This is a genomic window from Microbacterium sp. Root61 (assembly GCF_001427525.1).
Lineage (GTDB): Bacteria > Actinomycetota > Actinomycetes > Actinomycetales > Microbacteriaceae > Microbacterium.
Genome location: NZ_LMGU01000001.1, coordinates 452,499 through 510,169, shown reverse-complemented (window position 1 = coordinate 510,169; position 57,671 = coordinate 452,499). Strand labels below are relative to the sequence as shown.

Sequence of the window (57,671 nt, the reverse complement as noted above, 5' to 3'; positions counted from 1 at the left end):
AACCAGTCGGATTCGCCCCGCAGGGAGGACAGGAGCTGCGGGAGCACACCGGTGAGGCTCCGGGCGTGTGGGTGGTCCGCGGGTAGGCTGAGGGACATCGGGGCCAGTCTCGCACACCGGCGGGACGGGCCCTCTGTGCAGTACGACCGTTCACCCGAGGCCCGGAAACCACATGCCCGCAACACCGCCCCCGTCCCCCGCCCAGGATCGAGCTCCGGAGCGCATCGAAGACGTCGATGTCTCGACCGAGATGCAGGGGTCCTTCCTCGAGTACGCGTACTCGGTGATCTACTCCCGCGCCCTTCCGGATGCCCGGGACGGACTCAAGCCGGTGCAGCGCCGCATCCTGTACCAGATGGCAGAGATGGGGCTGCGTCCCGAACGCGGACATGTCAAGAGCGCCCGCGTCGTGGGCGAGGTCATGGGAAAGCTCCACCCGCACGGCGACGCGCCGATCTACGACGCGCTGGTGCGTCTCGCGCAGGCGTTCTCGCTGCGCGTGCCGCTCGTCGACGGACACGGCAACTTCGGATCCTTGGATGACGGTCCCGCCGCCTCGCGGTACACCGAGGCCCGTCTCGCTCCTGCCGCGCTCGCGCTCACCGCGGACCTGGACGAAGACGTCGTCGACTTCATCCCGAACTACGACGGGCAATTCCAGCAGCCCGAGGTCCTGCCTGCGGCGTTCCCCAATCTGCTCGTCAACGGCGCGACCGGCATCGCCGTCGGTATGGCGACCAACATGGCGCCGCACAACCTCATCGAGGTCGTCGGCGCCGCCATCCATCTCCTGGACAACCCGGACGCGACCGTCGAAGAGCTGATGGAGTTCGTGCCCGGCCCCGACCTGCCGTCGGGCGGCATCATCGTCGGCCTCGACGGGATCAAAGATGCCTACACGGTCGGTCGCGGCAGCTTCAAGACGCGCGCCAAGGTCTCGATCGAACCGCTCGGACCGCGTCGCACCGGCCTGGTCGTCACCGAGCTCCCGTACCTCGTCGGTCCCGAGCGGATCATCGAGAAGATCAAGGATGCGGTCAACTCCAAGAAGCTGACCGGCATCGCGGACGTCACGGATCTGTCCGATCGCCACCACGGTCTCCGTCTCGTGATCGGGATCAAGACCGGCTTCGATCCCAACGCCGTGCTCGAACAGCTCTACAGGCTGACCCCGCTCGAGGACTCGTTCAGCATCAACAACGTCGCCCTGGTCGGCGGGCAGCCCCAGACCCTGGGTCTGCGCGAACTGCTGCGCGTCTACGTCGACCACCGGATCCGCGTGGTGACTCGACGCAGCCAGTACCGCCTCGACCGCCGCCGCGAACGCCTGCACCTCGTCGAGGGACTCCTGGTCGCGATCCTCGACATCGACGAGGTCATCCAGGTCATCCGCTCCTCGGACGACAGCGAACAGGCCCGCACCCGCCTGATCAGTGTCTTCGACCTCTCCCAGGTGCAGGCCGAGTACATCCTCGAACTGCGCCTGCGTCGACTGACGCGGTTCTCGCGCATCGAGCTCGAGACCGAACGCGACGCGTTGCTGGCCGAGATCGCACAGCTCGAAGAGCTCCTCGGCAGCGAGATCCTGCTGCGCGCGCTCGTCGCACGCGAGCTGGATGCCGCGGCCGAGACCTACGGGACGCCCCGCCGCACCCTCCTGCTCAACGGTGGCCCCGTCGCAGCGCGCAGCTCGCGCGCGGCAGCGGCAGCCGACCTCCAGATCGCGGACGCGCCCTGCCGCGTATACCTGTCGGCCACCGGTCGCATGGTGCGCGCCGAGATGGCGGCCGACGTCCCCGGCGGCGGGATCGTGACGCCGGCCCGTCGCTCCAAGCACGACGCGATCCGCTCCGCCGTGGACACCACCACGCGCGGCGACCTGGGTGCGGTGACCTCCGCCGGGCGCCTCGTGCGCTTCTCCCCCGTCGACCTGCCGTCTGTCCCGGGCAACTCGGTGCAGCCGGCCGCGGGCACCCGCGCCGACCAGTACCTCGGGCTCGCGAGCGGCGAGCACGCCATCGCGCTCGTGCCGCTCGCCGAGAACCCGCCCGTGGCCTTCGGCACGCTCCAGGGCGTCGTCAAGCGCCTCGCCGCGAGCGAGATCGGTCCGAAGCACGACATCGAGATCATCGCGCTGAAGCCGGGCGACCGCGTGGTCGGCGCCGCCGTCGCGCCGGATGACGCGGAGCTGATCTTCGTGACCTCGGACGCGCAGCTGCTGCGGTTCGATGCCTCGTCCGTACGCCCGCAGGGCCGGTCTGCCGGCGGCATGGCCGGAGTCCGCATCACTGCGGGCGAGAGCGTCGTGTTCTTCGGCGTCGTCGGCCCCGAGGCATCCGATCCCGTCGTCGTCACGATCGCGGGCACATCGCAGGCGCTTCCGGGAGCGGATGCCGGAACCGGCAAGGTCTCGGTGCTCGAGGAGTTCCCGCCCAAGGGCCGGGCCACCGGCGGGGTGCGCGCCCAGCGCTTCCTGAAGGGCGAAGACACCATCACGCTGGCCTGGGCCGGTGAGTCGCCCGTGCGCGCCGTCGGACCGGACGGCGCCGTGCGCGATCTGCCTGAAGTGGGCGCGAAGCGGGATGCCTCGGGCCAGCCGCTGGACGGCGTCATCGGCGCGATCGGCACCGCGGTCCAATAGCTCGCATCGACGAAAGCCGGATCGCTGCGGTTCTCCGCGGTGATCCGGCTTTCGTCTGTGCGGCGGCGGGTTACGCGTCGATGCGCTCGCGGGAGAAGCCTGCGGAGGACTCCACGATGAACTCCTTGCGCGGCGCGACGTCGCTGCCCATGAGGAGCTCGAAGACCGACATCGCCTGCTCGGCATCCGACACGCGGACGCGACGCAGTGTGCGTCCGGCGCGGTCCATCGTCGTGGTCGCGAGCTGATCGGCGTCCATCTCGCCGAGACCCTTGTACCGCTGGATCGGCTCATGCCAGCGCTTGCCCGACTTGGTCAGCTTGGCCAGCAGAGCGTGCAGCTCGGGCTCGGAGTACGTGTAGATCGTCTCGTTGGGCTTGGAACCCGGGTTCATCACGATGACACGGTGCAGCGGCGGTACCGCCGCGTAGACCCGACCCTCTTCGATGAGCGGGCGCATGTAGCGGAAGAACAGCGTCAGCAGCAGGGTGCGGATGTGCGCGCCGTCGACATCGGCGTCACTCATCAGGATCACCTTGCCGTAGCGGGCCGCGCTGAGGTCGAACGAGCGGCCCGAGCCGGCTCCGATCACCTGGATGATCGAGGCGCATTCGGCATTGCCCAGCATGTCGCTGATCGACGCCTTCTGGACGTTGAGGATCTTGCCGCGGATCGGCAGCAGCGCCTGGTACTCGCTGCTGCGGGCGGCGCGCGCCGTGCCCAGCGCCGAGTCGCCCTCGACGATGAACAGTTCGGAGTCGGCCACATCGCTGGAGCGGCAGTCGACGAGCTTCGCCGGCAAGGACGAGGATTCCAGCGCGTTCTTGCGGCGCTGCGTCTCTTTGTGCGTGCGCGCGGAGATACGCGCCTTCATCTCGGAGACGACCTTGTCCAGCAGCAGCGAGGTCTGCGCCTTGTCGTCGCGCTTGGCCGAGGTGAAGCGTGCGGCCAGCTCGCGGCTGACGATGTTCGACACGATCTGGCGGACCGCCGGCGTGCCGAGGACCTCCTTCGTCTGGCCCTCGAACTGGGGCTCGGGCAGACGCACGGTCAGCACGACCGTGAGTCCGGCGAGCATGTCGTCCTTCTCGAGCTTGTCGTTGCCTACCTTCAGACGGCGGGCGTTCTGATCGACCTGCGCACGGATCACCTTGATCAGCCCGGCCTCGAAGCCCTGCTGGTGGGTGCCGCCCTTCGGCGTCGAGATGATGTTGACGAACGAGCGCATCACCGTGTCGTAGCCGGTCCCCCATCGCACCGCGACGTCGACGACGCACTCGCGCTCGACTTCGGTCGGGATCATCGCGCCGGTGGGCTGCAGCACGGGCACGGTCTCGGTGAAGGTCCCGGTGCCGGTCAGGCGCCAGGTGTCGGTGATCGCGGCATCCGGAGCCAGGAAGTCGGCGAATTCGGAGATGCCGCCGTCGAAGCGATAGCTGGTCTCGACGGCGTCCTCGCCGGCGCCGATGCGCCGCTCGTCGCGGATGACGATCTCGAGACCGGGCACGAGGAACGCCGTCTGGCGCGCGCGCTGCTCCAGCTCGTCGAGGTGGAAGTGCGCGTCCTTGGTGAAGATCTGCGGATCGGCCCAGTACCGGATGCGCGTGCCCGTGACGCCCTTCGCCGCCTTGCCGGCGACCCGCAGCTCGGAGCTCTTCTCGAACGGGGTGAACGTCGCGTCGGGCGTGGGGCCGGAGAAGTTGCCGGGCTCACCGCGGTGGAACGACATCGCCCACGTCTTGCCGCCGCGGTCGACCTCGACGTCGAGGCGCGCGGACAGCGCATTGACGACGGATGCCCCGACACCGTGCAGACCGCCCGACGAGCCGTAGGAACCGCCGCCGAACTTGCCGCCGGCGTGCAGCTTCGTGAAGACGACCTCGACCCCGGACAGCCCCGTACGCGGCTCGATGTCGACCGGGATGCCGCGGGCGCGGTCGCGCACCTCGACGCTTCCGTCGGCGTGCAGGACGATGTCGATACGACTGCCGAAGCCACCGAGAGCCTCGTCGACCGAGTTGTCGATGATCTCCCACAGGCAGTGCATCAGACCGCGGGAATCAGTGGACCCGATGTACATGCCGGGGCGCTTGCGAACGGCTTCAAGGCCCTCGAGCACCTGCAGATGATGGGCGGAATACTCAGAGGTCACAATCCTCAAGAATATCCGGGGCATCCGACGTCGCGGTCGTTCTCGCTCGGCGTGCCGGGTCGACGTACGCGGTGAGCGAAATGTGATCGGTTCGCGGCATTCTCCCGGGCATCGCATGGTTGTATGTGATGACCCCGCACCAGGACGCTACACAACCGAGGAGGCACCGAAATGACCACGTTGACGACAGCCGCTGAGCCCGCCGATGTCCTCGAGTACCGTCTGACCGCCGCAGACCGCTGCGACTCTTGCGGTGCGCAGGCGTACATCGCCGCAGAAGTGAACGGCAGCGAGCTGCTGTTCTGCGCCCACCACGGTCGCCGCTACGAAGAGAAGCTGCGCAGCATCGCCACCAGCTGGCACGACGAGACTTCGCGTCTCACCGAGTCCGTCTAGGCGGAATACACCCGGAGCACTTCCGGAGACACGCGCACGGCGATCTCCTCGCCGATCGTGTCGATCGCCTCGCCGAGGTCGGTCGCGGTGAGCGGCGCCTGGTCGTTCGCTCCGTAGATCGCGACCGACTGACCGGCGGCGGCATCCGTCCACGGCTCCAACACGCTCTCCGCACCCGCGATCGCGCGCACCGCGCGCGGCCCGGCCGGCGTTCCCGCTTGGATCCGCCCCGCGAGCATGGACGGCAACCCGTGCAGCGCACCGACGCCGACGTGCACGCCGTCCTCCTCGACCGACAGCACGGGGGCACGCAGCGCCGCGATCGGGCGCACGCCCAGTTCGGACTCCCCCGGTCCGCCCGCGGAGCGGATCCCGTACGCGAACGCCCCGATCCGCACCATGTCGTATCGGTACTCGGAGCGGGCGACCGCGGCCGCGCTCGCGGCCAGGTGCCGCACGACGGGCCGCAGTCCTGCGCGACGGGCCGTCTCGACGGCATCGTCGAACGCGTGTCGCGCGAGGTCGTCTTCGGCGTCGGATGCCTCGGCGATGTGACTCCAGACGCCGATCACCTCGATCGCGCCGTCCGTCTCGAGCGCCGCGGCCCGCGCCGTGAACGCGGGCCATTCGTCGGGCCGCACGCCGTTGCGGTGCAGACCGGTGTCGATCTTCAGATGCACGCGGACGCGGACATCGGATGCCGCGGCAGCGGCTGCGGCGTCTTCCAGGAGCGCGGCGTCCCCGATCCCCAGATCGAGCCCGGCCGCCACACCGGCGGCCACCTCGGCGGCGGAGGCCGCGATCCAGACGAAGATGCGGGCGTCGGGCCCGAGCTCCTCCCGCACGGCACAGCCGGTGCGCACATCGAACGCGCCGAACCAGCGCACGCCTTCGCTCCAGGCCCGGCGCACGACGGCTGCCAGGCCGTGTCCGTAGGCGTCGTCCTTGACCACGAGCATGAGCTCGGCGGGTGCCACCGTGGCGCGCACGTGGGCGATGTTGCCCGCCAGTGTGCCGAGGTCGACGTGCAGTTCGGCTGTCACTCGGTGTACTCCCGCGTCGCTCGCTGTCCGATGGTTGTGACGATCTCCGCAGCCGTGAACCCCGTGGCCAGCACCCACTCGCCCATCGACGGCTCGTCGGATGCCGGATCGCCGAAGAACACCACTTCGTCGCCGCGTTCGACACGCACGTCGCCGACGTCGACGACGCATACGTCCATGGCGACACGCCCGACGATGGGTAGGCGTGCGCCCGCGATCGCCACCGCCGCGTGGTTGCCGAGGGCGCGGACGATGCCTTGGGCGTAGCCGCCCGTGACCAGTGCGACCCGGGTGTCGGTGTCGGCACGGTGCGTGTAGCCGTAGGAGACGCCCTCGCCCGCCAGGAGCGGCTTCACGCTCAGCACGGTGCCGACCAGGCGCAGCGCGGGAGCGCCGTTGGAGCCGGGCAGGCCGTACAGTGTCGCCAGGGCGTCGGAGTCGGAGCTGGATCCAGGTTCAGCGACGGTGAGGCCGCTCGCGCGGAGCACGCCAGCGACCGCTGCCTCTCCATGGCCCCACGCGTCGTGGGAGAGCACGACCGGCGCGTGCGAATCCAGAAGTGCGGCGTTGGCTCGCAGCGCCGAGACCGACACGATCGCGCGAAGTCCTCGAGGCTCTTGGTCCGGACCGCCGGAGCCGGAGGTCACAGGGAGCGAAGAGGTCACCCATCTAGACTATCCGGGTCCCCCGTTCTCGATCCTGGAGCTTCTGCATGCCTCCGAAAGGCCTCGGCCTCGCGCCCCGCCTTCGCTATCTCGCCGGCCGCGCACGACGAATCGATGTGGGCTCGGTCATCGAGCGTGCCAAGGAGGCATCCGTCTCCCATCACAAGTGGATGCCGGCGGTGCTCGTCGACATGCTGTGGCAGGCAGGGTTCCGCAACGTCGGGTTCCAGGACTACATCGACTACGACTTCGCGATCCTCAATCGCGCCGAGCGGGCGACGTACATGACGCACCCGGTCTCCAACCAGCTGTCGCAGAAGTACGATCACCCCGACTACCGGCACATCTTCCAGGACAAGGTCGAGTTCGACCAGGTCTTCTCCGAGCACCTGCACCGCGACTGGATGATCGTCGAGCACGGCAACGCCGATGCGCTGCGAGCCTTTGCCGAGCGTCTGGGCACGATCGTCACGAAAGAGCCGGTCGGCCAGGCCGGCACCGGCGTGCACCGCTACCACGCGGCCGATGTCGCGGATTGGGACACCTTCCACGCCGACCTCCTCTCCCGCGGAGAGCTGCTGGTCGAAGAGGTCATCGTGCAGCACGCGGCCCTCGCCGCCGTCTGCCCCGGCACCGTGAACACGACCCGCGTGACGGCGTTCTTCGACGGCGAGAAGGCGCACATCCTCGCGGTGGCGCAGAAGTTCGGCCGTGGTGCGGTCAGCGACCAGATGACCTTCGGCGGCTTCTACACGATGCTCGACGACGACGGCCGCGCCATCGGGGCGGGCTACGACTCGCACGGTCACGTGTACGAGAACCACCCCGACTCCGGTGTGCGCATCGCCGACTTCCAGCTGCCGATGATGGACGAGGTGCGCGCCTTCATCGACCGCGTCGCCCGCGTCGTGCCGCAGGTGCAGTACGTCGGCTGGGACATCGTGGTGACCCCCACCGGCCCCGTGCTCGTCGAGGGCAACTGGGGCGCCGGCGTGTACGAGAACAAGCCCAGCGTCACCGGCATCCGCACCGGCCACAAGGCCCGCTACCGCGCAGCGATCGGCTTCTAACACCCCCACGCACCACGAAGGGCCCGTGCCATCGGCACGGGCCCTTCGTCATGTCAGGTGCGTCTACGCGGCGCGGATGATGCCGAGCGGCGTGGACTGGTGTCCCTGGCCGAGCGGGTTGTCCTTGAGGATCGCGACGAGGCGCTTCTCGGCGGCCTTGTCCATCGTCGACCCGAGGATGTTGCCACCCAGGTCGTTGATGTCGACGACGGCGACTTCGGCCTGGCCACCGAGCAGCGACTTGAGCCGCGCAGCGACCTCGTTCGGCTTCTCGGGGCCGAGGACGACCGCCTTGTTGTACGGCGGGATCGTGCCATTGGTCGGTCCGTCGATCGCGCGCGCCTTGTCGCCGGCGATGCGGTAGAAGTCGCCCTTGCGTCCGAACGCCTTCGTGATCGCGGAGACTCCGGCCGCGAACAGGATCCGCAGCGTGCCGCACTCGCGCAGCGCCATCTCCATCGTCTCGGGCATGCCGAGTCCGATGCCGTACGGCGTGCGCGTCACGTACTTCGAGAGGAAGAACGCGAGCTTGCGCGGCTGGATCGAGTCGATCGGGTAGGACCGGCCCTGTGTGATCGCGACGATCTTCTCCGTGACGAAGAGGATGTCATCGGGGCGCAGCGCGGAGGCCGCGTACTCCTGGACGAACGCGTCGAGGTCGTCGCCGGGCATGACCACGCGCGTTCGCAGCGGAATGCGCGCGAAGGACTCGCCGCCGATGTCGACGACGAGCGCCTTGCCGGCGTTGGCTTCCGAACTCACTCGAGGTAGTCCCGCAGCGACTGCGAACGCGAGGGATGGCGCAGCTTGGCCATCGTCTTGGACTCGATCTGACGGATCCGCTCGCGGGTCACGCCGAACGTGTCGCCGATCTGGTCCAGCGTCTTGGGCTGACCGTCGCCGAGGCCGAAGCGCATGCGGATCACGCCTGCCTCGCGCTCGCTGAGCGAGTCGAGGAGGGACTCCAGCTGGCGCTGCAGCATCGTGAAGCCGACCGCATCCGCGGGGACGACTGCCTCGGTGTCCTCGATGAGGTCACCGAATTCGCTGTCGCCGTCCTCGCCGAGCGGCGTGTGCAGCGAGATCGGCTCGCGGCCGTACTTCTGCACCTCGATGACCTTTTCGGGGGTCATGTCCAGCTCGCGGCTGAGTTCTTCGGGCGTGGGTTCGCGACCGAGATCCTGCAGCATCTGCCGCTGAACGCGGGCGAGCTTGTTGATGACCTCGACCATGTGGACCGGGATGCGGATCGTGCGCGCCTGGTCGGCCATGGCGCGGGTGATCGCCTGACGGATCCACCACGTGGCGTAGGTGGAGAACTTGAAGCCCTTCGTGTAGTCGAACTTCTCGACAGCACGGATGAGGCCCAGGTTGCCCTCCTGGATCAGGTCCAGGAACTGCATGCCGCGACCCGTGTAGCGCTTTGCGAGCGAGACCACGAGGCGGAGGTTCGCGCCGAGCAGGTGCGACTTGGCACGCTGACCGTCACGGGCGACCCACTGCAGGTCGAGGCCGCTCTGGCTGGACTTCTCCGCCGGAGACATGTGCGAGAGCTTCTCTTCGGCGAACAGGCCCGCCTCGATGCGCATCGCGAGCTCGACCTCTTCGGCCGCGTTCAGCAGCGGCACCTTGCCGATCTGCTTCAGGTAGTCCTTGACGGGGTCGGCGGTGGCACCGGTGATCTGCGTCGAGTAGACCGGAACGTCCTCGTCGTCCGAGGACGAGATGACGATGGCACCGGTCGGGAGGGGCTCGACAGCGGGCTTCGCGTCTTCTTCCTCTTCGTCCTCTTCGGGCTCGGCGTCGCCGGAGTCCGAGTCCACCTCAGTGGCGGCGGCAGCCTTCTTGGCGCGAGCGCTCGGGCGTTTCGGCGCGACCTCTTCGGTTTCGTCGACGTCGATCTCGACCTCTTCGAGGTCTTCTTCGTCGATGTCGGCCTCGTCGTCGGCGGGCTTGGCCTTCGCGCGAGACTTGGGGGCGGCCTTCGCGGCCGTCTTGGCCGCGGGCTTGCGCGCGGCGGGCTTCTTCGCTGCAGGCGTCGTCGTCTCAGCGGTCTCGGCCTCGGCAGCGGTCGGATCGGTTTCCTTCGCGCTGCGGGAGCGGGTGGTGGTCTTCGTGCCTACGGTCACGGTTAGCCTTTCACCGACGGGGCGAGAGTCGACGCCCTCCGGTCGTGTTTCGGACACTAGTAAGACCCTTGTCAAGTCCCAGGTCCGGTGAGATCGCCTCATGGAACTGGTTGACAACGGGTCAGGGTATTCATTGTCTCATACGTTGCGCGAGCATATGGCACTCGCAACGCGCGACTTTACATGGAACGCCGGCAGGGCGCGTGGCATTCCCGGGAGACGTCAGCTGCCGCGCTTCTCGTCGTCGCCGGTGGGACGGCTGGCGAGGAAGCGCTCGAGCTCTGCGGCGAGCTCGTCGGCGCTCGGCAGGTCGCCCGCGTGGATGATCGGAGTCGCGAGCGTGGAGCCCGCCATGTAGGCGTCGTACCGCTCCTCGAGCCCCCTCAGCATCCGACCGAGCTCTTCGTTGCCGCCGACCTGGTCTTCGACCTTGGCGAGGTAGTCGCGGTTCTCTTCACGCAGATCGTCGCCCGCGAAAACCAGTCCCGTCGCGACCGTCACGCTGTCCAGCGCCGCGAGTGTCGCGGCGGGGTACTCGGTGTCGCCCAGGTAGTGCGGAATCAGGAGGACGAATCCCGCGACGCGGGCCCCCTCCTGCGCGAATCGGTACTCGAGCAGGTGGCCGACGGTGGCGGGCACCTGTGTGTGGGGCTTCCAGACCGAGTGCGCCGCGGTCAGTTCGGCGCGCGTACCGCTGACGGTCGTGCCGATCGGGCGCGTGTGCGGCACCGGCATCGGGATCGCGTGCACCCATGTGATGGAGGCGATCCCGAGCGAGTGGGACAGTTCGATGACCGCCTGGGAGAAGGCATCCCATGCGAAATCTGGCTCGTACCCGGCGAGCAGCACGAACGGCTGTCCGAGGGCGTCATGCGCCAGCGACAGCTCGAGCCGCGGCGGGCGGTAGTCGGTGAGGTGGTCCTGGTCGAAGGACACCAGCGGGCGACGCGCGCGGTAATCCAGCAGGACATCGTTGGAGAAGACCACCAGCGGGGTCGGTTCCAGGTCGTCGCGGAAGTAGTCCACAAGACGCGATACGGCGTTGCCGGCGTCGGTGAATCCGGTCAGCGCGATCACCAGCGGCAGCCCGGCGGGAACGGGCGGTGCCGAGACTGCTCGTTCGAAGAGGGGCGTGGACGTAGCCATACATCCACTCTACGAGCCGTGATCGGCAGCGGCGCCGCGCGCGTCCCGCTCAGAGCGAACACCCCTGTCTCTAGGATGGAAACCATGTCGTTTCCCGACCTCGCCTGCAGCCCGACACCGATTCAGGATGCAGAGGCTGACGCACTGCTCCTGGCGCTCCCCCCGCTCGACCGGGAGGACTCCCCCGAACTGGACGGCTGGCCTGGTCTGCGCGATGCGCTCGTCGCTGTCGGATTCACTGGTGCCGCGTCGAACTTCGTCCGCGTGTACGCCCCGGAGAGCACCACGACACCGCTCGCGGTGGTGGGCACCGGCGCGACTCCGGATGCCGCCGCCATCCGTGACGCGGTGGGCACTGGCATCCGTCTCCTGACCGGTTTCGAGACCGTCGCCGTTGCGACGCCGCTCGCCGATGCCGGCCTGTGGCGCGCAGCGGCCGAAGGCGCCACCCTCGGCGGCTACCGCTTCGAGGGCTACAAGACGGAGGCACCGAAGTCCCGTGCCGCGCACGTCGTCATCCACACGACCGCCGAGACATCCTCCGACGACATCGCCGCGGTCACCGCCGCGGCCACCGCGACCGCGATGGTCAAGGACCTCGTGGCGATCCCCGCGGAGTGGCTCGGACCCGCCGACTTCGCCCAGAAGGCTATCGAGGCGGTGGCCGGCCTTCCCGTCACCGTCACCGTGCTGGACGAGGCCGAACTCGCGGTCGGCGGGTACGGCGGCATCCTCGGCGTCGGGCAGGGATCGGATCGCCCGCCGCGCATGGTGCGACTGGACTACACGCCGGAGGGCGCCCAGCGTCACGTGGCGCTCGTGGGCAAGGGCATCACTTTCGACACCGGTGGGCTCTCGCTGAAGCCGCCCAGCGGCATGGTGGGCATGAAGTACGACATGTGCGGTGCGGCCACCGTGCTCGCCGTCGTGCACGCCGCCGCGACACTCGGACTGCCGGTGCGGATGACGGGCTGGCTGTGCATCGCCGACAACATGCCGTCAGGTCGCGCGACGCGCCCGGGAGACGTGCTGCGCATGCTCGACGGCACCACCGTCGAGGTGCTCAACACCGACGCCGAAGGTCGCCTCGTCCTCGCCGACGGCCTGGTCGCGGCCAGCCGCGAGCACCCGGACCTGATCGTCGATATCGCCACCCTGACGGGCGCGATCACCGTCGCGCTGGGCAACCGCTACGCCGGGGTCATGGGCGAGGACGCCGCCGTGACGCGGTACCTGGAAGCCTCGGCCCGCGTCGGCGAACTCGCCTGGCAGCTGCCCCTCCCGGCGCACATGGTCGACGAGCTGGACTCGCCCATCGCAGACCTGCAGAACGCCAAGATCGGCGACCCCGCCGGTGGATCGCTGTTCGCCGGACTATTCCTGCGCCACTTCGTCGGGCGGACCTCGGATGACGCCGACGCCCCGCGGATCCCGTGGGTGCACCTGGACATCGCGGGCGTCGGCATGAACAAGGGCGGCGGCTACGGCTTCACGGACAAGGGCCCCACGGGAGCCACCGTGCGCGCCCTCATCGAATTGATCAGCACGGAGGAGACGGCATGACGGAGCACCAGTTCGACCTCGTGATCCTGGGCGGTGGCAGCGGCGGATATGCGGCTGCACTGCGCGCCGCGGAGCTCGGCAAGTCCGTGGCACTGGTCGAGAAGGACAAGCTCGGTGGCACCTGCCTGCACCGCGGCTGCATCCCGACGAAGGCGCTCCTGCATGCCGGCGAAGTTGCCGATACGGCACGGGATGCCTCGAGCATCGGCATCCTCGCCACCTTCGAGGGGATCGATCTCGACGGTGTCCGCGCGTACCGCGAAGGCATCGTCGCGAAGAAGTTCAAGGGCCTCGAAGGCCTCATCAAAGCCCGCGGCATCACGGTCGTCCCCGGTGAGGGACGCCTGGAGGCCGGCCCCGCCGTCCGCGTGGGCGACGACCTCTACCGCGGCACCGACGTGGTCCTCGCGACCGGCTCGTACAGCCGTTCGCTCCCCGGGCTCGAGATCGGCGGCCGGATCATCACGAGCGAGCATGCGCTCGCGCTGACGGAAATCCCCAAAAAAGTCGTCATCCTGGGCGGCGGCGTGATCGGCGTCGAGTTCGCCAGCGTGTGGCGCTCGTTCGGCGTCGATGTGACCATCGTCGAGGCCCTCCCCCACCTCGTGCCCAATGAAGACCTGGCCTCCAGCAAGGCGCTCGAGCGGGCGTTCCGCAAGCGCGGCATCGGATCCTCCCTCGGGGTGCGCTTCGCGAGTGCGACCCAGACCGCCGACACAGTCACCGTCACGCTGGAGGACGGGAAGACCTTCGAGGCGGACTACCTGCTCGTCGCCGTGGGACGCGGGCCTTCGACGGCCGACCTCGGCTACGAAGAGGCCGGCGTCACCCTCGACCGCGGTTTCGTCACCACCGACGAGCGCCTGCGCACCTCCGCTGCGCACGTCTGGGCGGTCGGCGACATCGTGCCCGGCCTGCAGCTCGCGCACCGCGGATTCCAGCAGGGCATCTTCGTGGCGGAGGAGATCGCCGGATTGAAGCCCGTACTCGTCCCCGACGTGCAGATCCCCAAGGTCACCTACTGCAGCCCTGAAGTCGCCTCAGTCGGACTGACCGAGGAGCAGGCCGTGCAGGCGCACGGCGCAGACTCGGTCGTCAGCTACGAGTACAGCCTCGCCGGCAACGGCAAGAGCGAGATCATCGGCACCACCGGCATCGCGAAGGTCGTCCGTGTCAAGGACGGCCCCGTCATCGGCGTGCATCTCGTCGGCGACCGCGTCGGCGAGCTCATCACCGAGGGCCAGCTGGCCGTCGCGTGGGAAGCTCACCCCGAAGACATCGCACCGTTCATCCACGCCCACCCGACACAGAGCGAAGCACTGGGCGAGGCGTTCCTCGCACTGGCTGGCAAACCGCTTCACGCACTATGAGTGTGCACGCGGCACTCACCACCAACAGCATCACTAAGCTAGAAGCCGACATCGGCATTTTGAAGGAGACATCGTCATGAGCACTTCCGTGGTCCTCCCCCCGCTCGGTGAGAGCGTTACCGAGGGAACGGTCACTCGCTGGCTCAAGCAAGTCGGCGACACCGTCCAGGCGGATGAGGGCCTGCTCGAGATCTCCACCGACAAGGTCGACACCGAGATCCCCTCGCCCATCAGCGGAGTCATCGAGGAGATCCTGGTCCAGGAGGACGAGACCGTCGAGGTCGGCGCCATCCTCGCCAAGATCGGCGACGGCTCAGGTGCGGGCTCCGCCCCTGCGCCCGCCGAGGCACCGGCGGAGGCGCCCGTCGAGGCCGCCGCACCGGCTCCCGCTGCAGAGCCCGCCGCACCGGCACCCGCTGCAGAGCCCGCCGCACCGGCACCCGCCGCCGCTGCTCCGGCACCCGCCGCCGCTGCTCCGCAGGGTGGCACCAAGGTCGTGCTCCCCGAGCTCGGCGAGAGCGTCACCGAAGGTACCGTCACGCGCTGGCTGAAGAACATCGGCGACCAGGTCGCCGTCGACGAGCCCCTGCTGGAGATCTCGACCGACAAGGTCGACACCGAGATCCCCTCGCCGGTCGCCGGCACGCTGCAGGCGATCTTCGCTCAGGAGGACGAGACCGTCGAGGTCGGCGCCGCACTCGCGCAGATCGGCGACGCCGCAGCCGCAGAAGCTCCGGCCGCTCCCGCTGCTCCCGCCCCGGCAGCAGCAGCTCCAGCAGCCGCCGCTCCGGCTCCTGGCGCAGCAGCACCCGCTCCGGCTCCGGCCGCACCCGCGCCCGCCGCTCCGGCTCCGGCCGCACCCGCGCCCGCCGCTCCGGCTCCGGCCGCGCCCGCCGCATCCGTCGTGGACGACAGCGTGACCTACGTCACCCCGCTCGTCCGTCGCCTCGCCCAGCAGCAGGGCGTCGACCTCGCCAAGGTCGCCGGCACCGGTGTCGGCGGTCGTATCCGCAAGGAAGACGTGCTCAAGGCTGCCGAGGCCGCCTCGGCTCCCGCCGCTTCGGGCTCCGCTGCTCCGGCCGCTCCGGCACCGATCGAGGTGTCGCCGCTGCGTGGCACGACCCAGCCGATGTCGCGTCTGCGCAAGGTGCTGGCCGAGCGCGCCGTCGCCTCGATGCAGTCGACCGCTCAGCTCACGACGGTCGTCGAGGTCGATGTCACCAAGCTCGCGAACTTCCGCGACTCGGTGAAGGTCGACTTCCAGGCCAAGACCGGCGACAAGCTGTCGTTCCTGCCGTTCTTCGCCCTCGCTGCCGCTGAGGCGCTGCAGTCCTACCCCGTGATCAACGCCACGGTCGACGGCACCGACATCATCTACCCCGCGTCCGAGAACCTCTCGATCGCGGTGGACACCGAACGCGGTCTGCTGACCCCGGTGCTGCGGGATGCCGCGTCCAAGGACCTGGCACAGATCGCCCACGAGATCGCGGACCTGGCTGCGCGCACGCGCGACAACAAGCTGAAGCCCGACGAGCTCGCCGGCGGCACCTTCACGCTCACCAACACCGGATCGCGCGGCGCGCTGTTCGACACCCCCGTGGTGTTCCTGCCGCAGTCGGCGATCCTCGGCACCGGTGTCGTCGTGAAGCGCCCCGGCATCGTCTCGGTCGACGGCAAGGACGCGATCTCCGTGCGTTCCTACGTCTACCTCGCACTGTCGTACGACCACCGTGTCATCGACGGCGCAGACGCTGCCCGCTTCCTCGGCGCGGTCAAGACCCGCCTCGAGGCCGCACAGTTCCAGAGCCAGCTCGGCATCTGATCCAGCTTCACCCACTCTGCTCCGCGACATCATGGATGTCGCGGAGCAGAGTGCGTTGAGCGACGCGCACCACGAACACCAGTTGTGGCGGGATGCCCTCATCGATCGCATCCACCCGCAGCACCGCCGCTCCCCCGAAGTCGTCCAGCAACGTCGTCGAACGGTCGACGGGAGGCAGATCGACCACGCCCGCGGAGAACGAGCGTGCGGGATCCTCCACGACCTCTGCCAGACAGTCCGGATCGGCGGCGCACCCGCTCCGAGCGGCGAGCAGCTCATCCGTGACCGCGACCCAGCTCTGACCGCGCACCTGCTCCCCGCCTGCGCTCTGCTCGGGTGCGGCCGCGTCCGTCTCCGCTGACTCATGCTCGGGCGGCCCTGCGCTCGGAGTCGGCCCTGGCTGCGGACTCGACGGGGGCTGCGGGCTCGGCGTCGACACGGTCGTGGTCGGGTCTGCACCCTCTGCTGTCGCAGGCCCGCCGGCACCTCCGGGCCACAGCACCCCGACCCCGACGATCGCGGCCGCCAGACCGGTGGCGACCAGCCACGGGCGTCGACGTCGGCCGGGTCGAGACCTCAGACGCCGCCAGATGTCCGTGGTCACGGTCGACACCAGTTCGGCGAGATCCGCATCGACATGCCCCGCCAACGCTCCGAGCCAGCCGGGACGGCGAGTCGCCGCGTCCACCGGTTCGATCCCGCGCGCGCCCGCGGTGTCGAGTGCTCGCGCCCGCAACGGAGCGAACATGGCGGTCACGAGCGGCAACGGATCGGCCACCGCGAACAGGCGTGACTCCAGCGTGTCGAGGTCGCGCAGGACCGTCCGCGCGGAAGCGGCCGAGGCTGCGGCATCCGTCAGCACCGCCGCGAGTCGGTGCTCGGCTGTACCGCTGAGCGCGTCGAGAAGTTCAGCCGTCGACGCCGCCGAGGCCGCGGCGACATCGGTCGCGAAGACGGGGCGGCCGGCCTCCGTCAGCCACCACTCGCCTGACACCGCGTCGGCGGCACGAGCGAGCTCGGCCTCCCCCCGCAACAGGCTCACGGCAACTGTGACGACCTCACCGGCGGTCAGCGGCGCATCGAGGGCCTGTCGGCGAGCCAGGAAGTCCGCCGCACGCTCGGTGCAGACCGGCAGTGCGACGTCGTGGCCGCCCGCCCGTCTGATCACCTCGATCGGTCCGAGCAGATGGCCCGACGGCTGCGCTCCCCAGCCGGCCCAGTCCTCACCCAGGTGTGCCACGTCCACGCGCACGCACGGCTCGCCGTCCGGCATCCGAGTCAGCACGCCCGGCCAGGGCGCATCGGGGGGAACGACACGTCGGATCGACCGATACCCCGCGAGGAGTCGCTCGTCCTCTTCGTGCTCGCCCGCCGTCGTCATCCGTCGATTGTGATTCCTGCCGAACGAGGCACCGCCGTCGGCCACCGCACTGGGGACTGTCTCGCGCCGCCGTTCGCCTGTGGAGGAAGCGACGTGGCGAGCGGCAGGGAAAAGGTACGCTGGAGCCATGGCAGCACGTACCACCGCGCCCGAAAAGCGCCCCGGTTTCTTCTCTCAGCTCAAGACGCTCTTCACGTTCACGCGTGACGCGTACCCGTGGCTGCCGTGGCTGCTGGTCGGAATCCTGCTGGTGGGCATCGGTCTCGGCGTTCTCGTCGGGTTCCTCATCCCGCCGTTCGCCATCTGGAGCATCGTCCTGTGGGGCTTCACCGGACTGCTGCTCGGTGTGCTCGGATCGCTCATGACGATGACCCGCATGTCGACCAAGGCGATGTACCGCAAGATCGACGGGATGCCGGGAGCTGCCGGACACGTGATGTCGACGTCCCTCGGACGCAACTGGCAGGCCAGCGAGATGCCGGTCGGCGTGAACCCGAAGACGCAGGAAGCTGTCTACCGCACGATCGGTCGCGGCGGCGTCGTGCTCGTCGGCGAAGGATCGCGCGCGCGCCTCGCCCGCCTCATCAACGAGGAGCGCTCCAAGGTGCAGCGCGTCGCCCAGGGCGTGCCGATCACGGTGCTGTACCTCGGCCACGGCCCCGACGATGTGCCGATCGGCAAGCTCGCCCCCACGATCAAGTCGCTGCCGAAGAAGATCGATCGCGGCACGATGGCGGCCGTCATCAAGCGCGTCGACTCCGTGTCGCAGTCGCTCGCCTCGCTGCCGATCCCGAAGGGGATCGACCCGACGCGCGTGCGCGCACCGCGCCCCCGCTAGCTTTCGCCGTACGGCGCCCAACGGGTGCGCGTCCTCCGGGACGCGCATCCGTTTCTGCGTTCACCTCACGGTTCATGGGGCGCGGGTCAGCGCGCTTCGACGGCGCCGCGGGAGGACGCGACGCGAGGACGCTGCGATGCCGTCGGAGCAGCAGCCCAGCGGCCGCGGTCAGGCGCGGATCAGGACCGTGCCGGCGACCTTGTCGTGCAGGCCGCGCTGATCCGGATCCCAGATCACGGCCGGGATGACCAGCGCCAGCAGGAGGCTGCGCACGATCGGGCGCCACAACCCTGTCCAGGCTCCCCCGAGCTGTACGACCCGCATGCCCAGGATGCGGTGCCCTGGGCTGCCGCCGATCGTGGGGATGAACACCACCTGCAGCACGAGGAACACCGTCAGCGGGGCGAAGATCGTGATCCCCGCCTCGGCGGGAAGGGCGAACTGGTCGTAGCCGAAGAAGGCGGTGGCGATCAGCGTGGCCGAGATCCAGTCGATGGCCAAGGCGCCGATGCGCCGCCAGGCGCGGGCGATGCTGCCCCTGCCTGTGGCGGGAAGTCCGAGGCGCTCGCCCGGATACGATGATTGAGCGGGAGAATCGGACACTCCTCCAGCGTAACCGGGCAGGCGTAACATCCCGGAAACATGGGGGTTACTGCCGAGCAATGCCCTCTCGATACCGTCGAACAAGCCCGCGCAGCGGGGTGCAGTCCCGATGCCCTACCTCTGGAGTCTCCATGTTCAGTGATTCATCCGAGGTGCTGAAGTTCATCAAGGACGAGGACGTGAAGTTCCTCGATATCCGTTTCACGGATCTTCCCGGTGTGCAGCAGCACTTCAACATTCCCGCTTCGACCGTCGATGAAGAGTTCTTCACCGTCGGCCAGCTGTTCGACGGCTCCTCGATCCGAGGCTTCGCGAACATCCACGAGTCGGACATGCAGCTGATCCCGGACGTGTCGACGGCGTACATCGACCAGTTCCGCGAGGCGAAGACGCTCATCATGATCTTCGACATCTACAACCCGCGCACCGGCGAGATCTACCACAAGGACCCGCGTCAGGTCGCCAAGAAGGCCGAGAAGTACCTGGCCTCCACCGGCATCGCCGACACCGCGTTCTTCGCCCCCGAGGCCGAGTTCTACATCTTCGACGACGTCCGCTACGAGGTGAAGCAGAACTCCAGCTTCTACTCGGTCGACTCCGAAGAAGGCGCCTGGAACACCGGTCGCGTCGAAGAAGGCGGCAACCTCGGAAACAAGACGCCCTACAAGGGCGGCTACTTCCCGGTCAGCCCCGTCGACAAGACGGCGGACCTCCGCGACGACATCACGCTCAAGCTCATCGAGGCCGGATTCATCCTCGAGCGCTCGCACCACGAGGTCGGCACCGGCGGTCAGCAGGAGATCAACTACCGCTTCGACACGATGGTGCACGCGGCCGACGACATCCTGAAGTTCAAGTACATCGTCAAGAACACCTCCGAGCAGTGGGGCAAGTCGGCGACCTTCATGCCGAAGCCGCTCTTCGGCGACAACGGCTCGGGCATGCACGTGCACCAGTCGCTGTGGATCGAAGGCAAGCCGCTGTTCTACGACGAGACCGGCTACGGCGGACTCTCCGACATCGCGCGCTGGTACATCGGCGGTCTGCTGGCGCACGCGCCCGCGGTGCTGGCCTTCACCAACCCCACGGTGAACAGCTACAAGCGTCTGGTCAAGGGCTACGAGGCTCCGGTCAACCTGGTCTACTCGGCCGGCAACCGCTCCGCCGCCATCCGCATCCCGATCACGGGCTCGAACCCGAAGGCGAAGCGCATCGAGTTCCGCGCTCCGGATGCCTCGGGCAACCCGTATCTCGCGTTCGCTGCGCAGCTCATGGCCGGCCTCGACGGCATCAAGAACCGCATCGAGCCGCACGAGCCGGTCGACAAGGACCTGTACGAGCTTCCCCCCGAGGAGGCGAAGAACATCCCGCAGGTGCCGAACTCGCTGCTGGACTCGCTGGACGCCCTCGCGGCCGACCACGACTTCCTGCTTGCCGGTGGCGTGTTCACGCCCGAGCTGATCGAGACCTGGATCGAGTACAAGATCGAGAACGAGATCAAGCCGCTGTCCGCTCGCCCGCACCCGTTCGAGTTCGAGCTGTACTACGGCGTGTAGTCAGAATCTGAGAGAGCCCCCCGAGTTCAGACTCGGGGGGCTCTCTGTATTCCGGATCCTCGCGACCTGGCGCGCCGCACGCCGTGGTGACGTGTCCGTCAGTTCGTGTACATGACTTCCACGGTGTTGATCTCTCCGGTGAACGGGAATGGAGCGCGGTCGAAGTAGTCGAGCGAAACCGATCCACCGAGGCAGACGCCGACGTCGAGGCAGTCGTTCGCGGTGAACAGCAGAGGCACGCTGATCGGCACGGTCCCGGCCGCCACCTGCTCACCGTCGACCGAGATGACGATGCTCAACGGGCCGCCGGGTCTGGGTTCGATGTAGCTGGTCTCCACGACGATCGTGACCCTGCCGGCCGCCAGGCGCTGTCCGCTACGGATCTTGGTGCGCTGGATGATGAACATGTTGTACTCGTAGCAGAGGTATCCGTCATCCATGTAACAGGTGAGGCCTCCACCCGCTCCACCCAGCGCGTACAGCACGCCGCCCGCGCGCTCAGGGACCACAGCATCGATCGTCACGGTGTTCGCCCGATTCCCCAGCGCCGGCGCGATGAACTCGGGCATCCGGCGCAGGCTGCCCGTGAAGCTCCAGCTGCGGTACGGCGTCGAGATGCGGAACTCCGGGTGGTAGATCGGCACCCAGAGGCCTCCACCGATCGGGTAGACGCTGTTCTTCGCCGCCTCGATCGCGAACATCTCCCTGAGCTGAGCGAGCTTTTCGGGATGGGCCTCGGCGAGGTCGCGAGCCTGCGTCCAATCCTCCGCGAGGTGGTACAGCTCCCAGGTGTCGTGATCAGGTGTCCACTCGGCGATCCCGTCCGGCAAACCGGGAACCCACGGCGCCCGCGGACCGAAGGCCGATGCCATCCAGCCGTCGTGGTAGATGGCCCGGCTGCCGAGGATCTCGAAGTACTGCGTGAGATGCGTCTCCGGCGCGTCGGCGTCAGTCAGTGCTGCAGCGAAGCTGGAGCCATCGAGCGGGTCTTGGTGGATGCCGTTGACCTGGCGCGGGGGCACGACCCCGAGGAGGTCGTAGATGGTGGGCACGATGTCGGTGCAGTGCAGGAATTGCGAGCGGGGCGTGGGATCCGGCGTGATCTTCGCCGGCCAGCGCACCGCCATGGGGTTGCGTGTGCCGCCCAGGTGGGAGGCGAGCAGCTTCATCCCCTTGTACGGAGTGCTCCCCGCCCAGGCCCATCCGGCGTGGTAGATGTTGTCGGCCTTCGCCGTGCCCAGGACATCCAGGCCGCCCATCTCATTCATCGCCTGAATGTGCATCTGGACGGTCGAGGGGATGCCGTTCTGGGCAAGCAGTTCGCTGATCGTGCCGTTCTGACCCTCACCCGACGATCCGTTGTCGCCCCAGATGTACACGATGAGCGTGTTCTCGCCATAGCCGAGACGCTCGATCTCGTCGACAACGCGACCGGCCTGCACGTCGGCGTGCTCGGCGAAGCCTGCCGCGACCTCCATCAGTCGCGCCTGGAATGCGCGCTCGTCCTCGGGAATGTCATCCCACGCCGCCATCCGCGCATCACGCTCGGTCAGCTCTGCGTCGCCGGGGATCCACCCCTTCTGCTTCGCACGCTGGAACACGAACTCGCGATACTCGTCCCAGCCTCCGTCGAACCGCCCGGCGTACTTGTCGGCCCACTCCTTCATGATGTGATGCGGGCCATGCACAGCGCCGGGCGCCCAGTACATGAAGAACGGCTTCTCGGGTGCGAGCGCCTTGTGATCGCGCAGCCAGCCGATCGCGTCATCGGCCAGATCCTCGCTGAGGTGATAGCCCTCCTCGGCTGTCTTGGGCGGAAGCACGCTGGTGGTGTTGCGCACCAGATTGGGCTCATACTGCGACGCTTCGCCTGCGAGGAAGCCATAGAAGTACTCGAACCCGATGCTCGTCGGCCAGTTGTGGAACGGACCGGTCACGCCGGTCTCGATCGCGGGCGTGTTGTGCCACTTGCCGAACGCCGACGTCGAGTACCCGTAGTCCTTCAGCACCTCGGGCGCGAGCGCACTGGACCGCGGGATCTCGCCCGCGTAGCCGTCCCAGTCGTTGGCGAGCTCGGCGATCTGACCATTGCCGATGCGATGATGATTGCGCCCCGTCAGCAGCGACGCTCGGGTGGGCGAACACATGGCGGTCGTGTGGAACCTGTTGAAGCCGATGCCGCCGTCGATGACGCGCGACAGCGTGTCGGTCCTCACCTCCCCGCCGAAGGTGTCGGGCAGACCCGGCCCGGCATCGTCGATCAGAACGATCAGGATGTTGGGTGCATCCTCAGGCAGCCGCGAAGGGGCGACTCGCTGGCCGTACACCGATTCCTGCATGGTGCGACCGGCGATGCTCGCGGATGGGGTGGGCGGGAAGGGGAGGACATCTTGCGGGTTCACAACGGATTCACCTTCGATAGACACTGCGATGGATGAGACGCCTTCACGACTGTCAAGGCCAGGGTTGCTCAGAGAAGACCTGCGGGTTCCGGCACGTCATCCCTCGGTGCGAAGGTGCGCGGGCGGGCCGGCGCCGAAGCGCCCTCCTGCCCCTCAAGCACCGACAACGCCCACCAGGCGATGAGGGCGGTCGCGAGCGTGACCAGGATGCCGGTCAGTCCGATCGGCCAGATGACCACGGTCGCCACCGCCAGGACGATGATCGTCAGCGTGATGAGCGCATGCTGCTCACGAAGCACATGGCGCCAGCGCTGATCCGCGATGCCGTTCAGGCCGATGCGCTGCCGGACCTGCTCGTTCAACGCTGCTATCCACCCGCGGACTGTGCCGCTGTTGGAGAGGATCGCGAGGGTCGCGATGAGTGCCCCGACGATCAGCACACCCGTGGTGGTGTGTCGTATCCGGCCGATGACCTGCTCGTACACCGCTGCCGCCGCATCCCCCGAGATGTTCATCTGTACGGCCAAGGAGACGAGGGCGGCCGCGCCGACGGTGAGGCCGACGAGCAGGATGCTGGAGGAGACGGCCAGTCCGACTCCAGTGCCGATGACCCCATGAACTCGACGGCGAGCGAAGAGGATGCCTGCGCCGAAGAGGCCGATGCACAGCAACGGTACGACGACGCCGGCAGTGACCGCGAGGGTGTAGACCGTCCCTACAGCGACGAGCGCATCGCTCTGTGCGATGACGAACGTGGCATCGACCACCGGGATCTGCGCCGCGAGCTCGATGCCGTTCTCCAGAAGGTGCGCCTTGGCTGCCTCGATGATGGGGGCGAGTCGGATGCTGACGTGTCCGCTCCCGTCGATCGTCAGAGCGCTCGTCGGTGTCGCGGGGGTGACCGCCGATATCAGCGCACGGTGGCTCTCGCGGAGTGCCGCGCTCCATACATCGGCGAACGCCTCGGACGACACGAACGTGGAGACGCCGGTGCGCAGGAGGGTATGGATTCCGGCTGCTGCGGGAGCGCGCAGCAGGTCGAGGGCTGCGACAGCGCGATCGCCCAGCCCGAGCTCTTCGACTCCGTCGAACAGCGCGTTGGTGGTGGCATCGATGTCGACCTCGTCGTCGATGAGCATCACCACGGCATCCGTGACGGCGGCCTGCACGGTGGGATCAGTCGCCAGGGGCGCGAAGGTCGCGACGAAGCTCGATTCGTCGGTCAATTCAGCACGCGCCCACGCGCTGACGACCGACACAGGGACCAGGATCGCGGCGACCACGATGCAGAGCGCGGAAGCGAACGCACGCCACGAGAACCCTCGCCGACGCCCGGCTCGCGCCCGCAGCTTGGCGTTCTCCGCCTCGAGTTCGCGAATCACATCGGCGAGGTATTCGGACTCGCGCAGGGACGATGCCGTCTCCCGGTTCTCCGGCATCACGCGGCGCCGACGAAGCGCTGGCGCAGAGCCGTGAGCTGCGCGGCCTCCAACCCGAGGCCATCTCGGGCGTACCCGAGGATGTCGCCGTAGCGGACCCGCACCTCCTCGAGGGCAGCGTCCAGGTATTCGCCCCGCACCCCGAGCACGGGCATGAGGAGACTCGTGTCGACCCCCTTCTCCGCGGCGGCGTCGATGATCGGCAGGAGTGCAGGGAGGAGATCGGTGTTGGTCTGGAGATAGTCGTCTCGGACAGCGGCCTCGTCGACGCCGAGCAGCAGAAGCAGGGACGCCGCCGCCCATCCGGTCCGGTCCTTGCCTGTCGTGCAGTGGAAGAGCGCACTGCCGACCCGCTGAGGGTCGACGAGGTCGAGGTAGAAGCCGCGGTAGGCGGCGAGGGCCGAGGGGAGGCTCACGATGCTCCGGTACGACTCGACCATGAGAGCGATGCCCCGCCCTTCGCCGAGCGTCGCGGCGAGTGCGCGGGGATCGGTGACCAGTTCTCCGACGCTCGCCGCCACGTCCTGCGCGCTGTCGGCGAGCACATCGAGTCCCATGATGCGGACGCCGGCGGGCAGGTGATCGGGCGATGCGGTGCGCTCCTCCGCCGTGCGGAGGTCATAAACCGTCGCGATACGCAGGTCCGCGAACGTCCCGAGATCGGCACCGCCGAGTCGGGCGAGCGTTGCCGATCGGTACACCTCACCGGGGCGCACAACGCCATCGGCCGTCTCGAGGCCGCCGAGGTCGCGGAGGTTGGGGGCGCTGTCCAGCGGGACGCGTCGATCCAGGGCAGTTGTCATCGGGGTCTTCCTCCGTTGGTAGCGGTCGAGTTCCTAGATCTGTTCGGGGCGCGGCGCGACCCAGGTGCCGTCGAGCACGGACGGACGAGGCCGATATAGGCGGAGCGTGTAGTTCCAGCCCGGCATGATGGGCAAAGCGTTCGGGATGCCGCCGACGTGTTCGCCGAAGCGCACGACGACGCTGCCGTCCGGTTCCGGAGTGCAGGTGAGGCTGTTGATGCTGTTCACACCGAGCGCATTCGGCTCGAAGTAGCCCGCCGCGTTGTACACCGACACCGACCAGAAGGCGTCCACCGGGACATCGTCCAAGCGGAGTCGATAGTCAGCGACAGGGAGGCCCTCATCGATGCTGATGTAGGTGGCCTCATACTCGGGAAGTCCACCCCATCCGCCGGCGGTGCCCAGCAGATGCATGACGGCGTCGACCTCGGCGCAGGTGCCGAAGGCGTGATCGTAGGTGGAGACACCGCGCCCCAGTACGAGGAGTGCGCCACGGGTCTCCGTCTGGGAGGGACCGTCGTACTCGATCAGCGGGAACGGCCCGGTTCCCCCGCCCTCGAGGATCAGGCGGTCCTGCAACCGGTTCACCTCGGCGACGTCGTCGGGGCTGTTGGGGTCGACGAGTATGCGCACCAGAATCGCGGCGTACTCGCTGCCGACCGTTTCAACAGTGAGGATGTGTTCTCCGGCTTCGCGGAGGATGAGAGGGGCGTAGTGATTCTGGTTGACGATCAGCGCCGAGATGTACCGCCCGGCCGTGTCGGGCAGCGTGACCACGACGCCCTCGCGGACGTCGATGATCGCGCTGCTGTACAGCGTGTCGCGGTTCTGGCGGATGATGGGCTGGTCATCCAGCGGAGCCAGTCCGCGGGTGTGATTCCATCGGCCGAGACCGACACCCTGGGCCAGTCGGGAGAACATGAGATCTGATTCGGCGCGAGCAAAGTTGAGAACACTGACTTTCGTGCCAGACATGAGGTTCCTCGCGATCGTGGGTGGGAAGCGCGTTGCCGGAGCGGTCAAGCGGACAGCGCTCTCGCCTGCAAGTCTCACCAAGAACGGCGGGCAGAGGATCCGGACTCATCCTTGAAGGATGAGACCGAGAGGTAGGCGTCGGTCCCCGCCGAGTCGGGTCCCGCTATCGTGGAGCAGTGATCGAAGCTGTGCGCCAGGAACTCGCCACCAGCGAGCCCGCGCATGGTCGGATCGTTCTGCGGAGGAACTGGCTTCGCCTCATTCTGGAATCGCACACCAGCGAACTCGAACAGCTCTGTCTCGCCTATCCCGATCCGCACGACCCCCACATCCTGCTGATCCGGGCGTGCTGTCGCGACCTCGCCGGCGACGCCAATGGGGCTGCGTTCCTTCGCGGTCAAGGGCTGCGCGTCGCCTCCGACGATTTCGTCGCGTGCTTCACCGAACTGCTCCTCGCGGCCGACACCCCGACCAAGACGGCGATCGCCGACCGCGCCCGGCACGCCCTCACTCAGTGCGGCCCGGATGACGATTACCCGTCCGCGCTGTTCCTGCTCGGGTGGGCAGAGGTCCGTCTTCGCCGCGACCTTGCCGGCGCGATCGCCCTGCTCCGCTCCGCATCCGCGGAAGCACGCCTGCAGGACCGCGCCGAGACATTTCGCCTCGCACAGTCCAACCTGGGGTTCGCCCTCACCCAGGCGGGCATGTTCACCGAGGCCGAACAGGTCCTCGACACCCTGCCCTCGGCACCGTCTGCTTCCGACTGGGACCGTTTCGAAGGCGGCCTGCCACAGAGCAATCGGGGCAGCATCGCCTACTGGCGAGGCGATTTCGGACACGCGATCTCAGAGCTCGAGCCGGTCATCGTCGAGGGCAGCCCCGGAACGAACTTCGAGGCCCTAGCCCGCCTGTACCTCGTGATGAGTCTCATCGCTGAGGGGCGCGAGGATCGCTACTACGCTGCGGGGGAACTACTCCAGGGGGTGAGCAAGACCGATAAGCACGGCATCCCGTGGGACACGTTGCGGCGGGTCACATCCGCATGGCTCGCTCACGCGGAAGGACAGGACGAGCGGGCCCTCGACGTGGCTGCTCCGGCGCTCACCCGCGCGGGCGCACCCGTGGCGCACGCGCTTCTCGCCGAGCTCTACCGCCGCATGGACGAGCCGGTCCTCGCTGCTCAGGCACTGCGACTCGCTTCCTCGGCGGCGATGCCTCGCTACGCCCTGGTCAGCACCCTCGTCACCTCGGCGGCCCTCCGCTCTGCCTCCGGCCATGGACATCACGCGCACGAGCAGCTCGACCGCGCGCTCGAAGCCGCAGCCGCCGAGCAGATCGTTGCGCCCTTCCTGGCCGACGACACGGTGGTCGGCGATCTTCTCGACGCCCATGCCCGGCAGGGTTCGCGACACCACCAGTTCCTCAACACCATCTTCGAACGGCGCGGCCGGCACACACGTCGGCTGACCGGGATCCTCACCCGGAGGGAGAAGGAGGTGCTGGCCTGTCTGCGCACCACGATGACCGCGGAAGAGATATCCGCGCACCTGGGCATCGCCTACCCCACCGTGAAAACGCACATCCGCGCCGTCTACAGGAAGCTCGGCGTCACCACCCGACGCGACGCGATCCGCACCGCGGACACGAGGTAGGGCGCGCCGGTCTCCACCTCCGCGGGTCGTGCCTGCCGCCGCCGTCGGAGATCTCAGCCGTAGAAGAGCTTCTCGAACACGCGACGGGCACGACGGGTCGTGCCGAGGTAGTCCTCCTCGACCTGGGTGGCCGAGCGGGGCGGGTACTCGAGCAGGCGGCCGATCCCGTCCAGACGTTTGCGGTCGACCGGGAGCACGTCACTGGTCTGGCCGGACAGCAGCGTGTTCGCGGAGCGCAGGCGGCTCGCCAGCAGCCACGCGGCCGACAGCCGGGATGCAGCGCTCTCCGGAACCAGCCCGGCCTCCTCGGCGACCTTCAGCGCGCCGAGCGTCGAGGTCGTGCGCAAGCCGTGGAGTCGATGCGCGTGCTGCAGCTGCAGCACCTGCACGAGCCACTCGACGTCGCTCAGCGACCCGGGGCCGAGCTTGAGGTGCCGCGCCGGGTCCACCCCCTGCGGCAGGCGCTCGTTCTCCACACGGGCCTTGATGCGCTTGATCTCGCGGATGCTCTGCGGTTCGACGGATGCCGGATACCGCACCTCGTCTGCGAGCTCCATGAACTTGCCGAGCAGCTTCACGCTCCCCGCCACTCCCCTGGCCCGCAGCAGCGCCTGGGCTTCCCACGTGAGCGACCAGCGGCGGTAGTACTCGGCGTACGCCTCCAGCGACCGTGCCAGCGGGCCGTTGCGCCCTTCCGGACGCAGGTCGGCATCGAGGTCCAGCGGCAGCCGATGATCCTCGGACCGCCGCCGCAGCGCGGCCACCAGCTGCAGCGCCAGTTCGTGCGCCCGCTGCGGTTCGACGCCGTTCGCCTGGTACACGTACATGACGTCGGCGTCCGAGCCGAAACCCAGCTCGCGGCCGCCGAAGCGTCCCATCGCGATGACGGAGAAATCGAGTGCGTCGTCCTCCGGCGGAACGACCTCCCGCCGCACGGCGCGTAGCGTGGCCTGGATCGTGACATCCGTGATGGTCGTGAGCGCCTCTGCAACGCCCTCGATCGTGAGGTCGCCCAGTGTGGCCGCCATCGCCGTCCGCAGCAGCTCACGGCGCCGCAGAGCCCGGACAGAGGCCATCGCGACGTCGGTGGTGACGTGACGGGTCTGGATGGCGCGCGCTTCGGACTGCAGCGCGACGCCGGTGCGCGGCTTCAGCAGCTCCGGGGCATCGAGCCAGGCGACCGACTCCGGGATCCACTCCATCAGCTCGCCGACATAGCGCGAGCCCGAGAGCACCTTCGTGAGGCTCTCCGCCGCCGCGGACGAATCGCGCAGCATCCGCAGGAACCAGGGGGTGTCCCCCAGTCGCTCGCTGATGCGGCGGAACGCGATCAGGCCGTAGTCGGGGTCGGCGCCGTCGGCGAACCAGCGGATCATGACGGGCATGAGGTGACGCTGGATCGTGGCCTTGCGGCTGAGTCCCGTGGTGAGTGCGGCGATATGCCGCAGCGCGCCCGCCGGGTCCGCGAAGCCGATCGCGGCGAGACGGTCGTGCGCCTGCTCGGTCGAGAGCGCGCGCTCCTCGGTCGAGAGGGCGGCCACCGCCGAGAGGAGCGGGCGGTAGAACAGCCGCACGTGGATGTCGCGCACCTCGCGCTTGACCGACTCCCACAGCGCCCAGATCCCCTCGGCGGTGTCCGCGAGACCGGACGAGCGCGCCAGGACGCGCTGATCCTCCGGCCTGGCCGGCATGAGGTGCGTCCGCGACAGGCCGCGCAGCTGCAGGCGATGCTCGAGCAGGCGCAGCACGCGGTAGTCGCGGGCGAAGGCCGAAGCATCCGTCCGTCCGATGTAGCCCTCCGCCACGAGGGCGTCCAGGGCCTCCAGGGTGCCGCGCTGGCGGATGAGGTCGTCCGACAGGCCATGCACGAGCTGCAGCAACTGGACGGTGAACTCGATGTCGCGGATGCCGCCCGGACCGAGCTTGAGCTGGTACGGCACGTCCACGGCAGGGATGTGCTCGGTGACGCGCTCGCGCATGCGCTGCACGTTGTCGACGAAGTTCTCGCGCGCCGCGCTCGTCCAGACCTTCGGCTGCACGGCCCGCACGTACTCGTCGCCCAGCTCCGCGTCACCGGCGATCGGGCGCGCCTTCAGCAGAGCCTGGAACTCCCAGCCCTTCGCCCACCGGTCGTAGTACGACAGATGCGAGTCGAGGGTGCGCACCAGTGCGCCCTGCTTGCCCTCCGGGCGCAGGTTCGCATCCACCTCCCACAGCGGCGGCTCGATCTCCACCCCGGAGATGCCGCGCATCGTCTGCACGGCGAGCCGAGTGGCGATGTCGATCGCTCGGCTGTCGGCGAGCTCCTCGGCTGCGGCATCCGTCACTCCGCCCACGAAGATGACGTCGACGTCGCTGACGTAGTTCAGTTCGCGGGCACCGGTCTTGCCCATGCCGATGATCGCGAGTCGCGTCGCCGCGACCTGCTCGCGCGGGAACAGTCCCACACCGGCTGCCCCGCCGGAGATCCGGGTTCGGGCGACGCAGAGGGATGCCTCGAGCGCGGCGCCGGCGGCATCCGCCAGCCGACTGGCCACCGCCGGCATGGCATCGACCGGCACGGGGCTGAGGAGATCGTAGGCGGCGATACGGGCCAGCAGCCGTCGGTAACGCACGCGCAGCGCGACCCACGCCGTCTCTCCCCCGTCGGACGCGAACCCGTCGTGCGCGCCGACGGCGTCGAGCATCGACGCCTGCAGCTCGTCCGCCGACGGAAGCTCGCTGCCGGCGCCGATCAGCTCGGTGACCTCGGACGGATGCCGCAGGTAGAAGTCTCCGAAGCCGTGAGAGGCGCCGAGGATGGCCCACAGGGCACGTCGACCGCTCTCGTCGCCGTAGATCTGCTGCAGCGGGACGGGATCGCGCCGGGCGACACGGACGAGCGCGCCGAGCGCGCCATCCGGATCGGCCGCGGTCGCGGCATCCGCGATCATCTGCGCGCGATCGATCCCGATCAGGCCGGCGAGCTCGGTGAGCAGCTCGTCGGCCTCGGTCAGACGGCTGAAGCCGCGGCGCGCGAGCTCGGTCAGGCTATGGGAGCGGGAGCGTGCGGTCATCGTGCCGATGTCCGCCCGTCAGAGCATCTCGAGGTTGCTCTTCAGCTCGAAGGGCGTCACCTGCGAGCGGTACTCCTGCCATTCCTTGCGCTTGTTCAGCAGCACGTAGTTGAAGACCTGCTCGCCCAGCGTCTCGGCGACCAGCTCGGACTCCTGCATGTACTCCAGCGCGTGGTCCAGGCTCGCCGGCAGCGGCGCGTAGCCCGATGCCCGACGCTCGGCATCCGTCAGCGACCAGACGTTGTCCTCGGCTTCGGGCGGCAGCTCATAGCCCTCTTCGATGCCCTTGAGGCCGGCCGCGAGCATGAGCGCGTACGCGAGGTACGGGTTCGCGGCGGAATCGAGCGCACGGTACTCGACGCGCGAGGACTGACCCTTGTTCGGCTTGTACAGCGGCACGCGCACCAGCGCCGAGCGGTTGTTGTGACCCCAGCAGATGAAGCTGGGCGCCTCGTCACCGCCCCAGAGGCGCTTGTACGAGTTCACGAACTGGTTCGTGACGGCCGAGATCTCGTTCGCGTGGCGCAGCAGGCCGGCGATGAACTGGCGGCCGACCTGGGATAGCTGGTACTGCGCGCCCTCCTGGTAGAACGCGTTCACGTCGCCCTCGAACAGCGACATGTGCGTGTGCATGCCGCTGCCCGGCTTGCCGCCGAGGGGCTTCGGCATGAACGTCGCGTAGACGCCCTGCTCGATCGCGACCTCTTTGATCACCGTGCGGAACGTCATGATGTTGTCGGCCGTGGCCAGCGCATCGGCGTAGCGGAGGTCGATCTCGTTCTGACCGGGGCCGCCCTCGTGGTGGCTGAACTCGACGGAGATGCCCAGGTCTTCCAGCATCCGCACCGACCGGCGACGGAAGTCGTGCGCCGTGCCGCCGGGGACGTTGTCGAAGTACCCCGCGGAGTCCACCGGCTCGGGACCATCGGGTCCGTACTGCGAGGACTTCAGCAGGTAGAACTCGATCTCGGGATGCGTGTAGAACGTGAACCCGGCATCGGCGGCCTTGGCCAGCGTGCGCTTGAGCACGTGACGCGGGTCGGCCACGGCGGGCTGCCCATCGGGCGTCGTGATGTCGCAGAACATCCGCGCCGTGGGGTCGATCTCGCCGCGCCACGGGAGGATCTGGAACGTCGTGGGGTCGGGATGCGCGAGCAGATCCGACTCGTACGAGCGCGAAAGACCCTCGATCGCGGAGCCGTCGAACCCGAGGCCCTCGGTGAATGCACCCTCGACCTCTGCCGGGGCGATCGCCACCGATTTCAGAGTGCCGATCACATCCGTGAACCAGAGCCGAACGAACTTCACTCCTCGTTCCTCGATCGTGCGAAGAACGAAGTCACGCTGCTTGTCCATCGAATCCCCTCTGGTGCCACTGACGCCCGATGGCCAGACTACTGGTCGTCGTTGTCAGTGACGGACGACGACGCCCTACTGGTCGTCCTTGGCCTCTTCTTCCGCCCACGCGCGGGAGCGCTCACGCAGCAGCTCGGGCGCCTTCGCGGCCTCTTCGGCCGTATCGAACGGGCCGGCACGATCGATGGCGGGCGACTCGAATCCGTGCTCCACCGCGCCTGTCGCGAAGTTGTACCAGTACTTCTCATTGTCGCCGCTCATGCTGACTCCCTGTGCGTCGGTGCGGTCCCGAGGAGATGCTCCCCGTGCCGTCGATGGGCCGTTGGCTCGATCATACTTATCCACTCGACGTGGCTGGATAGGCTGGGTACATGGCATCCAAGACTGCGGTCGGTATTGACATTGGTGGCACGGGAATCAAGGGCGGCCTCGTCGACCTCGACGAAGGAAAGCTGCTCAGCGACCGCATCAAAGTCGCCACGCCGCAGGGCGCAGAACCGCCGGACGTCCTGGCCGCCGTCGTGAAGGTGCTCGCCCAGCTCGGCGTGGAAGACCCGTCCGTCCCGCTCGGTGTCGCGTTCCCCGCGATCGTCAAGAGCGGTCGGACGCTGTCCGCCGCGAACGTCTCCCCCAAATGGATCGACTTCGAGGCGGAGAAATTCTTCGAGGACGGCCTCGGTCGCGACATCCACTTCGCGAACGACGCGGACGTCGCGGGCATCGCCGAGGTGCGCTACGGCGCCGCGCGCGGCAAGGACGGCCTCACGATCCTCACGACGCTCGGCACGGGCATCGGCTCCGCACTGCTCTACAACGGCGTGCTGATCCCCAACTCCGAACTCGGTCACGTCCAGCGCGCGAAGCACGGGAAGGATGCCGAGGCCTACGCCGCGTACTCCGCCATGGAGCGCGACGAGCTGTCGTGGGCCGAGTGGAGCGCCCGGCTGCAGTGGTACTACAGCCACATCGAGTTCCTCTTCAGCCCCGACCTGTTCATCGTCGGCGGCGGCGTCTCCAAGCACGCCGACGAGTTCCTGCCGCTGCTGGACCTCAAGACGCCGATCGTCCCGGCCGTGCACCGCAACAACGCCGGCATCATCGGCGCCGCCGCGCTCGCCCTGGGCTGATCCGGGCCAGGCCCGGCACCTGACGCCGAGACTGCAACGGGGCCTCGAGACCGTGGGTATCACCCGCAGTCTCGAGGCCCCGTTGCAGTCTCGCGGCATCCGTCGCGACGGATGCCGCGATACGAAGAGGGCGAATGGGCCGGCCTGTACGCCGGGTTCTGTCCGGGGGCCGAAGCCCCGTGGACGGTCATCTCTCTCGGCGACACGTTGCCGTGCCGCTCTAGCGGCCTACCCGAGGACTCGGCGAGCCGCGTCAACATCCTCTGTCTGGCCTTGCTCCGGGCGAGGTTTACCTAGCGAGTCGCGTCACCGCGACCCCGGTGGTCTCTTACACCGCCGTTTCACCCTTACCGCGGCCGAAGCCGCGGCGGTCTATTTTCTGTGGCACTGTCTCGCGGATCACTCCGGGTGGGTGTTATCCACCGCCCTGCTCTACGGAGCCCGGACGTTCCTCGGCGCGATACGGCGAACCGCACGCGACGCGACCGTCCAGCCGACCCATTCGCACCTCGAGTCTATCCGGGCGTCCTGGGCGTTCAGCCCTTGTCGGCGGTCTCGGCGATGCGCAGGTCGAGGGGGAAGTCGATCGGGAATCCGCCGAACAGCAGTCGAGAAGCGGATGCCGCGGCTTCCCGTGCGGCCTCCGCCACCTGCTCGGCCAGCGCCAGCGGCGTGTGGATGATGACCTCGTCGTGCAGGAACAGCGCCAGATGCGGTCGGGTCGCGAACACCGGACCGGATCTCGGGGCGCCGGCGGACTCCGCGACGGGCGGCATCGCGGCGAGCCGTCCGCGCAGATCGGCGAGCCAGGCGAGCGCCCACTCCGCTGCGGTCCCCTGGACCACGAAGTTGCGCGTGAACCGGCCACGCTCCTTCGCGCTGCGGCGGGCGCGGGCCTCATCAGCTCCTGATGCGTCCACGTCGCTGGCCTGACTCTGCACCGCACGCCACTCGACGGAGGGCGGCGGCGAGGTGCGGCCGAGCCAGGTCGAGACGATCCCGCCGTCGTCGCCGATCCGGGCGGCCTCGTCGACCAGGGCCATCGCGCGCGGGAACGTGCTGCGCAGGCGCGGCAGCAGACGCCCGCTGTCCCCCGTGGTCGCGCCGTACATCGCCCCGAGCAACGCGATCTTGGCCTCGGCGCGGGTGCCGACCGCACCGCTGTCGACGACACCGGCATACAGGTCGCGGCCGCGTGCGGCATCCGCGAGCCGGGTATCGCTGGCCATCGCCGCCAGCACCCGCGGCTCCAGTTGGGCGACGTCGGCGACCACGAGCGTCCAGCCCGGATCGGCCCGGACGGCCTGCCGCAGCTGCCGCGGAAGCTGCAGCGCTCCCCCGCCGGACGACGCCCACCTTCCGGTGACGACACCGGCCGGGACATACGTGGGTCGGAACCGACCGTCGCGGACCCACTCATCCAGCCACGTCCATCCGTTCGCCGTGTACAGCCGGGCCAGCCGCTTGTATTCGAGGAGCGGCTCGATGACCGGATGCTGCTGCTCGGCCAGTTCCCACTTGCCGGTTGACTCGACCAGGATCCCGACCCGGTGCAGGGAGCGCAGGAGCTTCTGCTGCGAGTCGAGGCTCGCGGCTGGATCACCCAGCGCGCGGCGGACGTCGGCGGCGACCTCCTCCATGCGCGCAGGCGTCGCCCCCGCAACCGGGCGAGGTCCGAGCGTGTCGGAGAGCAGCGCGTTGTGGGCCGCCGCATCCCACGGCAGGCCGGCGGCACGCAGTTCGACGCCGATGAGCGCGCCGGCGGATTCCGCCGCCAGGAGGAGTCGGAGCCGCGCGGGATCCGTCGAGGCGGCCACCGCGGCGCGCTGGCGCTCGAACTCGCTCAGCGCCTCATCGATACCCAACGGCGGGCCCGGGTGGCGCCGGGTGGTGTCGGCGAAATCGAACAGCGTCGGGACCGCAGCGGGTTCGGCATCGACGAGCGAGGCGTGGTCCCAATCGGTGGCTGCCCGCAGCGTCGGGGCTTCCGGGACGGATGCGGCATCCCGCAGGATCGCGTGGCACAGGCGCAGATCATGGCAGCGTGCGACGCGCACTCCTGCGTCGAGCAGCTGCGGATACCAGGCGTTCGCATCGCTCCACGCCCACCGAGGTGCGGCGGACGTCTCGCGTGCGGCGACCCAGTCGGTCAGTTCCGCCGGATCGAGCGTGGCGCGCGCGATCTCCTGCGCATCCTCGTCGAGCGCGATCGTGACGACATGGTCGCCCGCCCGGCCCAGGACGATCCAGGTCGCCGCGTCAGTCGCGTCCACCGTCGAGATCTCGCCGGAAGCTCTCGCGCAGATCCATCGACTCGTTGGCCGCGGCATCCGCTCGCTTGTTCGACAGACGGGGCACCCACTCGAACGTGACGTCCCGCCCCGCGATGAGCGCCTGCGCCTTGCGCGCCAGCACCTGCATGTCGGGGTGCTTGATCTTCCACCGCCCCGACATCTGCTCGACGACCAGCTTCGAATCGAGCCGGACGAGGACGGATGCCTCGGCATCGCGATCGAAGGCCGCCTCCAGCCCCGCGATCATGCCGCTGTACTCGGCCACGTTGTTGCTGGCGATGCCCATATAGACCCCGACTTCGCACAGCAGCGCGTCGGTCTCCAGGTCCACCACGACAGCACCGCCTGCAGCGATGCCCGGGTTGCCGCGCGACCCACCATCCGCCTCGACGAGGAGGCGGCGGGTCACAGCCCGGACTCCTCGGTACGCACGAGGATGCCGCCGCACTCGGGGCAGTTCAGGACCGCGTCAGCCGCCGACTGCCGGATCTTCTGCATGTCGGTGCCGGAGAGCACCATGTTGCAGCCCCCGCAAGTGCCGCGCGTCAGCAGCCCGGCGCCGACCCCGCGCGCCGCAAGGCGGTCGTAGAGGGCGACGAGTTCGGGAGCGATCTTGTCCGCAATCGCAGCCCGGTCGCGCGTCGCACCGTCGAAGGCGGCGGTGGCCTCGGCGATGACCCGCTTGGCCTCGGCACTGAGGGTGGAGCCCTCGGCGTTCGTCTCCGAGATCAGAGCCTCCTGCGCAGCGACCGACGCATCGGCCTGCTCGAGACGTTCCATGAGTTCGAGCTCGCCGTCTTCGAGGTCGCTCTTGCGGCGGGCGAGCGACGCGATCTCGCTCTCGAGGCCCTGGGCCTCCTTGGAGTTGCTCGTGTGCGCGAGGCGGTCGGCATCGCGGGCGCTGCGTGCATCCACGACGGCGACGTCGGATTCGATGCGGGCCAGTTCGGCACGGAGATCATCACGCGCACCGAGACGGCCAGACAGCTCGTGCGACAGCTCGTTGCGGCGCCCCACCAGCTCCTGGATGCGAGCCGCCTGCGGCGGGTTCTTCCTCGCGTGTTCGGCCTGTCGGATACGGGCGTCGAGTTCGGCGACTTCGAGCAGTCGGCGCTGGTCGGCAGGGCTGGCATTCACGTGATCAAACCTACGCCAGAACCGCGACCTGAACGGGATCGGAGAATGCGCCGTGTACAGAGCAAAGTTATGCGTCTGTGTCCATTCAGACCCGCAGATGTATCCAACACGTGTTAGGTTGCCCAGAACGCTTAATGGAGAGCGTTCGACGATGGCCCGTTGGGGTGGCCATCGAACCACACGTGGGGAGTAATTTCAAAGATGAAGTTCACGAAGCTCGCAGCCGTAGGCGCGACACTTGCACTCGCAGTCGGATCCGTCCTGGGCGCGAGCCTCGCGGCATCGGCGATCGAAGTTCCCGTTGGCGACATCGGCGTCGAGGGTGGCTCGTACCCGGCCGGCGAATGGTTCCTCGGTCTGCCCGTCGGCGCGACTCCGCTGACGCAGGACGCCACCGGCATGACCATCACCGGTCAGAACCAGCTTCTCTACGGCCAGTCGACCGAAGGTGTCGACGGGGCCGCTTTCGAGGCACTCATCGACGGCGCGGCCTTCACCGGCACGGGCACGATGACCTTCCAGGTGCCCGTCTTCTTCAATGGCGAGGCCAACACCGACTTCACCACGCTGCGCCCCGCCGTGCCCGGCTCGCCCTCGACATCGACGGACTGGATCTCCAGCCGCTCGGTCGCGGGGCTCACCGCCAACACGCCGGTCCCGTTCTCTGACATCCTCGACGCGTTCGGCGACAGCGGCATCGAGGTGCTCGGCTTCGGAGTCTTCGTCGACCCGGGCCAGACCGCTGTTCTGGCGAGCCTGACGTGGGATGGCGTGACCTGGACGTTCGCCACGCCGGTGCCCGCTGTCGTGCCGACGCCGATCCAGAAGCCGGCGACCTTCACCGGTTGATCGACTCCCGCATCTGAACACCGTGTGGCCTGGTCGCGGAAGCGACCAGGCCACACGAACGTCCCGGCCGGAAATCACTCTTATGCGTTCACCATTCCTCGCCGCCGGTGCGGCCCTCGCCACCGGAGCGCTTCTGCTCGCTCTTGTCGCGTGCAGCGCGCCCGAGGCGGCACCCACGCCATCGGCGACACCTCCCGCCGTCACGGCGACGACTCCTGCCCCGATCACGGTGGCCGCTCCCGCGAAGCAGGTCGCAGAGGCCACAGTGGGCACCGTCATCGCCTACGACGCACCCGACGGCACCGTGATCTCCGAGTTCACCAATCCGTTGCCTTCAGGCGCACCGCTCACCTTCTTCGTCGAGGAGAGCAAGGGCGCCTGGCTGCGCGTGCGACTGCCCATGCGCCCCAACAACACGACCGGATGGATCCGTACCTCGGACGTGCAGCTGCGCACACTGAATTACAGCCTCCTCGTCTCCACCGCTGCGCACACCGTCACTCTGCTCAAGGACGACGTGGTCGTGCAGACCTTTCCCGCCGCGATCGGCACCGGAGACACCCCCACGCCACTCGGCCAGTTCTTTCTGACCGAGCTGTTGGCACCGACCAACACCGGGTACGGCCCGTTCGCGTATGGGATCTCCGCCTTCTCCGAGGTCTTGAACGATTTCGGCGGCGGCCCCGGACAGATCGGCATCCACGGTACGGACGACTCCGGCAGCATCGGCCAATCGGCCAGCCACGGCTGCATCCGTCTGCACAACGAGGACATCACGACCCTCGCGAATCTTCTGCCCCTCGGCACACCGATCACGATCGAGTAGGTCGACACTCGCGCCCGGATCGCCCTGCCGGCCTCGACTCCGGCGGAGTCGGGCGCGCACCTCTAGGCTGGACGACCGGCAGCGATCGAGTCGATGCCATCGCGGGGCGGTCCATCGGACCCCTCCGGCTGCCGCACAGCACAGGGAGTGAATCCGAATGAACCACAGCGCCGAGGCCCTGCGTGACCATGCGTGTCTGATCGTGCATGGCCCGGATCAGCCCGGGATCGTCGCGGCCGTCACCGCCCTGATCACCCGCAACTCCGGGAACCCATGCGTGTCTGATCGTGCATGGCCCGGATCAGCCCGGGATCGTCGCGGCCGTCACCGCCCTGATCACCCGCAACTCCGGGAACATCGTGTCGTTGGACCAGTACTCCGATGACGCGAACGGGGGCGCGTTCTTCCAACGCGTCGTGTTCCACCGCCCCGACCTGACCGCCGCACTCCCCGACATCGAAGCCGACCTGACCGCGACCATCACCGCGCTCGGGTTGGAATGGACGCTCACGGACCAGTCGGTGCCGAAGCGGATGGCGATCCTCGCCTCCACCTCGGACCACTGCCTCCTCGAACTGCTCTGGCGGCACCGCCGCGGCGAACTCCCCGTCACGATCCCGATGGTCATCAGCAACCACACCAACGTCGCCGAAGACGTCCGCTCCTTCGGGATCCCGTTCTTCCACGTCCCCTCCCAAGGCCCCGACAAGACCGCCGCCGAAGCGAAGATCCTGGAACTCCTCACCGGCAACACCGACTTCGTCGTCCTGGCCCGGTACATGCAGATCATCTCCGAAGACTTCCTCGAGGGCGTCGGCGTCCCGGTGATCAACATCCACCACTCCTTCCTCCCCGCCTTCATCGGCGCCGCCCCCTACCGCAAAGCCAAAGACCGCGGCGTGAAACTCATCGGCGCCACCTCCCACTACGTGACCAAAGACCTGGACGAAGGCCCGATCATCGAGCAGGACGTCGCCCGCGTCGACCACTCCATGACCGCCGCCGACCTCCAAGCCCGCGGCGCCTACGTTCATCCGCCACGGCAACCACACCATCGTCTTCCCCTGACCCGGCTGCGGAGACCGAGCGGGTGGAGGGTCAGCGCGCGTCGGCGAGTGTGACGCCGAGCCAGTCCGCGAGCTCCACGATCTCGGCTCGGACCATCTCGTCTTCCTCGGGGTCGAACGGGAGGAACTCGTGCACCGCGTTGACGCGGAGCACCTCCCGCGCCTTGTCGAGTTCGGCATCGAGCATGCCGACGAAGCGGTCGCCCATCAGGATCGGGTGCGCGAAGAATCCGTAGCGCCGCTGCGGTTTCGGCTTGAACTGCTCCAGGACGTAAGTGAAGTCGAAGATCTCCGTCAGCCGCGACCGATGGGCCAGCATACTGTCGTACGGATTCAGGAAAGCGACGCGGCCGCCGTCGTCCTCGTCCAGCGCCGCGAGCGCCTCCGGGTCGACGCGGTACTTCCAGCTGCTGCCCTCGACGACCGCCGGCTCGCCGGTCGCGCCGACCGGGTTCCACCAGCGGTCCCCCTGTTTGGCGAGTCCCGCTGCCTGCAGCTTCCGTTCGTGAAGCTGCGTCGTAGCCTCGTCGTCGTCGAGCTCGGGGAGATCGGAGGGATAGACCCGGTCCGCGAGGTCCCAGACCCGGTGCCGTCCCTCACGCCGGGCGATCGCCACGACCCCCTGCCGCTGCAGGAACTCGAGCATGTGCGGCACCTGGTTGGACCCCGACCACCCGTCGGGGGCGCGGCTCACCTGTGCCGTGTCCGGGATCTGGGCAGCCAGCAGCGGGCCCTCGGCGCGCAGCCGGGCGATGACGTCCGCCCGGAAGCCCGCGTTCGCCTCGAGCCATTGCCTGCTGCTGTCGCGCTGCGGCCATCGCCGCATCCCGGGGAGCATCGACGGCAGCAGACTCGTCGGTCGAAAGGCACCGTCGAACTCGAACAGCAGCCGATCCATCTCCACGGCCTTGATGAGCTGCCCCGCCTCGTACGACCACCCGATCCGCGACCACAGCATGGTGTGCTCGCACGGCGCGATCGGCGCGGTGGGATCGATCTTGATCGCGGTGAGCTGTTCGGCGACCTCGACCACGTCACCGGGACGCTGGGCATCGAGCAGCTGCGCCCGCACGATGATGCGGCGCGCCTGATCGCGCGTGAGCTGATGCGTCACGGGTTCGAGGCTAGTGGGGACGCGCGACACCGACCAGCGAAAGCCGCGTGAGCCTTCGCGAGGCACGATCGCCGACGACGATCCTGGCCATTGCGGTGGTCACCAGCGCCGCTCGACCTCCTCGACATGACCGAACACGTCGTTGAACTCGACGACGTCGCCGTCAGCGAGCTCGATAATGCCGGAGAAATGACCGAAGCACGTGTCGCCGCGGCTCATGATGATCCACCTGTCGAAGAGGTGCCTCAGATGACGCTGCGGTGTGAAGTCGACCGCGACGCCCGGCCCGCGCAGAGTCCATGGAGCGAGCCAGTCGTTCCGGTCGTATCGCCAGTCGAGGTGCTCGCTGATCTTCGAGAGTCTGCCGTCGACACGCACCCAGTTCTCGGTGGAAGGTGTGCCGTCGGTCCACTTGCCACCGAACTGCAGCCCGAGCTCCTCGCCGTTCGTCGTGCGGCCATTGCCGGCGCCCCAGTTCCAGAACGTGAAGTACGGCCAACGGCCACGGCCACGGTCGTGCACGGCGTAGGCGGTGGCGGAATCGATCTCGTGCGTGACGCCATCGACCTCGATCACGCCTTCGGCCCGCAGACAGTTGTCCTTCTTCGTGTATTGGAAATGCCGGTCATTCCAGGGCACGACAACCCCCATCGACTCGTGGCCCTCCTCGGCCAGCACCCGTACGTCGACATCGATGCGGGCCGATCGCGCGTACAGGAGGGTTCCAGCCCCGGCGGGGGTCATCCGCACCACGACGCCTTTGCGCGAGGCCTCCATCGGCTCTCCGATCCGGCGGTCCTTCAGACCACCGCGCCGCGGCAACCATGTGTTGCCGCCCTGCCGGATCTCCTCGTAGGTCGAGCGATCGATGTGCGTGACCGACACATTCGCCCGGTAGTCGTGGTGCGAGATGTTCATCGTGAAGATGAGCGTAGGTGTCACGATCGACCAGTATTCGAACCGCTTGTTGCGCCCCCACCCGCGCAATTGCGTGCGGTGCAGCGGAGTACGCGTCCAGCCCACCCCCGCGGGGTTCAATCGTCCGGACTCGAGGCAGAGATCGACAGGCTCGGTGATCTCGCGTTCGGTGATGCGTTCGCCGCCTGGCCTGACTTCCTTGACGGGGAGTCTCACTGCTGTTCTCCATTCGGTCGATGGTGGGTGTTCGGTCGTGACCGGAGTGAAGCCTTCATGCGCGGCTCATCCCTTCGTGGCACCGTCGGCGAGCCCGCGGATGAGCCACTTCTGAACGAGCAGAGCCAGGATCACGACGGGTACGACGGTCACCATTCCTGCGGCCGACAGCGCGCCCCAGTTCGCACCCGTCTCGGTGTCACCGGCCATGCCTGCGATGGCGACCGGTATCGTCGTCGCATTTCGGTTCGTCAGTACGAGCGCGAAGAGGAGTTCCTCCCAGGCCAGGATGATGCTGAAGATGAACGTGGAGATCAGGCCGGGTGCCGAGATGGGCACGATGATCCGGAAGAACGCCCCCATGCGCGAGCATCCGTCGAGCATGGCCGACTCCTCGAGCTCCTTCGGCAGCGATAGGAAGAACCCGCGCATGAGCCACATGACGTAGGGGATGACGAACGAGCAATACGCCAGTATCAGCGTGATGTGCATGTCGGTGATTCCGAGGGTGCGCGCGACCAGGAACATCGGCACGGCGAGCGCGATGGGCGGCACGCCGCGCGAAACAAGAATCAGCACGCCGATGGTGGCGGCGCCCCTGATCCTCAACCGCGCGAGCGCGTAACCGGCCATCGCCCCGGCGAAGAGGGAGAGCACGCCGGCGCCCAGCGCCACGATGATCGTGTTGATCAGCTTGGGACCGAGATCACCGCGCTCGAACGCCCAGAAGTACTGATTGAGGGTCGGTTCGAAGAAGATCGTGGGCGGGACGGTGAAGATGTCGCGCTGTTCCTTGAACGACGTAAGCAGCATCCAGAGCAACGGCAGGAGGAAGAGGATGCAGATGATCGCGCCGGCCCAGATGCGGGTGCGCGCCCCGCGCGTGCGGGCGCCGCGCACACGCCGGGGGGATGACGCCACGACTGGGCGAGGGTCGGGTTCGGTCGGTTTCCGAGTGAGGAGTGTGCTCATAGCCGGTCCTCCAGCTTCTTGCTGCCATACAGAAAGATGAACGTCAGCACCATCGTGATGACGAGAACGATCACGGCCATCGCGGATGACTCGCTGAACTTCAACAGACGGAACGCCTGCTGGTAGATGTAAAGGTTCACGACGTTGGTCGCCTCGCCGGGGCCGCCGTTGGTCGTGGCGAGCACGACATCGAACATCTTCACCGCGCCCAGCCAGCGCACGATGAATGTGGCCGCGATGATCGGGGCGAGCAGCGGCAGACTCACGGAGCGAAGCGTCTGCCACCAGTTCGCGCCGTCTACCTTCGCCGCTTCGAAGATGTCCTTCGGCAGCGCCAGCATCGCGGCCGAGGCGATGAGTGCGACGAAGGGAACCGAGCGCCAGGTATCGATCATCACGATGCTGATCATCGACATCGTGGCGTCTCCGAACCAGTCGATCGGCGGAATCCCGAACAGACCGAGGAACCAGCTGACTCCACCCCAGAGCGGGTCGAGGATCATCTTCCAGACGCCGCCGGAGACGACGGGCGCCACGACCATCGGGATGAGGAAGAGCGCGCGGACCACGCCACGCGCTCTCCACTCGGCGTTCATCAGATACGCGATGCCGAAGCCCAGGACGATCTGGATGGGCAGCGCGAGCACCAGGTAAATACCGGTGACGACCAGGGAGTTGAGAAAGGACTCGTTCTCGAGGGCCGCCGTGTAGTTGTCGAAGCCGGCAGAGCCGGATGGAGCGAACGACGCGAGATCGAACTCCGAGAAGCTGATCTGAACCGTGTACATCAGTGGATAAGCCAGCACGGCCACCAGCAGCAATGTCGCGGGCACCATGAACATCCACCGACTGGAGAGGTCACGCCACCGGGAACGCAGACGTGCTCCGGTCCTGCTTCTCGCGAGTTCGATACTCATGCGCCTACTTCTTCAACAGTTTGTCGACCTGCTCGGCGGCCTTGTCGAGCGCCTCGGCCGCGGTGAGCTGCCCCTGCACGGCCGCACTCGTCTGGTCGGCGAGAATCTCCTGGATCGCGTTCGACTCCGGCGTGCGGGGGCGCCACATCTCCCCCGCGGCGGCGACGTCGTAGGCATCCTGAAGCGTGCCGAGCACAGGAACAAGCCAGTCCTGGGTCGGCGTGCTCGTGAGCGTCGACTTGCGCGCGGGGAAGGATCCCAGCGTGTTGGTGGTCCAGACCTCACCCTCCTTCGAGCTCATCCACTGCAGGAATGTCCACGCGGCTTCGGGGTTCTTCGAGTTCTTGAAGACGGAGCCGCTCCAGATGCCTCGATGGGTGCTCGCGCCGTCGTCGCCGGCGGGCATGGTCTGGATGCCGACCTGATCGGGCGTGAGCGTCGTGACTGCCGGGTCGACCGCCGCGCTCTTGTACGCACTGCCCCACGTGAAGATGGTGGCGATCTTGCCCTGGCGGAACGCGTCGAGCGGCTCGGTGTAGTTGTAGGTGCCGGCCCCCGGTGGTGCGTACTGCAGGAGGTCGACCTGCATCTGCAGGGCCGCTTCACCGTCCTCCGTGTCGAAGGTCGGGGTGAGATCGTCGTCGAAGAGCGCACCGCCGTTCGCGTTGAGCGCGGCCTGCCAGACCGGGGGCGAAAGCACGCCGCGCATCCAGGTGAGTCCGACCGCCCACGAATCGACCTTGCCGTCGCCGTCTGTGTCCTGCACGAGCTGGGGAGCCTCGTCCATGTACTGGTCCCACGTGATCTCCGGAGTCGGCGCATCGAGGCCGGCCTTCGCGTACAGGTCCTTGTTGTAGAACATCAGGAGCATGTTGGAGCGGAGCGGCACGCCGTACTGCCCGCCGTCCCACTCGCTCGATGCGAGCGGAGCGCTGTTGAAGTCGTCCCAGTCATACGCGGCGTCGGTCCACTGTTCGGCATCGCCCTTCAGCTCGTAGAGCACCCCCGCCTCGGCGAGCTGCGGTGTCCACGGGTCATCCAGCGTGATGAGGTCGTACTCGGGGTCAGGATCGGTTCCGTTGAGCATTCCCTTGGCGAGCAGCTCGGTGTACGGAATCGAGTCGATGGTCACGTCGATGTAGGGGTACTTCTTGTTGAACTCCGGCACGAGCTGTTCCTGCCACTGCTGAGCGAAGGCGTCATTGGACATCATCGTGATCTGGACGTGCTTGTCGGCGGTGCCGAGACCGCCGCCGTCTACTGCCGGGGCCTCGTTCGATCCGCTGCACGCCGAAAGGGCAAGTATCGACATGACACTCACTCCTGCGAGGAGCGTCACGCGATTCCGCCGACGCCTCTGACCTGTCTGAGCCATGCTGTTCATCTCCTCGTCGTTGATTGGATGCGCGGCCTTCTCGTGCGGAGCGTCCGCGTGCTGAGTGGTGTGAGAACGCCAGGCGCTCTTGGACTTCGCTGACGTCCGGTTCATCCCGGGCGGCGGCCGCATCGACACTCAAGCAGAAGGACTCACATATTGCAACGTTGAAATACATATCTCTGTCAACGTTGCAACACGGTTCACTACGATGAGACCGTGGAACGGACTCCTGATAGCCCCTCGCCGAAGAAGGCCGGCCTGCCGACGTTGAAGGATGTCGCTGCGGTCGCCGGTGTCTCGTATCGCACCGTCTCGAACGTCGTCAACGGGCACAAGTACATCAGCGATGCCACGCGCACCAGCGTGGAGGCCGCGATCCGGGAACTCGGCTATCGTCCCCAGCTCGCCGGACGGCAGCTTCGCAGCGGTCGAAGCAGACTGCTCACTCTCTCCGTCCCCTTCATCTCGCACCCGTACTTCGCGCAACTGGCGCACGCGGTCGTCTCGGAGGCCGAGAAGCTCGAGTACGACGTCGTCATCGACGAGACACGCGGTCTGCTCGAACGAGAGCTCCGAGTCGCGGCGGGCTTCCGCACGATCCTCACCGACGGCATCCTCTTCAGTCCGCTCTCGATGGACTTGAAGCGGTTCGAGGCAGAGCGCGGCGACACGCCGCTCGTGCTCCTCGGCGAACGATTCCGCAGCGCCGAGATCGACAGCGTCGTCGTCGACAACGTGCAATCGAGCTATGACGCCACGACCTGCCTCATCGACGCGGGACGACGACGTCTCGCGTTCCTCGGCAAGGTTCCGGCAGGAACGATCGGTGCAGCGCCCGCCGATCTGCGCATCCGCGGCTTTGTGCAGGCGCTCGAAGCGCATGATCTGACCGTCGATCCGTTGCACCTCATCGAGGTCTCCCGATGGGATCAGCTCCACCCCGACGGCGACTACTCCCGCGAAGAGGGTTACGAGCGCACCAAGGAACTCATCCCGCATCTCTCAGAGGTCGACGGGCTGGTGTGCGCCAACGACCTGCTCGCGATCGGGGCGCTCCGAGCCTTCCGCGAGGCTCGCATCAACGTGCCGGAGCAGATCGCGGTGGTCGGTTGGGACAACACCGCCGAGGCCGCGTACTCAGCACCGTCCCTCACCACGATCGCACCGGATCTCAATGAGATCGCACGTCTCGCGGTGGGCGCTCTGCTGCGCCGGCTCGACCAGCCGGACGCTCCGCCGAAGACCGATTCGGCGCCGTACACACTCGTCCAACGGGAGTCCACGAGGATCGGATGAGCGCACCCCCGCGACCAGCGAAGGTGAGCACTCTGTGGGCCCGGCCGGGCTCGAACCGACGACATCCACGGTGTAAACGTGGCGCTCTACCAACTGAGCTACAGGCCCCTCGCGTCCAGTCTAGAAGACCGGACGCGCCGATCAGAGCCGCGTGAGCGCTTCCCGATATGCGTCGAGGGGTCGCGAGGTGCCCGGATCGTTGATGACGCTCCAGACCACGGCGCCCGCCTGATCGATCAGGAAGCTCGCGCGGGTCGCGAATCCCTTGTCGTGCAGGAAGACCCCATACGCGCCGGCGACCTCACCGTGCGGCCAGAAGTCCGACGCCAGGTCGAACGAATACTCCTGCTGCTCGCCCCACACCCGCAGGGCGTGGTGGCTGTCCACGGAGATTCCGATCACTCTGACCGCGGCATCCTGGAACATTGCGATGTTGTCACGGATCTCGCACAGCTCGCTCTGGCAGCGTCCGGAGAAGGCCAGGGGGAAGAACACCAGGACCGCGGGAGAATCCTGCAGAACCTCACTCAGTGACACGGTGCCGCCCGCAGCGGTCGGAAGTGTGAAATCGGGTGCGGTGTCGCCGGCTCTGAGTGTCATGGAGACAATCCTGGCATCGGATGACTCGCTAGGCTGGGAGGTGATGCGTTGTGCAAGACACACAAGGCTTGCCCCGTATCGGTTGCGTATCCCTGGCACGATCTGCCAGATGACGAAAGGTCTCCCGTGACTGTCCACGATCAGGATCCGTATTCCCAGGACTCGCTCGACAGCGATCCCGACGAGACCGGCGAGTGGCAGGAATCCCTGCAGCAGCTCGTGGCCGCGAAGGGGCACGGTCGAGGCCGGGAGATCATGCTGAGTCTGCTGAAGACTTCGCATGACCTGCACCTCGGCGTGCCGATGGTGCCGACCACGGACTACATCAACACCATCGCCACAGAGAACGAGCCGGAGTTCCCGGGCGACGAGGAGATCGAGCGCCGCTATCGCGCCTGGATCCGCTGGAACGCCGCGATCACCGTGCACCGTGCACAGCGTCCGGGCATCGGCGTGGGCGGCCACATCTCGACGTACGCGTCGTCGGCCGCGCTCTACGAGGTCGGCTTCAACCACTTCTTCCGCGGCCCGGACCACCCGTCCGGCGGAGACCAGATCTTCATCCAGGGGCATGCCTCCCCCGGCACCTACGCCCGCGCGTTCCTCGAGGGCCGCGTGTCCGAGGCGCAGCTGGACGGCTTCCGTCAGGAGAAGTCAGCAGCGCCCAACGGCATCCCGTCCTACCCGCACCCGCGTCTGATGCCGGAGTTCTGGCAGTTCCCGACCGTGTCGATGGGCCTCGGCCCGATCAACGCCGTCTACCAGGCGATGACCAACAAGTACCTGACGAACCGCGGGATCAAGGATGCCTCGGAGTCACGCGTCTGGGCATTCCTCGGCGACGGCGAGATGGACGAGGTCGAAAGCCGCGGACAGCTCCAGGTGGCGGCCAACGAGGGGCTGGACAACCTCACGTTCGTCGTCAACTGCAACCTGCAGCGCCTCGACGGCCCGGTGCGCGGTAACGGCAAGATCATCCAGGAGCTCGAGAGCTTCTTCCGGGGTGCCGGCTGGAACGTCATCAAGGTCGTGTGGGGTCGCGAATGGGACGACCTGCTCGCCCGCGACACCGACGGCGCGCTGCTGAACCTCATGAACGTCACGCCGGATGGCGACTACCAGACGTACAAAGCGGAGAGCGGCGGCTACGTCCGCGACAACTTCTTCGGACGCGACGAGCGCGCCCTCGCCCTGGTCAAGGACTACACCGACGACCAGATCTGGGGCCTCAAGCGCGGCGGCCACGACTACCGCAAGGTCTACGCGGCGTTCAAGGCGGCATCCGAGCACAAGGGACAGCCGACGGTCATCCTGGCCAAGACGGTCAAGGGCTACGGCCTCGGCCCGCACTTCGAGGGGCGCAACGCGACGCACCAGATGAAGAAGATGACGCTCGAGGACCTCAAGCACTTCCGCGACGGGATGCACATCCCGATCTCGGACGCGCAGCTCGAGGAGAACCCGTACCTGCCGCCGTACTACAACCCCGGACCGCAGGACGAGACGATCCAGTACCTCATGGAGCGTCGTCGCGAACTCGGCGGCTTCGTCCCGGAGCGCCGGTCGACCCACGTGGGCCTCAACCTGCCAGGCGACGACGTCTACGCGCTGCCCAAGAAGGGCTCCGGCACACAGGAGATCGCCACCACTATGGCGTTCGTGCGACTGCTGAAGGACCTGCTGCGCGCCAAGGACTTCGGCAATCGCATCGTGCCGATCATCCCGGACGAGGCCCGCACGTTCGGCATCGACGCGTTCTTCCCGACCGCGAAGATCTACAACCCGCACGGCCAGAACTACACCTCGGTCGACCGCGAGCTGCTCCTGGCGTACAAGGAGAGCCCTCAGGGCCAGATCATGCACGTCGGCATCAACGAAGCCGGCGCGGCCGCCGCGCTCACGGGCGTCGGCACGTCGTACGCCACCCACGGCGAACCTCTGATCCCCGTCTACATCTTCTACTCGATGTTCGGCTACCAGCGCACCGGCGACGCCTTCTGGGCGGCCGGCGACCAGATGGCGCGCGGATTCATCATCGGCGCCACCGCGGGTCGCACCACCCTCACGGGTGAGGGCCTCCAGCACGCCGACGGACACTCGCACCTGCTGGCTTCGACGAACCCGGCGACGGTGTCGTACGACCCGGCCTACGGGTACGAGATCGCGCACATCGTCCGCGAGGGCCTGGACCGCATGTACGGCGGCCAGCACCCGGATCCGAACGTGATGTTCTACATCACCGTGTACAACGAGCCGCTCGTGCAGCCGGCCGAGCCCGCGGGTGTGGACGTCGACGGCATCATCCGCGGCATCCACCGCATCTCCTCGCCCGAGGGCGACGGACCGCGTGCCCAGCTGATGGCTTCGGGCGTCGGTGTGCCGTGGGCGCTCGAGGCTCAGCAGCTCCTGCGGGATGACTGGGGCGTGCAGGCCGACGTCTGGTCCGTCACCTCGTGGACCGAGCTGCGCCGCGACGGCCTCGCCGCCGACGAGCACAACTTCCTGCACCCCGAGGCGGAGCCGCGGACGGCGTACCTGACCGAGAAGCTGCGGGATGCCGCGGGCCCGGTCGTGGCCGTCAGCGACTTCATGCACGCCGTGCAGGACCAGATCCGCCCGTGGGTGCCGAACAACTTCGCGACGCTCGGTGCGGATGGCTTCGGCTTCTCCGACACGCGTGCCGCGGCACGTCGCTTCTTCAAGATCGACGGCCCGTCGATCGTGGTGCGCACGCTGCAGGCACTGGCCGAGGAGGGCACGGTCGACCGTTCCCTCTCCGCTCAGGCGATCGAGAAGTACCGTCTGCACGATGTGACCGCCGGCACCACCGGCAACGCGGGCGGAGAGAGCTGACGGCCGGCATGACCGGCCGATCGGCCCAGATGGACAAGACCGAGACGCTCGCCTGGCTGCGTCGCATCTCGGGCGACCTGGCGACGGCGACGACGAAGCGTCTGGAGGACTCGCTCCCCTGGTACGCCGAGATGCCGCCGGCGCGCAGGTCGGCCGTCGGGCTGGTCGCGCAGGCGGGCATCACGTCGTTCATCCAGTGGTACGACGACCCGACGTCCACCCCCTGGATCGCCGCCGATGTCTTCCTGGCCGCGCCGCGCGAACTGCTACGCAGCGTCAGCCTGACCCAGACGCTGCAGCTGATCCGCGTGACGGTCGAAGTGACCGAGGAGCGCATCCAGGGCAAGACCGAAGACCTCCGCGAGTCGATCCTGCTGTACTCCCGCGAGATCGCCTTCGCCGCCGCCGACGTGTACGCACGGGCGGCGGAAGCGCGCGGGCTGTGGGATGCGCGTCTGGAGGCGCTCGTCGTCGACTCGATCTTGACGGGCGAGGCCGACGAGGAGCTGCCCAGCCGCATCGCCGCACTCGGCTGGCACGGCCATGGTGAGGTCTCGGTGCTCGTGGGCACCACGCCCGCGATGTTCGACGTCGACCAGCTGCGCCGCACCGCCCGCAAGCTGGGGGTCGACGTCCTCATCGGCGTACAGGGGTCACGGCTGGTCCTGGTCATCGGCCGGTCGCAGAGCTCCGGCCGCGACGAGACCGAACCGGAGCTGCCGTTCCCCGAGATCGCGCGGCGCCTCGAACCCGGCTTCGGAAGCGGATACCTCGTGCTCGGTCCTGCGGTGCCCGCCCTCGTCGATGCGAGCCAGAGTGCGCGCGCCGCACTCGCGGGCTTCGCCGTCGCCCGAGGCTGGCGCAACGCGCCGCGTCCGGTCGAGGCCGACGACCTGCTGCCGGAGCGCGCACTCGCAGGCGATCCCCTGGCCAAGCAGACGCTGGTCGAGCGGATCTACCGTCCGCTGCACGCGCACAGCGCCGACCTCGTCGCCACCCTGTGGGCGTACCTCGACAACGGTCGCTCGCTGGAGGCCACGGCGCGCGAGCTGTTCGTGCACCCGAACACGGTGCGCTACCGGTTGAAGAAGGTCTCCGAGGTGATCGGGTGGGATGCCACCGGTCCGCGCGAGGCGCTCATCCTGCAGACCGCGCTCATCCTGGGCTCGGTCGGCCCGGAAGCGCGTCGCCGCACGTCCGTGGCACGGCGGCCCTCCGCCTAGTTCTGTATGGCGCACACAAAGGTCCTTCGGATTCTTGTGCGGTGATCGCCAGAAGGCGACGGGGCATCCTTGGCAGGATGGGATGGTGATCATTGCCGTCTTCCCCGGCCAGGGCTCGCAGACGCCCGGCTTCCTCACTCCGTGGCTCGCCGCCGACGGCGCTCGCGCCCGGCTCGAGGAGTACTCCGACTGGGCGGGCGTCGACCTCGTCGCCGCCGGCACCGAATGGGATGCCGACCGCATCCGCGACACCCAGGTCGCGCAGCCGCTGATCGTGGCAGCGAGCCTGCTGTCGTGGAACGCCGTGCCGCAGCGGGAGAACGTCGCCGGCGTCGCCGGCCACTCGGTGGGCGAGTTCGCTGCCGCCGCCGCCGCCGGAGTACTCACCGAGGAGGACGCGCTGCGCCTCGTCGGGCTCCGTGGACGCGCCATGGCCGAAGCCGCCGCTGCCGAGCAGACCGGCATGAGCGCCGTCATCGGCGGGGACGAGGCATCCGTCGTCGCCCGCCTCGAAGAGCTCGGGCTCACCCCGGCCAACTACAACGGCGGCGGCCAGCTCGTCGCTGCCGGCGCACTGCCCGCGCTGGCGGAGCTCGCTGCGTCTCCGGTCGCCGGTACCCGCGTGATCCCGCTGCAGGTGGCCGGCGCGTTCCACACCCGCTACATGGAGCCCGCAGTCGGTGCACTGCGCGCCGCGGCGGCCGATGTCGCGGTCAGCGATCCGGCGCTCACGATCTGGACGAACCGGGACGGTTCCGCCGTCGCGTCCGGCGCGACCTACCGCGACGTGCTCGTGGCGCAGGTCGCCTCCCCCGTCCGCTGGGACCTGTGCATGGCATCCTTCGCCGACGCGGGTGTCACGGGCATCGTCGAGCTCGCTCCGGCCGGCACTCTGGTGGGGCTCGCCAAGCGCGCGCTGCGCGGAGTCCCCTCGGTCGCGGTAAAGTCCCCCGACGACCTCGCCGCCGCGGCAGCCCTCATCTCGGGAGAGAACTCATGACCAGGCCCACGATCAAGCAGTCCCAGGGTGTGCCGTTCACGCGCATCTACAGCTACGGCGCCGCCCGCGGTGATCTGTCCGTGCCGAACGCCGATCTGATCGGCCCGATCGACTCGAGCGACGAGTGGATCCGCCAGCGCACCGGCATCATCACCCGCTCGCGCGCCTCCGCCGGCATCCTCGCCGTGGATCTGGCGACGGATGCCGCGACCGAGGCCATCGAGAAGTCCGGCGTCGCGCCGTCCGACATCGACCTGGTCATCGTCGCGACGATCAGCAACGTGCAGCAGACGCCGTCCGCCGCCGCCGTCGTCGCCGACCGCGTCGGTGCGAACCCGGCCGCCGCCTACGACTCCAACGCCGCCTGCGCGGGCTTCGCCTACGGCGTCGCCCAGGCCGATGCCCTCATCCGTGCCGGCGCAGCGCACTACGCGCTGGTCATCGGCGCCGAGAAGCTCTCCGATGTCGTGGACCCGACCGATCGGAGCATCTCGTTCCTGCTCGGCGATGGCGCCGGCGCCGTGGTGATCGGCCCCAGCGACTTCCCCGCCATCTCCCCCGCGATCTGGGGCTCGGACGGCTCGAAGGCGCACGCGGTGGGCATGAACTCCACCCTCATCGACTACCGCGATGGCGACGCGAACTGGCCGACGCTGCGCCAGGAGGGCCAGACCGTCTTCCGCTGGGCAGTCTGGGACATGGCCAAGGTCGCCAAGCGCGCCCTCGAGGCCGCCGGGATCGAGGCATCCGATCTGGCCGCCTTCATCCCCCACCAGGCCAACATGCGTATCATCGACGAATTCGCCAAGCAGCTGAAGCTGCCTGAGACGGTCATGATCGCCCGCGACATCGAGACGACCGGCAACACGTCGGCCGCGTCGATCCCACTGGCGACCCACCGGCTGCTCCAGGAGCACCCGGAGCTCAGCGGCGGCCTCGCCCTGCAGATCGGCTTCGGCGCCGGTCTCGTCTTCGGCGCGCAGGTCATCGTCCTTCCCTGAGCGCACCCGCGCTGAACCCTAGACTGAACCACGGCCCTCAACAGGGCCGCGACCCCGAAGAACAGGAGTAACAATGGCATTCACCAACGACGAGGTGCTGGCAGGCCTTGCCGAGCTGATCACCGACGAGACGGGGATCTCGGCCGACGAGGTCGCGCTCGAGAAGTCGTTCACCGACGACCTCGACATCGACTCGATCTCGATGATGACCATCGTCGTGAACGCCGAGGAGAAGTTCGGCGTCACGATCCCCGATGACGAGGTCAAGAACCTCAAGACCGTCGGCGACGCCGTCACCTTCATCACGTCCAACCAGGCGTAGCACCACATTCCGGTGGGGGCGTCGCGCCCCCACCGGAGCATATTCCCGAGGGATTCACACATGAGCACGTCACGCATCGTCGTCACCGGCATCGGAGCGTCGTCGCCCATCGGCGGCACCGCACCCGACAGCTGGACCGCCCTGCTGGGCGGCGCCTCCGGCGCCCGCACCCTCGAGTACGACTGGGTGGCCCAGTACGATCTTCCCGTCACCTTCGCCGCGCAGGCGCTGGTGCGCCCCGATACGGTGCTGGCGCGCCCCGAGGCGAAGCGGCTGGACCCGTCCGCGCAGTTCGCGCTCGTCGCGGCGCGTGAGGCCTGGGAGGATGCCGGCAGCCCCGAGGTCGACCCCGAACGTCTGGGTGTCGACTTCGCAACCGGCATCGGCGGCCTCTGGACGCTGCTGGAGGCGTGGGACACCCTCCGCGAGAAGGGACCCCGGCGTGTCATGCCGATGACGGTCCCGATGCTCATGCCCAACGCGGCGGCCGCTGCCGTCTCCATGCACTTCGGCGCTCGCGCCTACGCGCGCACCGTCGCCTCTGCCTGTGCATCCAGCACCGAGTCGATCGTCAACGCCTTCGAGCACCTCCGCGCCGGACTGGCCGACGTCGTCATCGCCGGTGGCACCGAGTCGGCGATCCACCCGATCACCATGGCCGCGTTCTCGTCGATGCAGGCACTGTCCAAGCGCAACGACGACCCCGCGCACGCGTCGCGTCCGTACAGCATCGATCGCGACGGCTTCGTGATGGGTGAGGGAGCCGGAGCTCTGGTCCTGGAGACCGAAGAGCACGCCCTGGCCCGCGGCGCGAAGATCTACGCCGTCGTCGTCGGCGGCGGCGTCACCGCTGATTCGTACCACATCACGGCCAACGATCCCGAAGGCCGCGGCGCATCCCGTGCCGTCCACCTGGCGCTCGAGCAGGCCGACGCGTCACCGGATGACGTGACCCACATCAACGCGCACGCCACCTCGACCCCGGTCGGCGACCCGGCCGAGTACACCGCGCTGAAGACGGTCTTCGGCGACCGCGTCCACGAGATCCCGGTGTCGGCGACCAAGGCGTCGACCGGCCACCTCCTCGGTGGTACGGGCGCCCTGGAAGCGATCTTCACGATCCTCGCGATCCGGGACCGCGTGGCCCCGCCGACCATCAACCTGACCACGCAGGACCCCGAGATCCCACTGCGCGTGTCGGGCTCCCCCGTCGCGCTCGGCGACGGTCCTCAGCTGGCGATCAGCAACTCGTTCGGATTCGGCGGCCACAACGCCGTCGCCGCATTCGCCTCGGTCTAACGCGGCGCAGTCCGCCGCACACGATAGACGCCCCCGGGAAGCCACCGGGGGCGTCAATCGTGTCAGGCGGGGATACGTGTTCTTGGCGTCCGGGATTGAATGGCCTCCGACCGCCGATAGTGGCGCCTCGCGCCGCCTGAAGTCTTGAGTTGTGTCGTGCGCGCGGGCCATCAGCCCACGTGCATCAACCGACCTTGTGCAGCCATACGACCGGAGCGTCGTCGCTGGCGTGACGGAACGGCTCGAGCTCGTCGTCCCACGCTGCGCCGAGCGCGACGTGGAGTTCGCGTTCGAGCTCGAACATGTCGCCGGCCGCGACCTCCATGGCATAGCGGATGCGGTCCTCGCCGATCACGACATTGCCCGCGGCATCCGTCTGCGCGAAATGGATGCCGAGTCCCGGCGTGTGCAGCCAGCGTCCGCCGTCACTGCGCGGTGTCGGGTCTTCGGTGACCTCGAACCGGAGGTGCTCCCACCCGCGGATGGCGGTGGCCAGCGACGCACCAGTGCCCGCCGGTCCTTCCCAGTAGAACTCCGCCCGACGGCTGCCGTGCAGGATCGGCTGGTCAGCCCAGTCGAAGTTGACGGCGCGCCCGAGCGCTCGACCGACCGCCCACTCGAGGTGGGGGCACAACGCGCGTGGCGCGGAGTGTACGAAAATCACTCCACGCGCCTGTTGTGTCGCCATCATGTCTCCGTTTCGTCAGGTGCGTCTTCCCCAACGACCTGAACCGGATATCTGTGGCGCTATGTGTTCGGTTGTGCGGCCATTATCGCGCATCAGGTGCCCGAATGACAAGCATGTCATTACCACGCTTGAGGAGAGGCCCCGGCCGCGATGCGACCGGGGCCTCTCAGATCAGCGTCAGATCAGGCTTCGCTCATCGCGGTCTGCTCGGCCTGGCCCTTGGCGGCGTAGTACGCGGCACGCGCGGCGAGGCGGCGGGTCTGCTCGGCCTGGCCGGCATCCAGCTCATCCTGCGAGACCTCGTAGTTGGGGACGTGGCCGACGCCGTTGTACTTGGCGATGTACTCGTCCAGCTCGGGGCCGGAGGTCCACGACGTGATGAGGCAGTAGCGGGGGTCGGTGCCCGGGTGGGTGGCCGCGTGCCAGAGGCGCTGCGTGTCGACGATCAGCTGCGCACCGGCGGGCAGTGCGATGCGCACCTCGCCCTGGGGGTCGGTGCGGTTCTCACGCAGGACGAAGTAGCTGTCCTTGTCATCGGTCAGGTTGAAGAACCCACGCACGACCCAGCCGGTGCCGTCGGGGTTGAGGCGGTTGTTATCGTCCTGGTGCAGGTTGTAGAGGCAGTCCGCATACGTGTTCGGCTGCAGCTCGATCACGCGGCAGCGGCCGACGTTCGCGCCGGGCTCCATCGCGCGACGGGTGAGGTTCGGAGCCTTCTCGACCTGCGAGGGGATCCAGACGCCGTCCTTGTCGGTGCGCGGCGGCTTGTGGTTCCAGAAGCCGTTGCACTCGATCTCGCCGAAGGCGCTGGCCAGCGGCGCGAACCGGGTGTCGCCGGAGGACTTCCAGTCGTTGTACTCGATGTCGAGCCACTCTTTGGGGTCGAGCTCCTGGTTGTAGCTGTCGAGGACGACGTAGCCGGTCTCTTCGAGAGCAGCAGATTTGATGTAACCCATGAGGAGAGTCATGCCTTTCGTAGGGGGCCAGCACGTTTTAACAGGCCCAACTTAGGCAAGCCTACCTCCGGCCCCTGTGGGCTCTCGGGGGACGGGCCGTGAATAACGGATGCCGCTTCGCAGGCCTTCCGAGGGGTGAACTAAACTCGACCGCGGTGGCGATTCCGCGCGGCGTTGATCGATGTGCGCGCCCCACATGACACCGCGTTCTGAGGGGCGAAGCGAGAAACATGGCCAGTGCCACGAATGTCGATGCGACCGCCGTCAACACGATGGCCTGGCTGTCGGATGCGGCGACGACGATCGTCGTCCCCGTGTACCAGCGGCAGTACCGCTGGGACATCGGCGGGTGCGAGCAGCTGCTGGCCGACATTCGGGCCGTCGCCGACGCCGACGATGCGCACACCCACTTCATCGGCTCCATCCTCTCCACGATGAGCACCGCCGGCGAAGCCGGCGAACTGGTCCTGATCGACGGCCAGCAGCGGATCACCACACTGATGCTCCTGATCGCCGCGCTGCATCACACCGCCAAGGTGGATGACCCGGCGCTGGCGGTACAGCTGGAGCGCGTGCTGGTCCGTGGCGGTGACGCCGACGGCACGAAGTTGCGCCCGCACCGTGCCTGGGCACAGGTGTTCGAGAGCGTCGTCCTGGATCGCCGCGCCCCCGAGGACCAGCTGCGCGACTCCCGGTTCGACGACAACTACGCGTTCTTCCGCAGTCAGGTGCGTCCGGACGAGGTCTCCCGCATCTGGCGCGGGCTGCGCAAGCTCGAGCACGTCGCCATCACCCTCGGCGGCGACGCGAATGCTCAGCAGATCTTCGAGAGCCTCAACTCCACCGGCGAACCGCTGCGCGACCACGAGCTGATCCACAACTACGTGCTGATGGGTCTCTCGCACGCGGAGCAGAGCGAGATCGAGGATTCGTTCTGGGTGCCGATCGAGGAGAACACCGGCGAGTCCATCGGCAGCTTCTGGCGCCACTACCTCGTCATGACCACCGGCCGTGAGGTCGCAGTCGCCGGCGAGCACGGGGTGTACGGCGCCTTCCGCCAGCAGTTCCCCCGACTGGACCTGGACACGCTCCGCTCGCACGCGGCCGAGTGGCGCGCGTACTCCGAGGTGTACCGGGTGCTGCTGGAGCCCTCGCTCGCCGAGGATGCCGCGGTCGGGCGGCAGCTCTCCTACGTCAACACGTTCGGTCGCGGCACGTACCCGCTGGTCATGCGGGCGTACCGCGACTTCGCGAGCGGCGCCGCCGACCGCGACGCGGTGATCTCCACGCTGGAGCACATCCAGTCCCTGCTCCTGCGTCGTACCGTCGTGGGCCTCAGCAACGATCGTCTCGTCGCCCGGCTGTGCCGCGCCCGCTCCGAGAGCGAAGACGCGCTCGTGCACGCGATCGCCCGGATCACGCCGTCCGACGAGCGCGTGCGGGTGGCCCTCAAGTACGGGGACCTCCCCCACGCCGCGTATGTGCTCGGACGAGTGGCGGGCGTCGACAGCCTGAGCGGCCTCGACGTGGAGCACGTCTTCCCGCTGGCACCCGCCGATT

General features: G+C 68.0%; 47 protein-coding genes, 1 tRNA gene, 1 other RNA gene and 1 pseudogene (2 of these 50 cut by a window edge). 21 read left to right on the top strand and 29 right to left on the bottom strand.

The features are described from left to right. On the bottom strand, positions 1-98 hold the 5' end (the start) of the coding sequence (locus ASD65_RS02465) for an alkaline phosphatase family protein (protein ID WP_056217946.1). Its footprint begins 1,033 nt before the window's first position; the window shows 98 of its 1,131 coding nt (coding positions 1-98); it begins with the start codon at positions 96-98; its stop codon lies beyond the left edge, outside the window. A gap of 74 nt (positions 99-172) precedes the next feature. On the opposite strand from ASD65_RS02465, the gene ASD65_RS02460 reads away from it, so the two are divergent. After that, a complete protein-coding gene (locus ASD65_RS02460) occupies positions 173-2,641 on the top strand; it encodes a DNA gyrase/topoisomerase IV subunit A (RefSeq protein ID WP_056217942.1) in 2,469 nt (822 codons plus the stop codon). A 70-nt stretch (positions 2,642-2,711) separates the two neighbouring features. Here ASD65_RS02460 and ASD65_RS02455 read toward each other — a convergent pair whose 3' ends face one another. After that, positions 2,712-4,817 (bottom strand): DNA gyrase/topoisomerase IV subunit B, encoded by a 2,106-nt coding sequence (locus ASD65_RS02455; protein WP_056217939.1) that lies wholly within the window; start codon positions 4,815-4,817, stop codon positions 2,712-2,714. 147 nt (positions 4,818-4,964) lie between these two features. Between ASD65_RS02455 and ASD65_RS02450 the strand changes: the two genes are divergently transcribed. Continuing rightward, positions 4,965-5,189: a DUF7455 domain-containing protein gene (locus tag ASD65_RS02450; RefSeq protein ID WP_056217936.1), complete on the top strand. Its 225-nt coding sequence runs from the start codon at positions 4,965-4,967 to the stop codon at positions 5,187-5,189. Here ASD65_RS02450 and ASD65_RS02445 read toward each other — a convergent pair. Together ASD65_RS02445 and ASD65_RS02440 are read right to left on the bottom strand one after the other, a co-directional pair. Next, positions 5,186-6,232, bottom strand: coding sequence for an alanine racemase (locus ASD65_RS02445; RefSeq protein WP_056217933.1), 1,047 nt, complete (start codon positions 6,230-6,232; stop codon positions 5,186-5,188). The two genes, ASD65_RS02450 and ASD65_RS02445, sit on opposite strands and share 4 nt — an antisense overlap. Further along, positions 6,229-6,897: an alanine racemase C-terminal domain-containing protein gene (locus ASD65_RS02440; protein WP_056217932.1), complete on the bottom strand. Its 669-nt coding sequence runs from the start codon at positions 6,895-6,897 to the stop codon at positions 6,229-6,231. The genes ASD65_RS02445 and ASD65_RS02440 overlap by 4 nt, the downstream gene beginning before the upstream one ends. A gap of 47 nt (positions 6,898-6,944) precedes the next feature. On the opposite strand from ASD65_RS02440, the gene ASD65_RS02435 reads away from it, so the two are divergent. Continuing rightward, a complete protein-coding gene (locus ASD65_RS02435) occupies positions 6,945-7,967 on the top strand; it encodes a sugar-transfer associated ATP-grasp domain-containing protein (protein ID WP_056217929.1) in 1,023 nt (340 codons plus the stop codon). Between the two features lie 63 nt (positions 7,968-8,030). Here ASD65_RS02435 and ASD65_RS02430 read toward each other — a convergent pair whose 3' ends face one another. The 3 genes from ASD65_RS02430 to ASD65_RS02420 all read right to left on the bottom strand — a co-directional run bounded on the left by ASD65_RS02430 (position 8,031) and on the right by ASD65_RS02420 (position 11,242). Beyond that, positions 8,031-8,729, bottom strand: a complete 699-nt coding sequence (locus ASD65_RS02430; protein WP_056217927.1) for a coenzyme F420-0:L-glutamate ligase — start codon at positions 8,727-8,729, stop codon at positions 8,031-8,033. Then, positions 8,726-10,096: an RNA polymerase sigma factor gene (locus ASD65_RS02425; protein ID WP_056217924.1), complete on the bottom strand. Its 1,371-nt coding sequence runs from the start codon at positions 10,094-10,096 to the stop codon at positions 8,726-8,728. Before ASD65_RS02425 ends, ASD65_RS02430 begins: the two co-directional genes overlap by 4 nt. A gap of 222 nt (positions 10,097-10,318) precedes the next feature. Next, complete coding sequence (locus ASD65_RS02420) at positions 10,319-11,242, bottom strand: proteasome assembly chaperone family protein (protein ID WP_056217921.1); 924 nt, start codon at positions 11,240-11,242, stop codon at positions 10,319-10,321. A gap of 84 nt (positions 11,243-11,326) precedes the next feature. On the opposite strand from ASD65_RS02420, the gene ASD65_RS02415 reads away from it, so the two are divergent. The 3 genes from ASD65_RS02415 (at position 11,327) to sucB (ending at position 15,997) form a co-directional block, all read left to right on the top strand. After that, the gene (locus tag ASD65_RS02415; RefSeq protein WP_056217920.1) at positions 11,327-12,805 is read left to right on the top strand and encodes a leucyl aminopeptidase; all 1,479 of its coding nucleotides are present in this window, start codon (positions 11,327-11,329) and stop codon (positions 12,803-12,805) included. Beyond that, positions 12,802-14,175, top strand: a complete 1,374-nt coding sequence (gene lpdA / locus ASD65_RS02410) for a dihydrolipoyl dehydrogenase (RefSeq protein WP_056217917.1) — start codon at positions 12,802-12,804, stop codon at positions 14,173-14,175. The genes ASD65_RS02415 and lpdA overlap by 4 nt, the downstream gene beginning before the upstream one ends. Before the next feature lie 76 nt (positions 14,176-14,251). Further along, entirely contained in the window at positions 14,252-15,997 is a 1,746-nt protein-coding gene (sucB, locus tag ASD65_RS02405) for a 2-oxoglutarate dehydrogenase, E2 component, dihydrolipoamide succinyltransferase (RefSeq protein WP_056217914.1), read from the top strand. Between the two features lie 7 nt (positions 15,998-16,004). Here sucB and ASD65_RS02400 read toward each other — a convergent pair whose 3' ends face one another. After that, a complete protein-coding gene (locus ASD65_RS02400; protein ID WP_056217912.1) occupies positions 16,005-17,378 on the bottom strand; it encodes a hypothetical protein in 1,374 nt (457 codons plus the stop codon). A gap of 127 nt (positions 17,379-17,505) precedes the next feature. On the opposite strand from ASD65_RS02400, the gene ASD65_RS02395 reads away from it, so the two are divergent. Next, positions 17,506-18,216, top strand: a complete 711-nt coding sequence (locus ASD65_RS02395) for a DUF4191 family protein (RefSeq protein ID WP_056217909.1) — start codon at positions 17,506-17,508, stop codon at positions 18,214-18,216. Between the two features lie 168 nt (positions 18,217-18,384). Here ASD65_RS02395 and ASD65_RS02390 read toward each other — a convergent pair whose 3' ends face one another. Continuing rightward, entirely contained in the window at positions 18,385-18,849 is a 465-nt protein-coding gene (locus ASD65_RS02390; RefSeq protein ID WP_056217903.1) for an RDD family protein, read from the bottom strand. Between the two features lie 101 nt (positions 18,850-18,950). On the opposite strand from ASD65_RS02390, the gene glnA reads away from it, so the two are divergent. Continuing rightward, a complete protein-coding gene (glnA, locus tag ASD65_RS02385) occupies positions 18,951-20,375 on the top strand; it encodes a type I glutamate--ammonia ligase (protein ID WP_056217900.1) in 1,425 nt (474 codons plus the stop codon). 98 nt (positions 20,376-20,473) lie between these two features. On the opposite strand, the gene ASD65_RS02380 is transcribed toward glnA, so the two are convergent. From ASD65_RS02380 to ASD65_RS02365, 4 genes are all read right to left on the bottom strand, one after another. Then, on the bottom strand, positions 20,474-22,777 hold the full coding sequence (locus tag ASD65_RS02380; protein WP_235566586.1) for an arylsulfatase: 2,304 nt from the start codon (positions 22,775-22,777) through the stop codon (positions 20,474-20,476). A gap of 68 nt (positions 22,778-22,845) precedes the next feature. Further along, positions 22,846-24,216 carry a hypothetical protein gene (locus ASD65_RS02375; protein ID WP_056217895.1) on the bottom strand — a complete coding sequence of 457 codons (1,371 nt, stop codon included), beginning with the start codon at positions 24,214-24,216 and terminating at the stop codon, positions 22,846-22,848. Then, on the bottom strand, positions 24,216-25,019 hold the full coding sequence (locus ASD65_RS02370; RefSeq protein WP_056217892.1) for a tyrosine-protein phosphatase: 804 nt from the start codon (positions 25,017-25,019) through the stop codon (positions 24,216-24,218). The genes ASD65_RS02375 and ASD65_RS02370 overlap by 1 nt, the downstream gene beginning before the upstream one ends. A gap of 33 nt (positions 25,020-25,052) precedes the next feature. Beyond that, positions 25,053-25,994, bottom strand: coding sequence for a DUF1214 domain-containing protein (locus ASD65_RS02365; RefSeq protein WP_056217890.1), 942 nt, complete (start codon positions 25,992-25,994; stop codon positions 25,053-25,055). 176 nt (positions 25,995-26,170) lie between these two features. On the opposite strand from ASD65_RS02365, the gene ASD65_RS19275 reads away from it, so the two are divergent. Then, positions 26,171-27,646, top strand: a complete 1,476-nt coding sequence (locus tag ASD65_RS19275) for a helix-turn-helix transcriptional regulator (RefSeq protein ID WP_056217888.1) — start codon at positions 26,171-26,173, stop codon at positions 27,644-27,646. A gap of 53 nt (positions 27,647-27,699) precedes the next feature. Here the strand turns inward: ASD65_RS19275 and ASD65_RS02355 are convergent, their stop codons facing one another. The 3 genes from ASD65_RS02355 to ASD65_RS02345 form a co-directional block, all read right to left on the bottom strand. Further along, positions 27,700-30,702 (bottom strand): bifunctional [glutamine synthetase] adenylyltransferase/[glutamine synthetase]-adenylyl-L-tyrosine phosphorylase, encoded by a 3,003-nt coding sequence (locus tag ASD65_RS02355; protein WP_056217885.1) that lies wholly within the window; start codon positions 30,700-30,702, stop codon positions 27,700-27,702. 18 nt (positions 30,703-30,720) lie between these two features. Next, positions 30,721-32,058 carry a glutamine synthetase family protein gene (locus ASD65_RS02350; protein WP_056217882.1) on the bottom strand — a complete coding sequence of 446 codons (1,338 nt, stop codon included), beginning with the start codon at positions 32,056-32,058 and terminating at the stop codon, positions 30,721-30,723. A gap of 75 nt (positions 32,059-32,133) precedes the next feature. Continuing rightward, positions 32,134-32,319, bottom strand: a complete 186-nt coding sequence (locus ASD65_RS02345) for a hypothetical protein (protein WP_056217880.1) — start codon at positions 32,317-32,319, stop codon at positions 32,134-32,136. A gap of 110 nt (positions 32,320-32,429) precedes the next feature. On the opposite strand from ASD65_RS02345, the gene ppgK reads away from it, so the two are divergent. Next, a complete protein-coding gene (gene ppgK / locus ASD65_RS02340; protein ID WP_056217875.1) occupies positions 32,430-33,185 on the top strand; it encodes a polyphosphate--glucose phosphotransferase in 756 nt (251 codons plus the stop codon). Positions 33,186-33,316: 131 nt separating this feature from the next. On the opposite strand, the gene rnpB is transcribed toward ppgK, so the two are convergent. The 4 genes from rnpB to ASD65_RS02325 form a co-directional block, all read right to left on the bottom strand. Next, positions 33,317-33,686: RNase P RNA component class A (gene rnpB, locus ASD65_RS16320), an RNA gene on the bottom strand. Positions 33,687-33,721: 35 nt separating this feature from the next. Beyond that, positions 33,722-35,458, bottom strand: a complete 1,737-nt coding sequence (locus ASD65_RS02335) for a bifunctional 3'-5' exonuclease/DNA polymerase (protein ID WP_235566585.1) — start codon at positions 35,456-35,458, stop codon at positions 33,722-33,724. Further along, positions 35,445-35,888: a reverse transcriptase-like protein gene (locus ASD65_RS02330; RefSeq protein WP_056217868.1), complete on the bottom strand. Its 444-nt coding sequence runs from the start codon at positions 35,886-35,888 to the stop codon at positions 35,445-35,447. The genes ASD65_RS02335 and ASD65_RS02330 overlap by 14 nt, the downstream gene beginning before the upstream one ends. Beyond that, entirely contained in the window at positions 35,885-36,616 is a 732-nt protein-coding gene (locus tag ASD65_RS02325; protein WP_056217865.1) for a zinc ribbon domain-containing protein, read from the bottom strand. The genes ASD65_RS02330 and ASD65_RS02325 overlap by 4 nt, the downstream gene beginning before the upstream one ends. Before the next feature lie 201 nt (positions 36,617-36,817). Here ASD65_RS02325 and ASD65_RS02320 point away from each other — a divergent pair, with 201 nt between their 5' ends. The 3 genes and pseudogenes from ASD65_RS02320 to purU all read left to right on the top strand — a co-directional run bounded on the left by ASD65_RS02320 (position 36,818) and on the right by purU (position 39,359). Next, positions 36,818-37,465: a hypothetical protein gene (locus tag ASD65_RS02320; RefSeq protein ID WP_056217862.1), complete on the top strand. Its 648-nt coding sequence runs from the start codon at positions 36,818-36,820 to the stop codon at positions 37,463-37,465. Positions 37,466-37,547: 82 nt separating this feature from the next. Beyond that, complete coding sequence (locus ASD65_RS02315; protein ID WP_056217858.1) at positions 37,548-38,291, top strand: L,D-transpeptidase family protein; 744 nt, start codon at positions 37,548-37,550, stop codon at positions 38,289-38,291. Between the two features lie 281 nt (positions 38,292-38,572). Continuing rightward, a pseudogene (purU, locus tag ASD65_RS02310) lies at positions 38,573-39,359 on the top strand (formyltetrahydrofolate deformylase). A gap of 30 nt (positions 39,360-39,389) precedes the next feature. On the opposite strand, the gene ASD65_RS02305 reads toward purU, so the two are convergent. The 5 genes from ASD65_RS02305 to ASD65_RS02285 form a co-directional block, all read right to left on the bottom strand. Further along, positions 39,390-40,472, bottom strand: a complete 1,083-nt coding sequence (locus ASD65_RS02305; protein ID WP_056217856.1) for a DNA glycosylase AlkZ-like family protein — start codon at positions 40,470-40,472, stop codon at positions 39,390-39,392. A gap of 99 nt (positions 40,473-40,571) precedes the next feature. Then, on the bottom strand, positions 40,572-41,606 hold the full coding sequence (locus ASD65_RS02300) for a DUF2804 domain-containing protein (protein ID WP_056217852.1): 1,035 nt from the start codon (positions 41,604-41,606) through the stop codon (positions 40,572-40,574). A gap of 66 nt (positions 41,607-41,672) precedes the next feature. Beyond that, positions 41,673-42,527, bottom strand: coding sequence for a carbohydrate ABC transporter permease (locus tag ASD65_RS02295; protein ID WP_200948611.1), 855 nt, complete (start codon positions 42,525-42,527; stop codon positions 41,673-41,675). A gap of 47 nt (positions 42,528-42,574) precedes the next feature. Beyond that, the gene (locus tag ASD65_RS02290) at positions 42,575-43,495 is read right to left on the bottom strand and encodes a carbohydrate ABC transporter permease (RefSeq protein WP_200948610.1); all 921 of its coding nucleotides are present in this window, start codon (positions 43,493-43,495) and stop codon (positions 42,575-42,577) included. A gap of 4 nt (positions 43,496-43,499) precedes the next feature. Next, positions 43,500-44,807 (bottom strand): ABC transporter substrate-binding protein, encoded by a 1,308-nt coding sequence (locus ASD65_RS02285; protein WP_056217845.1) that lies wholly within the window; start codon positions 44,805-44,807, stop codon positions 43,500-43,502. A 282-nt stretch (positions 44,808-45,089) separates the two neighbouring features. Here ASD65_RS02285 and ASD65_RS02280 point away from each other — a divergent pair, with 282 nt between their 5' ends. Further along, positions 45,090-46,169, top strand: coding sequence for a LacI family DNA-binding transcriptional regulator (locus ASD65_RS02280; protein ID WP_056217840.1), 1,080 nt, complete (start codon positions 45,090-45,092; stop codon positions 46,167-46,169). A 35-nt stretch (positions 46,170-46,204) separates the two neighbouring features. Here the strand turns inward: ASD65_RS02280 and ASD65_RS02275 are convergent. Continuing rightward, a tRNA-Val gene (locus ASD65_RS02275) sits at positions 46,205-46,277 on the bottom strand. A gap of 33 nt (positions 46,278-46,310) precedes the next feature. Continuing rightward, positions 46,311-46,769, bottom strand: a complete 459-nt coding sequence (locus ASD65_RS02270; RefSeq protein ID WP_056217837.1) for a peroxiredoxin — start codon at positions 46,767-46,769, stop codon at positions 46,311-46,313. Positions 46,770-46,895: 126 nt separating this feature from the next. Between ASD65_RS02270 and aceE the strand changes: the two genes are divergently transcribed. The 6 genes from aceE (at position 46,896) to ASD65_RS02240 (ending at position 54,467) form a co-directional block, all read left to right on the top strand. Further along, positions 46,896-49,622, top strand: a complete 2,727-nt coding sequence (gene aceE / locus ASD65_RS02265) for a pyruvate dehydrogenase (acetyl-transferring), homodimeric type (RefSeq protein ID WP_056217834.1) — start codon at positions 46,896-46,898, stop codon at positions 49,620-49,622. An 8-nt stretch (positions 49,623-49,630) separates the two neighbouring features. Next, positions 49,631-50,845 carry a PucR family transcriptional regulator gene (locus ASD65_RS02260; protein WP_056217831.1) on the top strand — a complete coding sequence of 405 codons (1,215 nt, stop codon included), beginning with the start codon at positions 49,631-49,633 and terminating at the stop codon, positions 50,843-50,845. An 85-nt stretch (positions 50,846-50,930) separates the two neighbouring features. Further along, positions 50,931-51,845, top strand: coding sequence for an ACP S-malonyltransferase (locus ASD65_RS02255; RefSeq protein WP_056224396.1), 915 nt, complete (start codon positions 50,931-50,933; stop codon positions 51,843-51,845). Further along, positions 51,842-52,846 carry a beta-ketoacyl-ACP synthase III gene (locus ASD65_RS02250; RefSeq protein ID WP_056217829.1) on the top strand — a complete coding sequence of 335 codons (1,005 nt, stop codon included), beginning with the start codon at positions 51,842-51,844 and terminating at the stop codon, positions 52,844-52,846. The genes ASD65_RS02255 and ASD65_RS02250 overlap by 4 nt, the downstream gene beginning before the upstream one ends. 73 nt (positions 52,847-52,919) lie before the next feature. Next, positions 52,920-53,168, top strand: a complete 249-nt coding sequence (locus ASD65_RS02245; RefSeq protein WP_013586517.1) for an acyl carrier protein — start codon at positions 52,920-52,922, stop codon at positions 53,166-53,168. Positions 53,169-53,228: 60 nt separating this feature from the next. Continuing rightward, the gene (locus tag ASD65_RS02240; protein WP_056217826.1) at positions 53,229-54,467 is read left to right on the top strand and encodes a beta-ketoacyl-[acyl-carrier-protein] synthase family protein; all 1,239 of its coding nucleotides are present in this window, start codon (positions 53,229-53,231) and stop codon (positions 54,465-54,467) included. Between the two features lie 184 nt (positions 54,468-54,651). Here the strand turns inward: ASD65_RS02240 and ASD65_RS02235 are convergent, their stop codons facing one another. Further along, positions 54,652-55,155: a DUF3145 domain-containing protein gene (locus ASD65_RS02235; protein WP_056224394.1), complete on the bottom strand. Its 504-nt coding sequence runs from the start codon at positions 55,153-55,155 to the stop codon at positions 54,652-54,654. A 182-nt stretch (positions 55,156-55,337) separates the two neighbouring features. Next, positions 55,338-56,111 (bottom strand): hypothetical protein, encoded by a 774-nt coding sequence (locus tag ASD65_RS02230; RefSeq protein WP_056224392.1) that lies wholly within the window; start codon positions 56,109-56,111, stop codon positions 55,338-55,340. A gap of 230 nt (positions 56,112-56,341) precedes the next feature. Here ASD65_RS02230 and ASD65_RS02225 point away from each other — a divergent pair, with 230 nt between their 5' ends. Next, a protein-coding gene (locus tag ASD65_RS02225) for a DUF262 domain-containing protein (protein WP_056217822.1) crosses the window boundary here: on the top strand, positions 56,342-57,671 show its 5' portion. 680 nt of this gene lie beyond the right edge of the window; the window shows 1,330 of its 2,010 coding nt (coding positions 1-1,330); the start codon lies at positions 56,342-56,344; the stop codon falls past the right edge of the window.

Excerpts from the sequence above, each read along its gene's own strand:
- ASD65_RS02460 (WP_056217942.1), top strand. The coding sequence starts at position 173 with ATGCCCGCAACACCGCCCCCGTCCCCCGCCCAGGATCGAGCTCCGGAG.
- ASD65_RS02455 (WP_056217939.1), bottom strand. The coding sequence starts at position 4,817 with ATGCCCCGGATATTCTTGAGGATTGTGACCTCTGAGTATTCCGCCCAT.
- ASD65_RS02450 (WP_056217936.1), top strand. The coding sequence starts at position 4,965 with ATGACCACGTTGACGACAGCCGCTGAGCCCGCCGATGTCCTCGAGTAC.
- ASD65_RS02435 (WP_056217929.1), top strand. The coding sequence starts at position 6,945 with ATGCCTCCGAAAGGCCTCGGCCTCGCGCCCCGCCTTCGCTATCTCGCC.
- ASD65_RS02420 (WP_056217921.1), bottom strand. The coding sequence starts at position 11,242 with ATGGCTACGTCCACGCCCCTCTTCGAACGAGCAGTCTCGGCACCGCCC.
- ASD65_RS02415 (WP_056217920.1), top strand. The coding sequence starts at position 11,327 with ATGTCGTTTCCCGACCTCGCCTGCAGCCCGACACCGATTCAGGATGCA.
- lpdA (WP_056217917.1), top strand. The coding sequence starts at position 12,802 with ATGACGGAGCACCAGTTCGACCTCGTGATCCTGGGCGGTGGCAGCGGC.
- sucB (WP_056217914.1), top strand. The coding sequence starts at position 14,252 with ATGAGCACTTCCGTGGTCCTCCCCCCGCTCGGTGAGAGCGTTACCGAG.
- ASD65_RS02400 (WP_056217912.1), bottom strand. The coding sequence starts at position 17,378 with ATGACGACGGCGGGCGAGCACGAAGAGGACGAGCGACTCCTCGCGGGG.
- ASD65_RS02395 (WP_056217909.1), top strand. The coding sequence starts at position 17,506 with ATGGCAGCACGTACCACCGCGCCCGAAAAGCGCCCCGGTTTCTTCTCT.
- ASD65_RS02390 (WP_056217903.1), bottom strand. The coding sequence starts at position 18,849 with ATGTTACGCCTGCCCGGTTACGCTGGAGGAGTGTCCGATTCTCCCGCT.
- glnA (WP_056217900.1), top strand. The coding sequence starts at position 18,951 with ATGTTCAGTGATTCATCCGAGGTGCTGAAGTTCATCAAGGACGAGGAC.
- ASD65_RS02375 (WP_056217895.1), bottom strand. The coding sequence starts at position 24,216 with ATGCCGGAGAACCGGGAGACGGCATCGTCCCTGCGCGAGTCCGAATAC.
- ASD65_RS02370 (WP_056217892.1), bottom strand. The coding sequence starts at position 25,019 with ATGACAACTGCCCTGGATCGACGCGTCCCGCTGGACAGCGCCCCCAAC.
- ASD65_RS02365 (WP_056217890.1), bottom strand. The coding sequence starts at position 25,994 with ATGTCTGGCACGAAAGTCAGTGTTCTCAACTTTGCTCGCGCCGAATCA.
- ASD65_RS02355 (WP_056217885.1), bottom strand. The coding sequence starts at position 30,702 with ATGACCGCACGCTCCCGCTCCCATAGCCTGACCGAGCTCGCGCGCCGC.
- ASD65_RS02350 (WP_056217882.1), bottom strand. The coding sequence starts at position 32,058 with ATGGACAAGCAGCGTGACTTCGTTCTTCGCACGATCGAGGAACGAGGA.
- ASD65_RS02345 (WP_056217880.1), bottom strand. The coding sequence starts at position 32,319 with ATGAGCGGCGACAATGAGAAGTACTGGTACAACTTCGCGACAGGCGCG.
- ppgK (WP_056217875.1), top strand. The coding sequence starts at position 32,430 with ATGGCATCCAAGACTGCGGTCGGTATTGACATTGGTGGCACGGGAATC.
- ASD65_RS02320 (WP_056217862.1), top strand. The coding sequence starts at position 36,818 with ATGAAGTTCACGAAGCTCGCAGCCGTAGGCGCGACACTTGCACTCGCA.
- ASD65_RS02315 (WP_056217858.1), top strand. The coding sequence starts at position 37,548 with ATGCGTTCACCATTCCTCGCCGCCGGTGCGGCCCTCGCCACCGGAGCG.
- ASD65_RS02290 (WP_200948610.1), bottom strand. The coding sequence starts at position 43,495 with ATGAGTATCGAACTCGCGAGAAGCAGGACCGGAGCACGTCTGCGTTCC.
- ASD65_RS02285 (WP_056217845.1), bottom strand. The coding sequence starts at position 44,807 with ATGTCGATACTTGCCCTTTCGGCGTGCAGCGGATCGAACGAGGCCCCG.
- ASD65_RS02270 (WP_056217837.1), bottom strand. The coding sequence starts at position 46,769 with ATGACACTCAGAGCCGGCGACACCGCACCCGATTTCACACTTCCGACC.
- ASD65_RS02260 (WP_056217831.1), top strand. The coding sequence starts at position 49,631 with ATGACCGGCCGATCGGCCCAGATGGACAAGACCGAGACGCTCGCCTGG.
- ASD65_RS02250 (WP_056217829.1), top strand. The coding sequence starts at position 51,842 with ATGACCAGGCCCACGATCAAGCAGTCCCAGGGTGTGCCGTTCACGCGC.
- ASD65_RS02245 (WP_013586517.1), top strand. The coding sequence starts at position 52,920 with ATGGCATTCACCAACGACGAGGTGCTGGCAGGCCTTGCCGAGCTGATC.
- ASD65_RS02240 (WP_056217826.1), top strand. The coding sequence starts at position 53,229 with ATGAGCACGTCACGCATCGTCGTCACCGGCATCGGAGCGTCGTCGCCC.
- ASD65_RS02235 (WP_056224394.1), bottom strand. The coding sequence starts at position 55,155 with ATGGCGACACAACAGGCGCGTGGAGTGATTTTCGTACACTCCGCGCCA.
- ASD65_RS02230 (WP_056224392.1), bottom strand. The coding sequence starts at position 56,111 with ATGGGTTACATCAAATCTGCTGCTCTCGAAGAGACCGGCTACGTCGTC.